The sequence below is a fragment of the Bradyrhizobium sp. PRIMUS42 genome, from assembly GCF_023006515.1.
Taxonomy (GTDB): domain Bacteria; phylum Pseudomonadota; class Alphaproteobacteria; order Rhizobiales; family Xanthobacteraceae; genus Bradyrhizobium.
Window position 1 is genome coordinate 1 of the sequence record NZ_JALBGZ010000001.1, and the last position, 57,671, is coordinate 57,671.

The window sequence follows — 57,671 nt, forward strand, 5'->3', positions numbered from 1 at the left end:
TCGAGCAGGCTTCGGCGTAACGCCAAGACCAGTGCAAAGGTGTGCTCCGGGACAGTATTGGTCGCGTAGTTCCGGATGTTCGACACCGTTATGTCTCTTGCGGCGCAGGCCGAAAGATCGACGATATCCGTGCCTGTTGCCGCAACAGCGACGAGCTTGAGATTACGGGCCCTGGCGACAACCGCCGCACTCAGCGGCACCTTGTTGGTGATGACGATATGCGCGTCGGCCACTCTATCGCAAACTTGATCTGGCTTCGTGGCACCAAACTCCCGCAATTCGTGCGGGAAAGCGAATGTCCGCAGGTTGATTTGAGACGGCATTGTATCGCGATCGAGAAACACGATCTTGGCCAATTCGTCCGGAATCATGTTTCGTCCTCTTTAGCGACCAGTACCGACCTTCCGAAAGCGACGACGTGTCGCCGCAGGGGATGCAACGATGCAGTGCGAGATCAGGCAATGTCAGCGACAATTACGCACTATGAGCTGATGCTCCAGCGAGATAAAACGAAAAAACCTCTTCGATAGATGATCTACAATCAACCGGCTGGCCTGGGCGAACCGCAATCAGCTTTTCACGAAGCGCCCGGCGGGATCCGTGAAGCCGGTGAAGTCGGCCGCGATGCGGCCCAGCAGCCGGTTCAATTCGGTCTTCCCGCTGTGTCCAGGGAGACATCGCGCCCTTCCGAGCCGATCTTCGCGTAGGTCGTCACGCGCTTATCGATCACCCATGAGGAAACTATCCTGTCGAAACTCCGGAAGTGTTCGGTCGCGAGATGCGCGTCGAAGGCCGCCTTGTGATCGTAAAGCTCGTAGAGGAAGATTTCACTACCTTCGTTCGCCTCGCAAACTTCGAAGAGCCGGCATCCCGGTTCGAACTTGAGAGAATCGGCGGCGTTCTTCGACACAGCCCTGCGGAAGTCCGTGCGGTATTCGGTCTTGATCGAGAAGCTGACGGTGACTACGAACCCTCCTGTCATGCTACCTCTTTCATGGCGCTCGAAAGTGCCGCAATCGTTTCGCGGGTAACCGTGTCGCAGCCCGCCGTACCCCCAAGTTCCATCGGCACAGCGCCCGAAGACAGCGCTATTTCGACCGCGCTCTCGATCAACCGAGCTCGTGTTTCGAGGCGAGGTTCGTTGTGCCTCTCGGCGAGCCAATCGAGCATCATGGCTGCCGATAGGAACATCGCGCAGGGATTCGCCTTTCCTTGACCGGCGATGTCAGGAGCTGTGCCATGAGCCGGCTGGAACAGAGCATGCGCATCGCCGACATCGGCGGAAGGAGCCATGCCCATGCCTCCCACCAGGCCCGCGGCGAGATCCGAAAGAATGTCGCCGAACATATTCTCTGTCACCATGACATCGAGCATCCACGGCTTCTTAACCATTGTGAGAGCCATGGCGTCGACATAGGCGTGATCCGCTTCGATACCGCCGTGCTTGGCCGCCACGTCGTCAAAGACTTTTCGAAAGAAGGCCATCGAGGTAAACACGTTTGCCTTGTCGACGCAGGTGACTCTAGCTCTCTTCCCGCGCGATCGCCGTCGATCGGCAACACGGAAGGCGAAATCGCTGACGCGCGCCGTGCCCGCCCGGCTGATGTGCATCGTGTCGTAGGCATCGCGATCGTCGATGAGTTCGCCCTTACCTCTGGCGTAGAACAGCCCTTCCGTCTGCTCCCGGATCAAGACGAAATCGATATCACGTGCCCGCGGGTCTGACAGAACGTTCGGCAGTCCCGGAAACCAGCGAATGGGTCTGACGCCGGCGTAGAGATCCAGCGCCATGCGCAGATCCAACTGCGGAATGATCTCGGTACCGTCGTCATGTCTGATATCCGGCCACCCCATTGCCCCGAACAGAACGGCATCCGCCTTTCGGCAGGCATCGAGCGTCATATTCGGCAGGGCTTCGCCGCTCGTCGCGTAATATTGGGCGCCCGCGTTCCAGATCGTGGTTTTTAGCGACGGCCCTCCGGTGGCCTTGGACTCGACGGCCGCCAGCAATTCCAGACAGGCCGCCATCACTTCACGTCCTATGCCGTCGCCGGGGAGTACGGCAATGTCCAGCTGATTCGATGAGATGGTCAAAATGCGTCTCCAGATCTGCTTTCAAGTTGGATTGATCGCGTCGGTGTGCGAGCGCTACACCGACGTTGATGGGTGATATTGTGGTCGTGGCGCCCTCGACCGCCCTCCAAGACGATCAGCGGCGAAATGGGGAGCGGGAATTCCGGTGTGCCTAGGATCATGCCGATCAGCGACGACACCAGAAAGCCCACCAAACTTCCGGTGGCGTTGATCTGCGCAAGGTGGACTCGCGCGGTTTCGTCGGCAAAGCCTGCATTTGCATTCGGTAATGCATTCATTATTGTATCTTAGCCTTACGCCATGTTTGCCGCAAGGACCGACCATTGGATTTCTGGAAGTCTGGCACGCAGAGCGCTCGAACCAGAACGGCTCCCGTCCACGCATTTTTTGAGAGAAGGTAGGACACCCGCTTCTCTTTTTTGGCGGAGCATGCCTAGTCTGGCAGGAAGCACACGGCGCTTCGGAACACGTTGGGCGCACCGGAAGAACGCGCAAAGTTAAGGACAGAGCGGGCCGCAATGACCACCAAGCCTCAAAGAAGTTCGCCCGACCGCAAGGCAATCGAACGGAAATTTTCGTCGCGGGGACGCTCGTCGGAGGGCCCCGCTCGGGGAACTCGATCTAACCAAGCCGACGTCGCCTACTCCCGACTGCGAGAGCTCATCATGAGTGGAGCAATCGCTCCGGGCAGCTTCGTTCTCGAACTCGAGGCCGCGGCTAGGCTGGGTATGAGCCGTACGCCCGTCAGAGAGGCTATGGTCAGATTGCGCGCAGAAGGTATGGTCGAGATACGCGCAAGACACGGAATGCGCGTCCTTCCGGTCTCCGCCGACGACATGCGCGAGATCTACGAAGTAATTACCAGCCTGGAGTCTACCGCCGCAGGGCTCGTTGCAAAGCGCGGGATCGATGCAGGCGCGTTGTCTTCGCTCAACAAAGCCGTAAAGGCGATGGACGCTGCGTTGGAGCGGGACGATCTGGAGCGCTGGGCGCAGGCGGACGAAGATTTCCATCGGACACTGATCAATAGTTGCGGCAATGGCCGGCTCGTCCAAACCGTCGATCAATTCTGGTCGCAGGCCCATCGCGCGCGCCTTCTGACTTTGCGACTGAGGCCCAAACCGACGCAGTCGAACCGCGAACACGCCGCCCTCGTCAAAGCCATCGCCAAAGGTGATGCGGAAGCCGCAGTCCGCATCCATCAGGAACACCGGGAGCGAGCGGGACGCCTTCTGACCGACCTCTTGGGCAAGATCGGCTAGGCCGCCGGCGCGCGAAAGTTGCTACGCGGTCCGTGAGACGAGCGCGCAGCGGCCTCAAGACACGGTTCCTAGGTTCGTCCGTGCCGTCGCCAATATCGATCGCATACGTTGCCGCAGGAAGTATACGACCGACACAGCCACGCAAACGCCCCAGATCGCGGCCACGCAATAGATACCCAGATCGAGAGTTTTGGTGGACTGGGTCAGGTAGCCGATAATGAACGGTGCGAAGAAGCCTGCCGTCAGACCGACGGAGTTGATGAAGGCTATTCCAGCGGCTGCGGAGATGCCTTTGAGGGCAGCGGTCGGCAGGCTCCAGAACACGGGTAGCGCGGCCATGACGCCACCGAGAGCCATGCTCAGTCCCACGAGGATCATAACGAGGTTGTCCTTGAACCAAATGCTGATCAGGAAGCCCAGGATGCCGAATAGGCAGCTTCCGACGAAGTGCAGGCCTCGCTCCCTCTTGCGGTCCGAGCTGCGACCAACCAGCAGCATCACCAGGACGGCGCCTGCGTACGGGACGGCGGAGTAGATCCCGAGCTGGACGGTGTCGGTCACCCCGGCGCCTTTGATGAGCGACGGCAGATAAAAGAACACGCCCGACTGCGCGAGCACAATTCCGAAGAGAATGACGGCCAGCATCAGGACGTCGATATTCATGAACACCCCGGCGATTCCCAGCGCAGGCTTCTTGGTGTTTTCCGAGTCGATGTTGGCGCGCAGGCGAACTTTTTCGTCGCACGTCAACCAGGGCGCATCCTCTATGTTGTCGCTGAGCTTGTTCCAGACGACGAACGCCAGAACGACAGCTGGGAAGCCCTCCAGGATGAACATCCATTGCCAGCCGGCGAGCGCACCGAAGCCGTGCATGTTTGCGATGATCAATCCGGAAAGCGGCGCGCCGAAGATGCCCGCGAGCGGCGCAGCCAGGTAGAAAAGCGAGGTCACGGTCGCGCGCCGCTCGGTGGGGTACCAGCGCATCATGTAGAAGATGACGCCGGGAAACAGGCCGGCCTCTCCGATACCAAGCGCGATGCGCATGATGTAAAAGGAGTATTCCGACCATACGAGGGCCATCCCCATCGAGATCAGACCCCAGGTTAGGAGAATTCGGCCCAGCCAACGCCGCGGACCGAAGTAGTTGAGCAGCAGATTGCTGGGGACTTCCGATGCCGCATAGCCGAGAAAGAAGAGGCCGGCGCCCAACCCGTATATGGCTTCGTTGAGTCCGAGGTCTCCCATCATTTGCGGCTTGGCAAATGCGACGTTGATCCGATCCAGATAGGAAACCATGTAGCACGTGATCACCAGCGGCATCAGATATCGCGTCACCTTCTTGTAGAGCGGGTCGTCCTTCGGATCTTGAGCGGGCATTTCAAAGCTCATGGCATCCTCCAAAAAACCACTTTATCGAGTTTATTAACGTATGCATTACGCAAACAATCGCAGGGAGGAGCCGCCGATGCAAGAGCTTTTCCAAATCCGCTTGATTGCGACAAGGGGACGAGGTGCGACCGGAAGATGACTTGCAGGAGTTCGCCTAACGGAACGGAAGCACGTGTTACCGTCTCGCGGGCACTGCTCGCATGGGACACTGGACCAATCCGGGCGGTGGTCGACGGCGAGCCTCGCGTGCGCGGCATAACACGTCTACGCGTCGTCGAAGCTTCGGCGATGGCGACCATGGCGTCGCTAACGTTTACGCTGCGTTGCTCGTGATCACCAAAAAGGGCTCGGGACTTGCTTCGAGGCAAAAGCGCGGCCGCTCGGATTGCGCGGCATGACGATCCTCCTTTAGGAAAAGTGGCCGCCGCCGAAGGCTGCGGCCAAGTTCCAGGGAGGAAAGCAGACGACCGGTCTGCCAGCGGAAGACAAAAGACATCGATCCCGCGACACCTTTTGCGCAGCGCCGGGAGACAAGGAGTCACTCGCACACGCGTTGCCTGACAAAAACCGTCAACGCATTACGAACGGATCTGCTACGTCGTCGGCCGTGCTGATCATGACGCTCTTTGTCTGAAGATAGTTTTGGATCGCGTCGAGACCGTTTTCCCGGCCGATCCCCGAGTGCTTGTAACCTCCGAGCGGCGACAAATAGCTGATCACCCGATAAGTGTTGACCCAAACCGTTCCCGCCTGGAGTCTTTCGGACATTCTCAGGATCCGACGAATATCGCACGTCCAGAAGCCGGCGGCCAAGCCGTAGGTCGTGTCGTTCGCGATCGCGAGCGCCTCTTCCTCGTCGTCGAACGGGATGCAAGCCAGTACGGGCCCGAAGACCTCCTCTTGCGCGATCCGCATCTCGTTGCGGACGCCAGTGAAGATGGTTGGCTCGACGAAATACCCGCCGCTTCCGACGTCCGGTCCAGTTGCGGGACCGCCGCCGAGTACGCACATCGCTCCCTCGTCTTTGGCCACGCCGATGTACTCGAGGATCTTGCGGTATTGCGGAGGCGTGGTGACGGGGCCGACCTGCGTGCTGGTCAGCAGCGGATCCCCCTTCTTGGCGCGCTTGGCGAACTCGACGATCCGCTCGACGAAACGATCGTGGATGCTTCGCTGGACCAGCAGGCGCGAACCCGCGATGCACGTCTGACCAGTCGCAGCGAAGATACCGGAGATCACACCCTTGACTGCATTGTCGATCTCCGCGTCGTCGAAGACGATGTGAGGAGATTTTCCGCCGAGCTCGAGCGTGACCTTCTTGAACGTGCGGGCCGCGACCTGACCGATATGCCGACCGGTGTTCTCGCTCCCCGTGAACGCGATCTTGGCCACGTCCGGATGGGATGTCAGAGCATCTCCGACTTCACTTCCGAAGCCGGTGATGACGTTGAAGACTCCTGCGGGAAATCCCGCCTTCTCGACCAGCTTGGCGAACTCGAGCGTCGAGGCTGATGTGAACTCGGACGGCTTCGCGACGAAGGTGTTGCCCGCCGCGAGCGCCGGTGCGAGCTTGTACGCCAAAAGGAGCAGAGGCGAATTCCACGCCGTAATGCCCACGCAGACGCCCAGAGGCTCCTGTCGCGTGAAATTGAACGTCTGCGGCTTGTCGATAGGGAGGACGGCGCCTTGGACCTTGTCGGCGAGGCCGCCGAAATAGTAGTACCACTGCGGAATGTAGCGCAGCTGGAAAGCCATCTCGTTGATGAGCTTGCCGTTGTCCGTGACCTCAACGCGCGCGAGCATGTCCGCGTTCGCAGCGATGAGGTCGCCCAGTCGGCGCAAAAGGTGACCCCGCTCGCTCGGCGTCAGTTTCGGCCACGGCCCGATCGCAAACGCGGACTTGGCTGCGGCGACGGCTTGATCGACGTCGACCTGTCTGCCCCGAGGAATCGTTGCCCAGGACTTCCCTGTGAAGGGGTTCTGACTTTCGAACCGCTCGCCACCAGCTGCATCGACCCACCGGCCGCCGATAAACATCTTGTAGGATTGCATTCTTGTCACCGTTTGGCTTTCCAATTTCCGCGGCTGTGACCGTCGCTGGATCAAGCTCCCAATTGCTGTGCGAGATCAATGATGTCCTTTGCGACGATTTCCCAGTCTTCTGCGGGAACCAAGTCCGTCTTCTGTCCGTGTCCGTATTCGGTCGGTCGCGGGATGAATGCGGTCTTCAGCCCGAGGGCACGAGCGGCTGCAAGATCGTAGTTGTGGGCGGCGCACATCATCACCTCCGCAGGCTTGAGGTACATCAGACGGCACACTCCGAGATAGGTCTCCGGATGCGGCTTGAAGTGACGAAAGAGCTCGCACGAAAATACATTGTCCCAGGGTAAGCCAGCGTGCTTCGCCATATTGACGAGCAGAGCGACGTTTCCGTTCGAGAGTGGGCCGATCACGTACTTCCGCTTGAGGCGCGTGAGGCCCTCGGCAGCATCAGGCCATCCGTCGAGCCTATGCCAGACGGAGTTGACGTGCTGCATCTGAGACTGAGTTAGAGTCTTGATCCCGACCTCCGCTGCCACCTTTTCGAGGGCGTGCGCGTGAAGCTCGTCGAGGTTAGTCCAACCGATCTCGCCGTTTCTCACTCGGTTCTTTTCTGGCTCGTATTCGTGCCGCCAACGGTCCGCCAGCGCGGTCCAGTCGGCGTGAATCCCTTCTTCGCGCCCCCAGGCGGATAGATCGCGGATGATGCTGCCACGCCAATCGACAACCGTTCCGAACGTATCGAATACGACGACTTTGACGTCTTGGATCGAGCCCTTCATCTTCTTTTTTGCCTGCCTAAGCCCGAATGCGCGAAGAACGCGACGAATGCGTTAATGCATGCATTATGAGCCTGAGCACGCAGCGCGTCAAGACCGGAAGGCTCGATCCGGCACGTGGTTCCTTTCTCAACGAATTCTAAGGCGACGCTTCACTTCGCCGACGACGTTCTCGGCCGTGATGCCAAAGTGGCGGAACAGTTCCTCTCCTGGCCCGGAAGCCCCGAAGCCGGTCATCCCGACGAAGATGCCGTTCTCTCCGAGGTAACGCTCCCAGCCTTGACGCACGGCAGCCTCGATTCCGACTTTAAGCGCGTCCTCGCCTCCAAGAGTGCTGCGACGATATCTTTCGTCCTGACGCTCGAACGCCTCCCAGCTCGGCATCGAGACCACCGCCGTCGATATCCCTTCTTTTTCCAAAAGCCTTTTTGCTTCCAGCGCGATCGAAACTTCGGAACCGGTCGCGATCAGGCTGACCTTTCTGGGACCATCGACCGCCTCAGCGAGCACGTAGGCTCCACGCGCGCAGAGATTTTCGTCGGTATGTACGTTACGGACGGGCGGGAGCGGCTGGCGGGAAAGGATCAGGGATGAGGGACCATCGCGCCTAGCCAGCGCCATCTCCCAACATTCTGCAACCTCCACTGCATCGGCCGGCCGCATGACCAGCATGTTCGGGATCGCCCTAAGCGATGCCACGATCTCGACGGGCTGATGAGTGGGCCCGTTCTGCCCTATGCCGATCGAATCGTGACTGAAGACAAACACGGTGGGTACACCCATGAGCGCCGCCATCCTGATCGCGGGACGCAAGTAATCTGAGAAGGCCAGATAGGTCGCGCCGATTGGGATGATACCGCCGTGAGCGGCCATGCCGTTCATCATCGATCCCATTGCGTGCTCGCGTATCCCGTAGTGGACGAAGCGCCCTCCCCTGTCGCTGGCTGTGAAGGCGCGCAGTTCGCGCTTGTGCCCCGTCGGTCCTTCGAGATCTGGAGCTCCGCTCATCAACTCGGGAATCGCGGCAAATACGCTCGCGACCGCCTCTCCGGAGGATTGGATAGACGGTTGGGCGGGCAGATCGATCGCCGATCGCTTGTAGCGCCCCAAGGATTCCTCCCAGCCCGTCGGCAGCTCCCGCCGGGCTAGGCGTTCCACAAGGGCTCGTTTGTCGGCCGGCAGCTCGGCGAGCCGCGCCTGCCAGGCGCGATACTCCTCGCCATTGCGCGCGTCGACCATCCCCCGCCAACCTGCCAAGACGTCATCCGGAACGACAAAAGGCGGGAAGGTCCAGCCGAGGCGTTCGCGCGCGGCCTCGGTATCCTCTTTGAAGACGCGACTACCGTGGGCGCCCCTCTGCCCTTCGAGGCGAACGAATCCCCGGCCGATGGTCGTGGCGCACGCGATCAGGCTGGGCCTGGAATCGGATTTGGCATGGGCAATCGCACCGTCGATCGCCTCCGTATCGTGTCCGTCCGCATCCAGAACCTGCCACCCCGCAGCTCTAAAGCGCGTCCGGATATCCTCGCTGATCGAAATCGAAGTGCTACCGTCGTCCGTGATCGAATTGTCATCCCATAGTACGATCAGCTTGCCCAGTTTCAGATGCCCGGCGAGCGAAAGGGCTTCCTGAGCGACCCCCTCCATCAGGCATCCATCCCCGGCGAGGACGTACGTGAAGTGGTCGACCACGCCTGGTCCGAGCACGTTGCGCAGATGCTCTTCCGCGACGGCCATTCCCACACCGTTCGCGAACCCCTGGCCGAGAGGCCCGGTGGTTACCTCGATGCCGTACTCCGTCGCATATTCCGGATGGCCGTGGCAGATCGAGCCGAGTTTTCGGAACGACTTGATCTGTTCGATCGTGACTGCTTGGTAGCCGCTGAGGTACAGCAGGGAGTACAGCAGCATCGAACCGTGGCCATTCGAGAGGACGAACCGGTCGCGATCGAACCAGTTCGGGTCGGCCGGATTGAGCTTTAGGTGGCGCGTGAATAGAACCGTGGCGATCTCCGCGCAACCGAGCGGAGCCCCTGGATGACCGTCGCCGGCGCGTTCGATCGCGTCCAGCGACAGCAACCTGATGGCGTCCGCCATCTTCTTGTTGAGGGTTGAATCGGCAAGCACCTGTGTTCGGGCGACGACGTTCATGAGTTTACTCGCTTCATCGGGTGGGGTCGCTCGTCTGCGATTGCAGGGACGCGCGGCTTAGAGGAAACCGGTGGAAAGCCAGGGAATGCAGGCCACGATCACGAGGCCGATCAGAAGTGCGGCCACGTAGCCCAAGAGGGGGCGGATGCCTTCTGCCGGATCCACGCGGCCTATCGCGCACGCGGCATAGTAGCCGACCCCGAAGGGCGGCAAGAACAGCCCGATTCCCATCGCCAGAATGACCACCATGGCGTAATGCACCTCATGGATGCCGACGCTCTTTGCGATCGGAAACATCAGAGGCGCGAACAGCACGAGCGCGGGGATTCCTTCCAGCACGCTTCCGAGGATCACGAACATGACGATGGATAACGCCATGAAGGTCGGTGCGCCCCCCGGAAGCGACGACATCATCTTGGCCAGATCGCGCGAGAAGCCGGACTGGGTGAGGCACCAGGCGACCGTCGTCGCGGCTCCTATGATGAAGAGGATCGCACCCGACAAGGCGGCCGTGTCGACGAGCATCTTGGGGAATTTCGACCAGTCGCAACGTCGGTAGATCAAAAGGCCGACGAGAATCGAGTAGGCGATACCAATGGTGGAGACCTCCGTGGCGGTGGCGACGCCCTCGACGACTGCCATCCTTATGATGAAGGGTAAGGCAAGGGCCGGCATCGCGAATAGGAAGGACTTGAGGGCCTCTTTGCGGCTCGGTCTTGTCACGTCGGAGAGGTCCGCCTTGCGGTTTCGCCACCAGACTACGACGGCAAGGCATGCCCCCACTGCGACGGCCGGGACGAGACCGCCGGTGAAGAGTGCTGCGATCGACACGGTCGTCACCGATCCGATCGTGATCAGCACGAGGCTGGGAGGGATCGTTTCGGTTTGGGCTCCCGTCGCGGCCAGCAGCGCCACGAGTTCACCGCCGCGCTGCCCGCGCTTCCTCATCTCCGGAAACAGCGAGGGCGCCACCGCCGCCATGTCGGCGGTCTTGGATCCGGAGATCCCGGACACAAGATACATCGCGCCGATCAGCACGTAGCTCAATCCGCCCCTGACGTGCCCCAGCAGCGCGGCGAGGAAGTCGACCATGGCCTTCGCCATCCCGGTCAGCTCCATCAACATTCCGAGGAACACGAACAAAGGCACGGCAAGCAGGATCAGATGCGACATGCCTTCGTCGAGCCGACCGGCGATAGTTAGCAATGGTGCATTGGTCGATAGGCCGATGTAGCCAAGAGCAGAAATCGCGAAGGCGAACGCAATCGGCACACCGAGGAAGACCGCTACGCCAACGAGTCCGACGAAAAATATGAGGAGGTTGAGATTTCCGAGTGCGTGGAAAACGCCGCGCAGATACCAGGCACCGGCCACCAATACGGCGATGAGACAGGCCGCGGTCGCGACGCGTCGAAAGCTGGCTGTCGAACTGAGCCGAGCCAGAGCGAAGATGATCATCAAGGCAAAGCCGACAGGAAGCGCGGCGGCCCTGACCGAGCCCGAAATTTCCAGCGCCGGAGTGATGACAAACGATTCTTCGTGCGCGTATTCGAACGAGGGAATGAAGACGAGCAACATCAGCGCTACGCAGACAAGCAATGCCAGAAGCTCGCAATTGGCGCGGACAATTGCCGGAAAGCGATCGACCAGCGCGGCCATGCGCATATGCTGGCCTCGGTGCAGGGCGATCGCCGTCCCCAGCATGGAGAGCCATACGAACAGGATCTGGGCCAGTTCGTCCGTCCATACGATCGGATTGTGAAAAACATACCTCGCGACCACGCCTACCGAGAGCACGCCGACTTCGACGGCCACGACGAGGCCGGCGAAAAATTCGGTGATGCTCACCAGAGGCGCGACCAGGCGCGACACTGGCGCCGATTGAACTCCAACGTCCATCACCGCATGCTCGCCGGCTGTCGACATGGTGCGCTCCTCAGCTCAGCTTGCCGCTTGTGGCCTCCAACAGAGACCAGGCCTCCTCGCCGTACTTGCTCTTCCATTCTCCATAGAATCCGGACTGTTGCAGCTTGGCCCGGAAGGCGGAGGAGTCGACCTTCACGAACTCGAGGCCTTTCGCTGTCAGTTCGCCCTGCAACGAGCTGTTCAGGGCGGCGACATCCGCTCGCTGCTTGACGGCCGCATCGTTGACCGTAGCGATGACCAGATCGCGGTCCGTCGCTGAGAGTCCCTCGAACGCTCGCCTGTTGGCCAAGAACCAGAAGCCATCCCACATGTGGTTTGTTTCGGACAGGTATTTCTGGACTTCGTACATCTTCGCGAAGTAGATGCCGGCGAGCGGGTTCTCCAACCCGTCCGCGACCTTTGTCTGCAATGCGGAATACGTTTCGCCCCAAGGGATGGAGGTGGGGGATGCGCCCAACGACTTGAACAGGGACGTCCAAAGCGGACTCGGGGGGACGCGAATCTTGAACCCTTTGAGGTCGTCCGGGGTCTTGATCACGCTTCGCGCAGAAGTCGTCTGCCTGAAGCCGTTGTCCCACATCTTGTCAAACGCGACGATGTTGGCCTTGGCGAAGCTCGCGACGATGTGTTTGCCGAGAGATCCGTCCACGGCGTTCCAGACCTGCGTGTAGTCGGAGAATGCGAAGCCTATGCCTGTTATGGCGGCTACCGGAACCAAGGTGGCGACGATGAGACCCGACGAGGCGAAGAACTCGAGGGCGCCGGACCTTAACTGGCTCAGCATGTCCGCGTCGGTGCCAAGCTGACTGTTCGGAAAGACTTGAATGTCGACCCGCCCATCGGTTCCTTTGAGTATCTTCTCACTCGCCTCTCTCATTCGGGCATTGAGCGGGTGGTCCGCCGGCATGATATTGGCGAACTTCATCTTGAACTGAGGCTCGGCCCTCAGGACGGATGGACTTGCCAGCCCCAACGCGAGGCCCGTGCCCCCCAACAGAACTCCGCGGCGCGAAAGCTTCCTCATGGTCTCCTCCTTCGGTAGCAGCCTTGTTGTTTGATTGAGCCGCGAGCTGCACCGCGGCGAAATACTCAATGCTTCTCGGAAAAGAACTTCAGCAACGCCTGCGATACGAATTCCGGCTGCTCCTCCGCAACCCAATGGCCGCAATCGGGGATGATGCCGCCTCGTACGTTCGCGGCAACGCGCTTGAGGGATTCGAGCGTCTCCAGTCCGCGCCCAAACGCCTTGTCTCCCCCGAGAGCGAGGACCGGCATTGTGAGTTTGCCGTTGCGTTCCAGTAACTCCCGATTATCGGACGCATCCTGCGCGAACGCGCGGTAGTAACCGAACATCGCCCGAAAGGCGCCCAGCTTCTTGTAGGTACGGTAGTATTCCTGCTTGTCTTCGTCCGAGATGCAGTTGGTCCTATGACCGTAGTTCTCGAAGAACCAATCCATCATCAGTTCCTCCCGGCCTGCGCAAAGCGCTTCGGGGAGATCCGGCGTGCGGTAGAGCGGATGGTGCCAGCGTCTGCCCCCCTGGGACATCTCGGCTCCGTCACCGGGTATGGTGACGTCCAGAATGGCGAGACGCGAGACAGCTTCCGGGTGATGGGCAGCGAGAGAGAACGCGACAGGCCCGCCCCAGTCGTGGCCGACGAGGTGAAATCGGCGGACGCCGAGATGGTCATGAACCAGTTGCCATACATCCTCCGCGATCGTCTTCTTGTCGTACCCGGAGACCGGACGCGTTGAGTCGCCGAGGCCCCTCAGATCCGGGGCGATGACGAGATATTTCTCGGCCAGCTTCGGCAGAATGAAGCGCCACTCGAACGATGTCTGCGGAATTCCGTGCAGAAGCACTACCGCTTCGCCCTGACCTGCCGTCAAATAATGAAGAGTGACTTCCTTCAGATCGGCAAATTGTCCCTTAGAAGCGCTCATGGTTCGCTACCTCCCGACTCGGCGGTCATGGCTCGATAGGCGCGGACGACCTGGCTGTCGTCGATCTGTCCCGAGCCTTGTCCGGACACCGCCAAGAACATTTGCTGGGCGACCGATGCCAGCGGGGTCGGCGCCCTGAGCCGGAGACCCGCATCCAGCACGATTCCGAGATCCTTCACGAAGATGTCGATCGCGCTCGTGACCTTTGGTTCGCTCGCAACCATCCGCGCTCCGCGATCCCGCAACATCCAGCTCGACGCGGAAGACTGAGACAAGATGTCTATCAGTATGCGCGGATCTATGCCGGCTTTCGCTCCGAGCGCCACCGCCTCGCCGGCAGCGGCGAGGTGCACTCCGCACAGGAGCTGGTTGATAGTCTTGACCAACGCGCCTTGTCCGGCGCGTTCGCCGACGTGATGCACCTTGTCGCCCATCGCTTCCAGCACGGACCTCGCGAGGCCGAACGTGTCCGCGTCGCATGCGGCCATGATCGTGAGTCCGGCGGATGCCGCACCCGCGACGCCGCCCGATACAGGAGCGTCGACGAAACGTCGTCCCTTCGCCGCAACCTGGGTCGCAATCCGTTCGACCTCCGCGGCCGGACACGTGGCCATCAAGACGACGGTCGCGGTTGCCGGCAATGCGTCGAGGGCTCCGGACTGGAAGAGAATCTGTTCGGCCTGCACAACGTTCACCACCATCAGCAGCAGAAAGTCGCAATCCGATGCCACGTCCCGCACGGACCCGGCCCAGGTCCCTCCGTTTTCCTCGAGCACGGCGCGTGCGTCGGCGCGGACGTCGAAGCCCTTCACTCGAAAGCCGCGAGCACACAGATTACGCGCCATCTGTGAGCCCATCGATCCGAGCCCGATGAAGCCGATCCGCTTCGTCGCGGAAGTGGGTGAGCTCTGCTGTTGCATTTCGTCCTCAATCAAAGCCATGACTTGATGCTATTCGTGATCGCGCTGGCGGAAATACCGTAGCGATCGTGAAGCGTCGGAAGTGCGCCGGCGGCTAGAAACTCGTCCGGAAGTCCGATGTGGTGGAAAGCTGGATATATGCGCTCGCGCATCAGAACCGCCGCGACGGCTTCGCCCAGCCCGCCGATGACCGAATGGTTCTCCGCGACAACCACGGCGCGCCCCGACTTTCTGCAGGCTGCCATAATGGTTTCCACGTCGAGCGGCTTGATGGTCGGAACATGCAGTACCGCCGCTTTGATGCGATCGGCCGCAAGCAGCTTCACTGCCTCAAGAGCACGCATCGTCAGCAGGCCGGACGATATGATGAGGACGTCTTCACCGTCGCGCAATTGCTTCGCCTTGCCGAGTTCAAACTGGTACCCGTACTCGTCGAGCACGAGCGGCACTTGTCCGCGCAGGAGGCGCATGTAGACCGGGCCCTTGTGCTCGGCGATCGCCGGCACGACCTGCTCGATCTCCAAGGCGTCGCAGGGATCGATGACCATCATATTGGGCATCGCCCGCAGCAGTGCGAGATCTTCGGTCGCCTGGTGGCTCGGCCCGTAGCCCGACGTCAGGCCGGGCAACGCGCAGGCGATCTTGACGTTGCGGTTCTCCTCCGCGATCGTCTGATGGATGAAGTCGTAGGCACGACGCGACGCGAAGACTGCGTACGTCGTGACGAACGGAATGAAACCCTCTGACGCGAGACCCGATGCGCTGCCGAAAAGAAGCTGTTCGGCCATGCCCATCTGGTAGTAGCGATCGGGAAACTCCTTGGCGAAGACGTGAAGATCGGTATATTTGCCGAGATCTGCCGTCATTCCGATGATCTCCGGACGTCGGCGGGCGACCTCGATGAGCGCGTGGCCGAAAGGAGCGGGCTTCGTCGCCTGACCCTCGGCCGCGATCGACGCGATCATCGCCGAGGTGGTGAGGCGCGGCTTAGTCGGTGCCGCCACGCCGCTGGTCTTTTCCAGCTTCATGCCGACCTCCCTTCGCCGAGCGCCTCTAGGGCCAATTTCCATTCGTTCGCATCGACGCGCATGAAATGGTTTCGTTCGCGGGCCTCGAGAAACGGGACTCCTTTGCCCATCAGAGTGTCAGCGATGATCATTCGAGGCCGGGGTCCTTCGTGCGTCTTCGCTGCATCGAAAGCCGCGACGACTGCGTCGAGATCGTTACCGTCGACGCGTTGCACGAACCAACCGAATGCCCGCACCTTGTCAGCGAGCGGCTCGAAGCCCATCATCTGCTTGGACGGTCCATCGGCCTGCTGATTGTTGACGTCCACGATGGCGATAAGATTGTCGAGCTTGTAGTGGGCGGCCGACATCATCGCTTCCCACTTCGAGCCCTCGTCGAGCTCACCGTCGGAGAAGAGCGTGTAAACGCGGCTGTCGGATCCTCGCCTCTTGAGACCCAGGCACTTGCCGACCGCGATGGTCAGACCGAGCCCTAGCGAACCCCCGGACATCTCCATTCCCGGCGTGTAGCTCGCCATTCCGGACATGGGCAGCCGGCTATCGTCGAACCCATACGTCTCGAGTTCGCTCTCCGGGACGATCCCGGCCTCGATCAGGGCCGCATACAGCGCGATGGCATAGTGGCCGTTCGAGAGCAGGAAGCGATCGCGGCCGTCCCATTCCGGATCTTCAGGTTTGTAGCGCATAGCGTGGAAGTAGGCCGTCGCCAGGACATCGGCGATGTCGAGCGCTTGCGCAATGTAACCCTGTCCTTGTACTTCGCCCATGCGCAGCGCGTTGCACCTGATGCGACGGGCTCGTTCGCTCAATGAAATGTTGTGACCCTGGTCTGCCATGTCGCTGCGCCCGTGTTGCGTTGTGAAACAGCGAAGGCCTAAAGGTCCTTTCGCATCGCGAACCCGTTACGCATGATCGGATATCCGCTCGGCTGCGAGCAGGTTGGGCGTTTCTCCGATTTCTGCGGGTTATCCGTCCGCTATTTCGTTCGAGACCGTAGCCCCCTTGCCCAATCGCAACAAAAGAATTAAACAATGGGTTAGATGAATAGGACTCATTTGACTTGTCCGAGCTTCCGCAACTTCGCGCCATCCAAATTTTCGAGGCCGCGGCACGTCTCGGATCCTTTCTTCGTGCTGCGGACGAGTTGAGCCTGACACCCTCGGCGGTGAGCCATCAGATAAGATCATTGGAAGACGCGCTCGGCGTGCAGCTATTCCACCGCATCAATCGGGCCGTCATGCTAACGGACATCGGCAGCAAATATGCCGATGAGATCTCCGAGGCGCTCGGACGAATAGAGGCGGCAACCCATACGATCACGCGACGGGGTAAAAGTGATATCCTCACGATACACTCCGTTCCGAGCTTTGCGAGCCAATGGCTCATGCCACGATTGTCCAGGTTCGGCGCTCTCAATCCCGCAATCGATCTTAGGCTCAACGCGTCAGGCGATGCAGCCGATCTTGGAGGCGATGCGGTCGACATCGACATTCGCTATGGGACGTTCGTCCCTGCCGCGTATCTCGGGGTCGATCCCTTCCCACTCGAAACGATCGTCGTCTTATGCTCGCCCAAATTGATGAAGGGTGCCTCGCGTATTCGAACACCTGCTGACCTAAAGAAGCACGTCCTCATCCACTCGGAGGTCAATCTCTATAGGTGGCGACACTGGGCCGAAGACAAAGACGTAGAATTAGATCTCGAACGAGGCCCCCGCTTCGACCGCTCGTTCATGGCGATCAGCACCGCAGTGGATGGCCTCGGTGTCTGTTTGGAAAGCCGTCTTCTGGTGCAGCGCGAGCTGGAGGACGGCCGCCTTGTCATGCCGTTCGGCCCAGCCGGCAGGCGGATAAAGTGTCATAGTCTCGTCTACCGGCGATCCCGCGCGAACGTTCCGAAGATCGCGACATTCAGGTCGTGGCTGGTACGTGCTCTCAAGGAAACTGACACCTGATCCGCTTGGAAGCTTCGCGTAACTCCTGCAGATACGCATGTTTCGACCCTCGTCCCAGCCGCTGTCTATTCGGGAAGACCTCGTTCATTTAGATTCTCGCCAGCTATGGGACGGGGCATACCCAAGCATCCGACGCGCCTTATCGATCGAGAGGAGCGTTTCGTTTCCGCTGACTGCTCTCTTGAACGGCACTCCGGCAAAATACTTCGCAGCGAGTTCGGCGCTCGGCGTCGGAAAGACTGTATCCTGATTCGCTATCACGAAGACCTGCGCTCCCTTCAAGTCGGACTCGAGCGACAACCGAACGGCCTGCGCCCCATCGCGCGCGTCGATGTAGCCAAATAGATTGAATTTCCGGACTTCCGGATCGAACGAGGCGAAGTCGGCGTATTCCGATGGATCCATTACGTTCGAGAACCTGAGGCATATGATCTTCGTTTCGCAGTCCCACCTGCAGAATTGGCGCGCCAATTCCTCGCCGACCGCCTTGGACAGCGAATACGCGGTTTCCGGTCGCGCAGGATAGTCCTCGTCTACCGGAAGGTAAGGAGGCGGATTCTCATAAGGGAGACCGAGCAGGGTCTCGCTTGAGGCCCAGACGACGTTCCGGATCTGAAGACGCCGCGCGGCTTCAAAAACGTTGTACGTGGTCAATGTATTTATTCTGAAAACCTCGCCGCTGGGCTTCACGCCCGGCATCGGAATAGCCGCGAGATGTACAATCGCGTCGACGCGACGATTGTGATTCCAATCCATGCCCGAGAGCAGTTCGACCGTGCGGTCCAGGCTCGTGAGGTCGACCTCGACGAAGGGGCAGATGCGCTGCTCAGGAGGCGAGACGTCGGCGTTGACCACGCTATAACCGCGATCCAGTAGATCACGGACGCAGGCCCTGCCCAATTTTCCGCTGCCGCCGGTCACGATCACTAAGGTCATCTGCACTTCCCTTCTCGATTAGTAAGCTCTCGCCCGATCAAGAGCGCTGGTTGCGACCCAGCGCCACGGCCAAGACGATCAGCACGCCCCTCGCCATAAGTTGCTGGCTGAAATCGAGTCCCAACAGAATCAGGCCATTGTTGATCACGCCAATCAGCAGGGCCCCGACGATCGATCCCACGACGGTGCCGGCTCCGCCGAACAGGCTTGTACCGCCCAGAACGACAGCGGCAATGACGGAAAGCTCGTCTCCCTCCCCGAGTTGAAAACGCCCCGATTGGAGTCGCCCCGCATAGAGCATTCCGGCGATCGATGCCGCGGTTGCGGTAATCAGAAGCGCCTGGAATTTCACCGTACGCGTCTTGACGCCGCTGTAGCGGGCCGCGGTTTCGCCGCCGCCAGTAGCCAGGACTTTTCTACCGAAAGGAGTCTTGCGCAACGTGATGTGAGCGATCGTCCCAAGTATAGCTACCCAAAACACCAATACGGGCACGGGACCGATGTTGCCCGAACCGAAGATAACGATGAACGTATCGTCTATGACCGGCACCGGCGAGGTTCCGCTCGTCCACATACCCAGCCCACGCGCGAATCCCATCATTCCGAGGGTTACGAGGAAGGAAGGAATACCGATCCAAGCGGTGAGTCCGCCGTTTACCGCGCCCACGACCAAGCCTGTGGCGAGCCCAGCCAGGACGCCCGGGATCAACCCGTAGCGACTGAGTGCCATACTGGAGATGACGGATGCCAAGCCGGCGATTGCGCCCACCGACAGATCGATCTCGCCGGCGCACAACACGAACGTCATCGCCATCGCCATGATGGAGATGATTGCCGTCTGTCGCGTGATGTTCAGCAGATTGTTCGCTGACAGAAATCCGCGATCGCTCAAGACGACTGCAAACACTGCAAAAATTAGAGCGAAGCCGATGTAGACGACATACTGCCTCCAGTTCGCAAGGAACGAAAAACTCCACCTTTTCCGAGCGGGATCCCTGGACGCTGTCGTCATCACCGGCGTACCGTTCTCTTCAGCGCGCTGCAGCATTGAGCCGAACCTCTTGAATCAGGACTTGCAAGCCGTGCTCCGCCTTCGCGATGCGCGTTCCGCCGTCCGAGTCGGAGTGATCTTCGCCATCCGTCCAGCTCGATATCTCGTCCCTCGTTACTTCTCTGACGAGACGGCCGTCACTCATGATCAGGACCCGGTCGCTTACGGCGAGTAGCTCGGCAATCTCCGAGGAAATCATGACGATGGCGCGCCCTTCGTCGGCCAGCCCGCGAATGAGTTCAACGATCTCCGATTTACTGCCCACGTCTATGCCCGCAGTAGGCTCATCCAGGATTAAAATATCGGGATTGGTTGCCATCCACTTGCCGAGCACGACCTTCTGCTGGTTTCCACCGGAGAGAGTCCGCACTGGGACGGCGCCCGTTTCTGTCTTGATTCTCAATTTCTGAATAATATTCTTCGTCGACGCCGTTTCCTCGGCATTGTCGAGCAAAGGCCCCCGAACGAGATCGTCGATCCTCGGAAGAGCGAGGTTGGCTTGCACGCTATGGGCAACGATCAATCCCTCGCGCGATCGGCTCTCCGGTATCAGCGCGATGCCCGCGTCCATTGCCGCGCGCGGCCGATCGATGTCGATCGGTCTATCCTTCACCCTGATCTCGCCGGACACTTTCCGGTCGATGCCGAACATGACCCGCGCAAGTTCGCTTCGTCCGGATCCGAGTAGGCCCGCGATACCCAGCACCTCGCCTGCGTGCAGCTTGAACGAGACGTCTATTGGTTTTTCTGCCCCGAAAACATTGCGCAGTTCAAGGACCGGAGGCCGAGAACGATCGACGGTCCGCGGACGCCAGTCGAACGTCCCGACGCGCTTGCCGATCATGTGCTCGACAAGATCCTGAATCTGCATCTGCTTCAGAGAGGCGGTCGCGACGTTGCGGCCATCGCGAAGGATCGTTACGTGTTCGGCGACCCGGTAGATTTCGTCCATGCGGTGCGAGACGTAGATGATGGCGACGCCGTCTGCCGTGAGGCGTTTCAGCAGGCTGAACAGATGCTCCACCTCAAACGCACTGAGCGCCGAGGTGGGCTCGTCCATGATGAGTACCCTCGCATTTTGCGAAATCGCTTTCGCGATTTCGACCATTTGCATTTGGCCGGTACTCAACTTCTCGACCGGGCTATTCGGCTCAAGATCGAGTCCCAATTCCGCCATCAAAGCTCGGGCCCGTGTCGCGGCGGCACGGTCGTCCACGAAGATGCCGAATCGTCGCGGTTCTCGCGTGAGAAAGATGTTCTGCGCTATCGTGAGCGAAGGAATGAGGCTCAGCTCTTGAAAGATCATTCCGATCCCGAGAGATCGAGACATCTCGGGGCTATGGGTGCTCATCGGCCGACCGAAGACGGAGATGGAGCCCTCGGTCGGCGTAAGTACTCCCTGAAGGATTTTGAGCAGCGTGGACTTGCCAGCGCCGTTCTCTCCCATCAGGGCATGAACCGTGCCGCGATCGACGGAGAAATCTACACCGCGGAGGACATTGAGTCCGCCGAATGACTTCTTGATTCCGGTCATCTCGACTGCGGCAGCACCTTTGGTCATCACGCTGGTCCTCACATCGCGAGGTGGGTTCTTCTTGCCCTGCTACTTCATCGCGTCCGTGACCACCTTGGGAGGCTCGGTACCATTGGACTTGGGCCAGGCTGCGATGAGACTCTCCTTCGATACCGCGAGCGCGGGAAGAACCACGTAGGCCGGCGCCTCCTTGCCAAGCAACGCATACCCAGCGAGTATACCTTCGGCGTAGCCGGCTCCGTAGGGTCGCTGCGATCCGGTTCCGCGAACGAAGCCGTTCTTTGCCATGTCGATCGCGATATTGACCCCGAGGTCGCAGGTCGTGATTGCCAGATCCTTGGGAGCGCGTCCGCTCGCACGCGCCGCGGCCAGCACTCCCTCGGTCGGCACATCCCAAACTGCCCAGATTCCGTTCAACTCGGGATGAGCGGTAAGCATTCCCGATGCGATCCGCTCGGACTCGCCAGCGAAGTCGGGCCCACCGACTCCCTGTTCCACCACCACCTTGATGTCCGGATACGCCTTGATCGCCTCCTTGAACCCGACCACGCGCTCTTTCGTCGCGAACAGGTCGGATGCGTGCGGGATCAATCCGATATTCCCCTTGCCGTTGAGCGCTTGCGCCATGAGCAGCGCCGCGGCCTTCCCCATGCCGCGATTGTCCGAGGAGACGAGACTTACGTATTCCTTTCCGGGCACCATGCCGGCACCGGTTTGATCGAGAAAGACGATCTTGATTCCTGCGGCAGCAGCTCGTTTGTAGGCGGCTGACGTAGCGCTCTGCTCGGCTGGAACCGAGATCATCACATTCGGCTTGCGCGCCATCACCGTCTCGATATCGGAGACCTGTTGCTCGGCCTTGTAGCCGGCGTCGGTAATTGCGATGATCTTGATGCCAAGTTCGTCGAGAGCCGCCTTTTGGCCGGCCATCTGAGCCTTGGCCCAATCGGACGCCGTATAGTGCATCACGATAGCCGCAGTCGCGTTCATCGACTTTACCTTAGCGATCTCCTCGGGAGTCAGCTTGACGTCGCTCGCTAGGACCGGCTTCTCGCCGTTCGGGCCGGGCGCCGGGTGATCTTCGATGTCCTTGAGCGCTGCGGCGATGTCGGCTGAATAAGCTGGCGGGACAACGGCCGTGGCAAGTGCGACTGCAACAGCAGCAACGACTGACTTCTTAAACAGATTAACCATCCAGATCCTCCCGTCACGCAGTTATCGATGTAGTTATTAATGTATACGTTAATGGACACGCACGTCCATTGTCAATCCCGAGCGGTCGTGAAGAGCTTCCGATCCGATGCGAACTAACGCAGAAAAGCGCTCTTAGCGAGCGGAAGGGGCTCGCGTAGCCGGCGCCACGTACGCGAAGACGCTGCACGGTCCGCGATGAAGGAGGCATGCCAAACCAGGGCGTGCACTCAAATCGGAACGCTGCGGATCTGAGTGCGTTTGCCATCTGCTTTTGCACTAACGCCGGCGCGAAAGCGGGCATCGACTGAGGTCTGGCCCGAAAGGCGACCTTGCTTTGACAAGTCAGAGGTATGAGCTCAACGATCAAGAGCGTCATCCGCTAGGGACCTATTCATGGACGTCCGAAGTCGAACCACAATATCGCCCGCTCGCTTACCGTCGTTAGCGATAGCATTGAGCGCCCGCCGGACTTGCTCCAGATCTGGCGGTTGAGCGCTCAGCCAGTTTAACCCGGCCTGTGCATTGATTATCGTCGCTGTAAGCGCGTCGATGGCGGCACTATAGGTGCGCACAAATTCCGCTGGGATCTGCAAAGGCGCTTCGTCTTTCGCATCGCCCAGATTTCCTTCCGGTTCGCTGATGCAGGTACGATTGACCCTACGCTGCCTTAGACACTGAACGGCCTTTGCAGCTTTGCCGATCACATCGAGTACGGGGACACGCTGGCACCGCTTAGCGGATCGGCTGTTGTCGGCCTCAAAGACAGGAGCGCCTATGCGTTTGGCGGCACAAAACTCCGGTTGGACCGTGCGTCCTTGTTGGACACGATGTACCAACTCGACTTCCAGGACATAGCGCGCTCCTTCACTGAGTTGTGAGAACGACTCGGCGCTGTCGACCCGAGGAACCGCTCCAACGCCGGTGCAACGAGCCAGCTCCTCCCCTAGTTCTTTGTCAGTTCATGAGTACACGCCCTAGTGAGAATGATCCGGAAATGAAAGCTTGAACGCCTTCGCCAGATCCTGTTCTTGCTCCGGAGATAGGTAGCGGGGATTGAGTCCGCGCAACAGCAGGTAGAGCCTCGCGGTTTCTTCCAATTCTTCGGTCGCGAAGACCGCAGCCTCTAACGTGTCGCCCGCGACCACCGGACCGTGGTTGGCGAGCAAGACGGAGGAATATTTCCCCGCGAGCCCTTTGATCGCATTCGCAACGGTGGGATCGCCTGGCCGATAGTACGGCACCAGAGCGGTTCGACCACATCTCATGAGGTAATAGGGGGTCATGGGGGGCAGGACAGCCCGCGGATCGACCTCGGGCAACATCGATACCGCGACCGAATGAGTCGAATGAAGATGCACCACGGAGCGAGCCGCACTTCGGGTCTGGTACAGCGCGGCGTGCAACGGGACTTCCTTCGTCGGCGCATCCCCCGATAGAACGCTTCCCTGCGCGTCGAGCCGCGTGATCCTATCGGGATCGAGGAATCCGAGCGATGCGTTGGTGGGCGTCACGAGCCAACCGCCGCCATCAAGCCTGACGCTGATATTGCCGGACGATCCCGGCGTGAGTCCGCGCTCGAACAGGGAGCGGCCGAAGCGGCAGATTTCATCTCGCAACTTGCTATCGATCACTGTCGGTCCGCCATTCATCGACATCCGGTGGCTGCCTCGCAACATTCGAATGAATCTGATCCAGCCGGTCGAGGCCCCGCGTTCAAAGACGGGGCCACTTCAAAGATTCAAGGTACCGCGATGACGCGGATATTGTTCGTGGTTCCAGCCTGCGCGAACGGGATTCCCGCAACGATCACTACGTTGTCCAGGCTCTGCGCGAAACGCGCCCCGACCGCAGTAGAGACAGCGCGGGACACCATTTCCTCGTAGTTGCTTACGTCGGAGGAGAACACACTGTGCGTTCCCCAAAGGAGAGACAGACGACGAGCAGTGTCCGAGCTGGGGGTAACGGCAAGCACAGGCACATCTGGACGGCGGCGGGCGATGCGCGCCGCGGTCGTGCCTCCGGACGTGTACACGACGATGGCCGCCGCATGGATCGCTGAGGCCAAGGCCGCCGCAGCGGCGGCCACTGCGTGGGGTGGCGTTTGCTCCTCCTCGGGACGCAAGGCATCGACAATGGAACGATACATCTTATGACGCTCGGTGCTGCGGATGATGCGATCCATCATCTCCACCGCCTCGCGTGGATAGTGGCCGACGGCGGACTCCGCTGACAACATCACGGCGTCGGCTCCATCGTAGATGGCAGTCGCAACATCGGACGCTTCTGCGCGAGTCGGCGTCGGCGAAGACACCATGGAGTCCAACATCTGGGTGGCCACGATCACGGGCTTGACCGCCAATCGACAGGCTCGCACCAGCTCCTTCTGCCGACCAGGGACGTCTTCGTGGGGAATCTCGACGCCAAGATCGCCCCGCGCCACCATGACCGCGTCTGACAAGCCTATGATGTCGTCGATCCGATCGAGAGCAGCCGGCTTCTCAATCTTTGCAATGAGCCCTGCGCGGTCTCCGATCAGCCCCCTCGCCTCGAGAAGATCTCCTGGTCGCTGCACAAACGACAGCGCGACCCATTCGACGCCGAGACGAAGGCCGAAGTCGAGGTCCGCTCGGTCTTTTGGGGTAAGCGGGGACACATCCAGGATTGTCCCCGGAAGGTTAACGCCCTTGTGGTTGGAGAGCTTCCCGCCAACTATTACCTCGGCTTCGAGACTGTCACTGAAGAGCGCCTTAACGCGAACGCGCAGGCGGCCATCGTCGATCAGCAGATCGTGACCAGGTGCCGCAGCCGCAAACACCTCTGGATGCAGCAACGGGATAGCAGTCCGATCGCCAACGGAGCCTCCCTGGACGAACTTAATGGTCTCACCTGCCGCTACCGTGAGGCTTCCATCACGCAATGCCCCGATCCGAATCTTCGGACCCTGAAGGTCAAGCAAGATGCCGATTGGCCGGCCCGTTTCAACTTCGAGCGCACGTATCGCCGCGTGCACCTTGGCGTGGTCCTCCCTCACCCCGTGACTGAAGTTGAGGCGAAAGGTGTCGACACCAGCCTCGAACAACGTTCGAAGCATCTCTGGCTCGCAGCACGCTGGCCCAACGGTGGCTACGATTTTGGCTCGGCGATTTCGACGCACTTGAACAGCCTCTCTATCGACAACGCGGGTTAGCTCCGAACGAAACGACCCCAGGAGCAAACTACCGAGGAGGTGTCTTGTCAGGCCCGAACATCAGGCCGGCCTCACGGAAGCCGCCGTCGACGTTCAACGTGTGGCCGTGGACATACCTGCTCTCGTCCGATGACAGGAAGACTGCTGCGTCAGCGATCTCTTCCGGAGTTCCATAGCGGCTCATTGGAATCAGATATTCATACGCTCGACGCGTTGCCGGATCGTGCGCAGTCTTCGCCATTTCGGTCTCGATTGCTCCCGGAGCAATGTTGTTGACGTTGATGCGGTACTGGGCAAGTTCGACCGCCATGACCTTTGTCAGCAACTCCAACCCGGCTTTTGCCGCGCCATATGCGCCGCGTCCGTTCCCGCCGCGCTGACCGGAGAGCGACGCGATGTTTATGATCTTGCCGCCGCGCCCTTGCTTAACCATCTGGCGCGACACGGATTGCGCCACAATGAACGCCCCGGTCAGGTTGATCGAGATCATTCGTTGCCAATCCTCGAGCTTTATGTCGAGAAACGGGGTGTTGCCGCCGATTCCGGCGTTGTTGATCAGAATGTCCATTCCGCCGCAGCGGCTGGTCAATTCGTCCATCAATTCGCCCACCGACCCCTGATCGGCCACGTCGACTCTCAGCCCCAAATGGTCGCGATCGGCATTTTCAAGTGTCGCCGCCGCCGCTTTGGCGCCGTCCGGGTTGATATCCGCAATCGCAATGCGAGCTCCCTCGCGCGCCAACGCCTTCGAGATCGCAAAGCCGATACCGCGCGCCCCGCCGGTGACGAGCGCCACCTTGTTGTTCAATCTCATATCAGTCTAACTCCCGCTTCTTCGTATTCAGGTTAGTTTCCCCGTCGTGCGCTCGAGGGTCGTCCACAACTCCTCACCATATTTGGCCCGCCATTCCTTGTAGAAGCCTGCCGTGCGAAGCGCGTCTCGGAACGCGCCGACGTCGGGCTCGTTGAATATTAGGCCCTTCTTTGTTAGATCACCGCGCAGCGACGTTGCCAGCGATGCCATGTCCCTCCTTTCGGCCATCGCAGCGTCATTAATTGCCGCGGCTATGACGTCACGGAGATTTTGAGGGATGGCTTCCCAATTTCGCTTGTTGGCCACGCAGAAGAAGGCATCCCACATGTGGCCCGTCAGAGCACAGTATTTCTGAACTTCGAACAGGTTTGCGGTGGAAATGTTCGCCAGCGAATTTTCCTGGCCATCAACGATCTTTGTCTGAAGAGCGGAGTACAATTCGCTGTAGTTGATCGCAGTCGGTGCCGCGCCGAAGGCCTGGAACATGGAAGTCCAAAGCGCGCCGACGGGTACCCGGATTTTGACACCCTTCAGGTCCGCCGGCGTATTGATCTGCTTCGAGCTTGTCGTAATGTTGCGGAAACCGTTGTCCCACATCTTGGCCATTGGCACGAGGTTGGCCTTCCCGATGGCGACTCGCAACGCATCGCCGAGTTCTCCGTCCATGGCCTTCCAGACGGCATCATAGTCCGGAAAGATGAATCCCAATCCGTAGATCGACGCTGATGGAACGATCGTCGAGAGAACGTTGATTCCGGAGTTGAGGAATAGATCGAGGCCGCCAGCGCGCAACTGCGACAGCATGTCCGTGTCGCCGCCGAGTTGGTTGTTGGGAAACACATTGATTTCCACCTGGCCCTTTGTTTCAGACATCACGCGCTCCGCAGCTTCCCGGGCACGTGCCGTGATCGGATGCGACTCGGCCAGGTTGAACCCCCATCGGAGCTTAAATTCTGCGGCCCGGGCAGGCCGGACTGTCAATCCGGTGCCGGCGGCCAAAGCTACAGACGCTGCTCCCTGCAAGAGCATCCTGCGATTTACACTCTTCATTGTTTCCTCCATTCTTTAAGTTGCTTAGCCTGACATCACTTGTTGGGAAGCTTTGCGCTCACAGGAACCCCGTTGATATCCACGGGACCAACGCCACGATCACAAGTCCAATCAACAGGGCCAACATGTAACCAAGGATGGGTCTCATTCCGGCGTCCGGGTTCACCCGGCTGATTGCGCACGCGGCGTAGTAGCCGACGCCGAAAGGCGGCGCGAAGAGACCCACACCCATCGCAAGAATGACAACCATCGAATAGTGAACGAGATTGATCCCGAGGGCTTGAGCTATCGGGAAAAGCAGTGGACCAAAGAGCACAATGGCCGGAATACCTTCGAGAACGCTGCCAAGCACCACGAAGGCCACAATGGACACTGCCATGAAACTCGTCGACCCACCGGGCAACTGCTTCATCGCCACCGCGAGAGAACGAGAGAAACCAGATTGCGTCAGACTCCAGGCCATCGACGTCGCGGTGCCGATGATGAAGAGGATGGCGCCAGAAAGGCTCGCAGTCTCGACGAGCATTGGCTTGATCCGCCGCCAATCGAATTGCCTGTAGAATAGAGCGCCAACAACAATCGAATAGAATATCCCAATAGTGGAGACTTCGGTCGCCGTCGCGACGCCTTCGATGACCGCAGATCGAATGACGAAAGGCAGGGCGATTGCCGGTACCGCGATCAGGAACGTCATGCCGATTTCCTTGGCCGAGGCGCGACGGACAAGGCTGCGGTCCTCGTTGCGGTATCTCCAAGCGATTACGCAGCAAAGGGTGATCGCCAGGATGACGCCAGGAAGAAGCCCCCCCGTGAACAGAGCCGCAATGGAGACACCAGTAACCGAGCCGATCGTTATGAGAACTATGCTCGGCGGAATCGTTTCGGTTTGGGCACCAGTCGCCGCCAGCAGCGCGACGAGATCTCCTTCGTTCGCGCCTCGACGCTTCATTTCCGGGAACAGGACCGGCGCCACCGCGGCCATGTCCGCGGCTTTCGATCCGGAGATGCCCGAAACGAGGTACATCGCTCCGACGAGGACGTACAATAAGCCCCCGCGCACATGACCCAACAGGCTGGCAAGGAAGGCAACCATGGCCCGTGCCATGCCCGTCATTTCAATGAGTTGACCGAGAAACACGAACAGTGGGACTGAAAGCAGGATCAGATGGCTGACGCCTTCGTCGATACGGCCCACGATGATCAGCGGCGGGGTCCTGGTCGTAAGCATGAGATAGCCGAATGTTGCCAAACCGAAGGAAAAGGCAATCGGAACGCCCGTGAAGACGGCGCAGGCCACCACAACCACGAAGAAGATTATGAGGTTTGCGTTGCCGAGCGGCGCAAAGAGGGGCTTAAGAAGCCAAAATATGCCGACAAGCAGCGCGACTATGGCGAGTGCTGTTAGGACCTGTCTTGCATCACCCATTCGCACGAGGCGGAGGAGTGCGAATACGCCCATCAAACCAAAACCGACGGGAGCGGCGGACGCTCGCCACGCGTTCGAGAGGTCCATCGCCGGGGTTCTAACGATGGCTTCCTCGATTGCGTACTCGAGCGTGGCCGGAAACAGCAGGATGACCAGCCCCAATGATGCGGCCAGCGCGATTGCGTCGAGATGAGCCCGCGTCCGAGGAGACACAAATGCGAATAGTGCTGTCATTCTCATGTGCTCGCCGCGTCGCAACGCTATCGCGGTGCCCAGCATCACCAGCCAGAGAAACAGCATGGAAGCCAGCTCATCCGACCAAATGATAGGTTTGAGGAACACGTAACGTGCCAGGACTCCCGCAAACAACAGCAGAATCTCGGCCGAGAGCAGTATGCTGACGCAGACCTCAAGAATGCGGCCGAGCAGTTTGTCGGTGCCGTCCGCGATCGTATGCAAGACGTTCTGGCGTGAACTCTCCATGACCTCTCCCAAGGGCGTATGCGAGGTCACGCCGACGGCGCCATCGTGCACGGCGACGCCGCCTGAAGACATCGTTGGGCCACGCATCGGCATCCTCCCTGTTTCGTTGTTATTGAACCCTGCCCAGCCACCCGCGTTTGAAGAACTCTTCGTCGCCCAGTTGACCGCCTTTGAATGCTATCTGAAGTCCGTCGAGACGTCCGCGGATCGACTTGGCTCGGCAAAGTGGGACGCCAGGACTTACGCGGGCTTCAATTTCAAGCGCATCGATGTCCAGGAGCTGTGCGACCTGGCTCGACGTGTCGCCACCGGACAACAACAACCTCTTCAAGGGCACCTCCTCGAGGATGTCACTAACGAGCTGACCAATCTTCCGACCGAGGTTTCGCCCACCTTCATGCTTGGCGAGCTCGCGTGACATGCCGCCGCTGACGAGCATGCCGATCATCTTTCCGATCCGGGGATCATTGGGACCACGGGCTGTGTGCAATATGACGCTGCGCCCTTCTTTGAGAAGTGAGACGGCACGTCCGACGACTTGCCTCGCGACTGCAATAGTTTGGCTATCATCGAGCAGAGCAGCAGCGTCGAGAGGCACCTCCGCAAATCCAGCCCGCACGGCGGCATCGATCTGCAACGCCGTCACAGGTGAGGCGCTGCCCGACACGGCCAGTACTTGATCGATCGCAGCTGGGTCGCCATAGGCGCCGGAAGGTGGGGGAATTACACCAGCCTCCCGCCACCATTGCGTCAGGGCATACTCCACACCTGACGGCCCAACCACGAATGCACTTCCGCTCACCCCAGCCCAATCAGCTATGAGCCGCCCGACCTGAGTAAGCTGCGACGCATTCACGGAGTCCAGCAGGATCGCGTCCGCCCCGCCCTCCGCCAGATCATTGAATCGCCGAGCGGCCGCTTCAAAGCCCTGGTCGAGGACCGGAGATGTTAGTTTCTCGATCCTGAGCGCCGCCTGCTGTGCAATGTGAACCGCCAGATCGCTTTCGTTCATGGGCGTCACTGGGTGAACGCTCATGACCGGATGCCGATCGATGCGATAGACATTCCCATCGGTTCCAGACCGAGCAAACAGGTTTCCAAAAATGCAGTATCTTTGAAGCGAAGGTGTGCCGCCAACGATCGGAACTGTATCGCCGAAGATAGACTTTGCGATTTCGATCACTCGACCGATGCTGCCAATCCCCGGCGAGCTGTCAAAGGTCGAGCACACCTTGTAGTGAACGATCGGCGCGCGAAGCGATGCAAGGTACCGTAGATCCTTCTCCAGATGTTCGGTCATCTCCGCTGGAGACATGCTACGGCTCACCCCGGCAAGTCCGACAACGTCGATGTCCCCAAAATGCTTCAAAACATCAGGGCTCGGAGGACGGAGAAAGAGAGCAGCACGGAGCCCAGCAAATGCGACAACCTCAAGCGCATCCGTCGATCCCGTGAAATCATCACCGTAGAATGCCAACCGATAGCGAGCTTGCGTCACGTCGCGCCCCCGAACTTGGAAAGCGCGAGCTGAAGCGACGGATGGGTCTTTGCGTATTCGGCTACCGGTACACCCTGGACCGCCGCTTCCCAAGCCTCTCGCAAGCTCATGACGCCCTCGGCGATGCCGCCAGGATGCCCCATGATGCCGCCGCCGGCGAGGTGCATGAGGTCTACGCTTCCGAGGCGCTCGAATGTGTCTCCGGCTTGCCCCGCCCATTGCCCTGAAGAGAAGACCGGCATCATCGGTTTGACACCTGAAAAGGTGGCGAGACATGAGCTTGCAGACAGGACGACAGAATCATCCGGCTCCCAGAATTTGCTCCTTAGACCATTGACGTGCAGATGATCGACGCCCGTCAGTCGCCACAGCTTTTGAAATGCCAAGAAATCAAAGCCGAGCCAGGGATGGCGGGTAAATAAGCCCCATCCGTTGCGATGACCATGAATCGGAAGTTCCGTGTAGGTTCGCAGATGTTCAATCGCAGAGAAGCCGCACCAATTGACGCTCACCATCACGCACGATCCGCCGGCCTCTAGCACCAGGTCATGGCGACGTCGCATGTCGTCGACCGAACCGCTGATATTGATCGCGTACATTGGCTTACGGCCTAACCGGTCGGCATGCCTCTCGATGACGGGAAAGACCGCCTTCAGGCGCTCTTCAAAAGGCGCGTGAGGCGGATCTGCGATTAACTCATCGTCCTTGAGAAAGTCGATCCCGGCTTCGCAGATATTGTCGACCAGCGAGGCTGTCTCAGATGGAGACATACCGATACTTGGCTTCAAGATCGTCCCGATCAGCGGTCGATCAAAAACACCGGCCAAGCGTCGGGTCCCATCGACACCGAACTTCGGACCAGGAAAGCTGGCGGCGTAGTCGACTGGAAGGCCGATGTCGAGGAGCCGAAGCCCCGTGATCTCACCGAGTTCGAATAGATTGCCAGCAACCGTCGCCATGAGCGTCGGGATATTGCGGCCCACGTTATCGATTGGGAATGCGATTTCGATCTCGCCGCGCCGAAACGCATTTGGCCATGACCGCCGCTCGGCGAAGGAACTGCGCAAGGTCGGAGTGTCGACGGATGGCAGCTCTGTTACGCGAAGCACTCGTGCGCGCGATCGCTTTTTCAGCTCGTCCGTTTCGCCGGGCAACGAAAGAAACGTCCCGCTTGACTGCTCTCCTGCGATGACTTCCGCCGCCCTCTCGAGACTATCGCCAGTCTCGATCAGATATCGGGCCGTGAATTCGGATCGAGGACTATCGCTGCGCATTGTGACGCCCTGTCGAGATTTGCTGCGCTTCTTCGGAGTTTTCGTCTCGTTCATCCGTCCGGCGAAGGAGCCGATGGTGTGACGAACGCTGATATCTTGCCCCCGGGTAAGCCGTAGCGGCAAACGATATTAGTGAAGCGAGCTGTGAGGAAAAGTTACACCGCCAAAGCCCAAGCCACTTGGGCGCCCCCACGACCGAAGCCTTCGCAGTGCAAAAAAAACGCTAGGCGGTGACACCGGCCAATGTTGCGCAAATCTCGGCCGTCGCGGACATTTCCCGTGTGAGCCAATGGGAAACGGCCCTACTATCTGGGCGAGATACGACGTGAGGGGCCGTCCAGAGTATCAACTTACGCTTGCCGGGGATGCTTCCGAACGGCGCAACCAGTCTTCCACTGTTGAGCTCCTCAAGCACGAACATCGTCGGAACCAACGCTAAGCCGAGCCCACACAGCGCGGCCTGGATGAGAAGATAGAAATGGTCGTAAGAGTCCTGAACACGGATGTCCTGCTGCAACCGCATCTCGTCGAGCCAGTCTGACCATGCCTCTGGCCGCGTCCGCGTTCCCAACAGCCGGCAACGCGCAATATCGCCAGGGTCCTGGAGTCTGTTGGTTTTCGCGTACGACGCGGCGCAAACTGGCGAAATCCACTCCCGCGCAAGCTCCTTGATGATCACGTCTCGAGGCGGCGTGATGACGCTGGAACGGATGGCGATGCTTACTTTATCCCGGATGAAATCCACTTGATCGTAGTTGAGGTTGAATTGGAGATCGATGCCCCTTTGAGCTTCGTGAAATGCCGCGAGGCGTGGGATCAGCCAATACATCATAATGGTCGCCGAACATGAAACCGTCAGCGACCCAGGCAAGATCTGCTCAACACTCGCATCTATCAGATTGAACGCGGCGGTCAGACCTTCCGCCAGCCGAATCCCTTCAGGCGTCGGGTCTGTTGAGGACGATGATCGCACGAACAGGGGGACGCTCAGCAATTCCTCTAGCGACCGGATATGCCGGCTGACCGCCCCGTGAGTCACGGACAGTTCAAGCGAGGCCGCAGTCATGCTTCGCAATCTCGCGGTCGCTTCGAAAGCCCTCAACGCGTTGAGAGACGGCCTAGGACGCACTGTCGGACCCCTCCTACAGACCGCACCCTAACGGCTGTGAGCTTTCCTCACAAGTGGGGCTTTAAAACTCATTTGGGTATTTGACGATGGCGCCCTACTCTCACGGAAAGTCAGTCAAGACCAGAGTACGCGTGGTCGTTCGCAATAGGCACCGAAAATGCTGAAGAAGATGATCATTGAGGCCCGCGTGAATGAATATGCGATGCGCGATGGGAATCCCCACGTACCGTGGACCGCAGATGAAATAGCCGAGACTGCCGCCCGCTGTCGCGAGGCAGGAGCGTCAATTCTGCATTTTCACGCTCGCGCGGACGATGGGTCCCCCCTCCACACCGCCGAGAAGAACGCTGAGATCATTCGCAAGGTCCGGCAAAAATGCGATCTACTGATACTACCAACACTCGGCTTTTTCGCCAACGACACCGACCCGAACGCGCGCATAAACTGCATTCTCGAGCTTGCCAAGGACCCCGCGACCAAGCCGGATATTGTCCCAATCGACACGGGAAGCACCAATCTAGATCTATTCGATCGCGACAAACTTGCCTTCACACATTCTGATCGTGTCTACGAAAACCGCACTGCCGCGGTGGAACACTACTTTCGTTCCCTCAAGGCTGCCGGGATCAAGCCAAAGATGACTTGCTGGTCGATTGGCTTTGTTCGACGCGCGATAGCATTCATGGAAATGGGACTTGTGGCCGAGCCCGGTTACTTTCTGCTCAACATGACCGACGGTCCGTATCTCACGAGCCATCCTGGAACGATCGAAGGATTGGACGCGTTCTTGCTCTTCCTGCCGAAGGGCTTCCGTCATAGCTGGATCGCCAACATCGTTGGCGGAAATCTGCTGAACCTGTGCGACGGCGTAGCAAGGCGCGGTGGCAACATCGCTCCCGGAATCGGCGATTATTCTTACAGAGAATACGGCTGCCCGACCAACGAGGAGCTCGTTCGCCGAACATGCTTGATCGCGAGGGGCTGCGGACGAGAGATCGCTTCTCCAGATGATGTTCGGGAAATCCTTGAAATCTGATGGTTCGAGTGTCGCGAGCAAGGGCGCCAGGCGGTCAGTTGGCCAGACGACTCGACGAGGGTTGCGCGATGAAGTTCTCCCAGACTGTGCCGGGATCTCGCTGACCCCGACACTTTTTTTGACACTGGCTTGCTTCCACTCTGCAAAGCCGCGACTCGCGGCAGAGCGTTCCGCTCAGCCCTGGAGAACTTGTGAGAAACAAGAATCACGACAGAGAAATCGACGAATCGATTCGTTTTTGTTGCGGCCTTCATGAAGATTAAAAATGAGAAGGCACGTTCAGAAATAGTCAAGCTGGCTGAGACACATGCGCGATTTGAGCGAAGCGCCTCACTGTTCCAGTCCAATAGCGAGCCGACGTTCGGCTAACATCTTTGAACAGCCGCCGGGACACCGCCTCTGTCGGTCGATGGCACACATCTTCGCTGATACAGAGCCTATTGACCTGCTCGCCCACTTATAACCTGTAGGATGCTGAATTTAGGTCTCTTCACTTCAAGCCGACCACTCTGTGAGGCACATAACGCTCTTCCAGCCTCGCCACTTCTTCGGACGTCAGCTTCAGACCCAGGACGGTAGAGCCCAGAAACTGCACGTTGGTCAACCTGACGATTAGTTGTGGTTGGCACCGGCGGCGAGCTATCAGAGTTGCCCTCGCGTCGCCGGATCTTTCACGGCCAAGACGCGCGTCTTGTCCCCAGTTCGCCCCAAATGCCGGAGGGCTCTCTTCGCGAAGAGCCGCTTGGTCCGCTCAGCCCAATCTTGTCCGCTCGTTGCAAGGATGGCCATGTCGCGCTTGAGGTCCGCCATGACGGCGAAACCGTCCGGATAGCTCACCAGAATCTTGAGAACCGTGACCTGGAAGTTCACGGCCCCGTGCCCCTCCCAACTACCGCCACATGGTCGGCGCCTTGTGGAGAGCCTCACGACCGATCACCTTGAGCCTGTCCGGCGAAGTGTCACCGTTCATGGCGGCTCCCAAGATCCTGGACGCCACGTGGGCGCGTGTGCCGGATTCGAACCGCGAAACCTCTTCGCAGACTTCATCGAGGACGGCACGCAGGAGCGCGATCGTTGCTGGATCGAACATGGGATCCCCCAAGAGAAAAAGCAGTCGTATCGCAATCATAGGGCGCCGCATTCAACAGTGTTAAAGCGGCGTAAAATCCGACCTAGTTCCTCTGCACAGAGATTTTGACTCTTTGCGTCGGTCAAAACCCTTGAAAGAGCGCCCTCGGGCGCTCTTTCAACCCGTCAAAATAATTGTGAACTAGTTTACATTGGATCTGGCTCTCCGCAAGCTCTGGCATTTGCCGCGGCGCAGCGCTCAGGCGCCGATCAGACAGCAATTGGTTAGCGGCCATTTCCAAACAAGGAAGCGATTCTCCGAGCGAGGATAGTACCCGACTGCACGGGCAACTCGTATGACAGTGCGTCACCGTTAGCCGAGTGGGTCGTAGCGCGCGGTGCGACCATTCTCGTCGGGCGGGTTAAACAGATAGATCTCCTGTCCGTGGGCCGCGCGGAATCCGGCCGAGCGCTCCCAGTTCTCCTTCTTCACATCCAGCACGACGACTGAATCCAGCCGATTGAGCAGGTTCGGAATGACGTAGCCGACCCCCTTGCCGGCGCGGGTTGGAGCGTAGACCAGGACGTGTTCCGATCCGCCGAAGCAGAGCAGCGCGCCGTCCTTACGGCCGAGCAGCACGCCATCCTTGGATCGCAGGCCAGCGGCCTTGATTTCGCGTTCGGACGCGAAGCGCGCGCTGCCATGAAGCGGGAGAGGACGGTGCCGGAAGATCGCACCGAGCAGGCCAAAGACGACGACCGCGCCCGCGAGGGTCGACAGGGTCAGCCAGCGGTCGAAACGGGGGTCGGCACCGTAGCGGGCAGCCGGTGGCGATCTCCGACCAGTGCAGGCCACCATCGTGAAGCCTGAGCCCAAGAGGCAAAACGTTGGAGGCGGAGAGGATCCGGAGCCCGAGGCCGCAGCGCGCCCGCCCGGTTTCTCCTGATTCCGGGATGGTCGTCGCAATCCGCCCCCTGCGCGGCGCTGTGGCGTTCGTCCGGATGCGATCTGGCCGTGGTCCCCCGCCTCGGCGAATCCGGGGACTCTAAATCCCGCCGAGGCAGAGATACTTGATCTCAAGATAGTCCTCGATGCCATATTTGGAGCCTTCCCGCCCGTTGCCACTTTCCTTCATGCCGCCGAAGGGCGCGACCTCGCTCGAAATCATGCCTTCGTTGATGCCGACGATGCCGTATTCGAGCGCCTCGGCGACCCGGAATATCCGACCGACGTCGCGCCCGTAGAAGTAGGCGGCCAGACCGAACTCGGTGTCGTTGGCCAGTTTGATCACCTCTTCTTCGGACGAGAAGCGAAAAACCGGCGCCACTGGACCGAAGGTTTCTTCCCTGAAGATCAGCATGTCGGGTCTGGCGTCGGCCAGCACGGTCGGCTGATAGAAGGAGTGGCCCAAAGCATGGCGTTTTCCGCCGGTCACGACGCGAGCTCCCTTCTTCGTCGCATCCAGGATGTGCTCTTCGACCTTTGCGACCGCCGTGCCGTTGATCAAGGGCCCCATCATGACGTCGGCCTCGAAGCCGTCCCCGACCTTCATCGCATTTACGGCTTCCGTCAGGCGGGCGACGAAGGCGTCATAGACCTTGTCCTGAGCGAATAAGCGGTTGGCGCATACGCAGGTTTGACCGGCGTTGCGATATTTGGAAGCGATGGCGCCCTTTACGGCCGCCTCGATATCGGCGTCTTCGAACACGATAAAGGGAGCATTGCCGCCGAGCTCCATGGAGGTGCGCTTCACGGTGGTGGCGGCCTGCGCCATCAATTTCTTCCCGATCTCGGTCGAGCCGGTGAAAGTCACTTTGCGCACGGTCGGATTGGAGGTCATTTCGCCTCCGATGGCGCTGGCCGATCCCGTCACAACCGAGAACACACCCTTTGGGATGCCCGCCCTCTCGGCGAGCGCTGCGAGCGCCAGCGCGGAGAGCGGCGTCTGGCTGGCAGGCTTGACTACCATCGTGCAGCCGGCGGCCAGCGCGGCGCCGGCCTTGCGGGTGATCATGGCTGCCGGAAAATTCCATGGCGTGATGGCCGCACAGACCCCGATCGGCTGCTTCAGCACGATGATGCGACGGTCAGACGAGAATCCGGGGATGGTGTCTCCGTAGACGCGCTTGCCTTCCTCGGCGAACCACTCGATGAAGGATGCGGCATAAGCGATCTCACCGCGGCTTTCCGCCAGCGGCTTGCCTTGCTCGGCCGTCATGATGGTCGCGAGATCTTCCTGATTGGCCATCATCAGCTCGAACCACTTCCGCAGGATCGCAGCGCGCTCCTTGGCTGTTCGTGCGCGCCAACCGGCCCACGCCGCGTCGGCCGCCTCGATGGCGCGCCGCGTTTCGGTCGCTCCCATATTGGGCACGGTAGTCAATACGGCGCCGGTCGCCGGATTGGTGACGTCGAGCGTCTCGCGGCTGTCGGCGGCTGTCCAGGCGCCATCGACGAAGCCGCCGTTGCGGAGCAACGTAGGGTCCTTCAGCTTGGGCATTGCGCTAGGCGGCTGTACGTGGGTCGTCATCGGGTTATTTGCCTCTTGCGGGAGAGTCGAAGTACGTTCGAAGCTTGAAACGCATGATCTTGCCGGACCCCGTGCGAGGGATTTCGCTCACGAAGGATACGGTTTCGGGGACCTTGTAGGAGGACAAGTGCTTTCGGCAATGCGTGAGGATTGCTTCGCCGTCGCAGGAGCCGGCTCGGCTCACCACGAAGAGAGCGGGCACTTCGCCTAGGTGCTGATGTGGGACACCAACGACCGCGCAGTCGACGACAAGCGCATGGCCGCTCACGACCTCTTCGATCTCGGCCGGCGCGATGTTCTGCCCACCTCTGATGATGAGCTCCTTGAGCCGGCCGGTGATCGTCAGGAAGCCGTTCTCGTCGCATTTGGCGAGATCGCCGGTATGATACCAGCCGTCCCGCAGCGCCGTCGCGGTTTCGTCCGGCTTGTTGTGATAGCCGATCATCACGTTCGGTCCGCGGACGATCAGCTCACCCTCTCCGCCCGCCTCCACGTCCCGCCCCTCGCCGTCCACGATGCGAACGCAGAGGCCAGGGATAGGCAAACCACAGGAACCGAGCACGCGACCTCCGCTGGGCCAGTTCATGGTCACCATGGTGGATGTTTCAGTGATTCCATATCCATCGAGCAGCTTGATGCCGAAGCGGGCCTCGAACTCGCGGTTGAGGGAGGCCGGCATAATCGCGCCCGCCGAAATGGCGAGACGAACGCCCGTCAGCTCCACGGCAGCTTTGTCCCGCGCGGCCTCCAGCAGGTAATGGAACATCGTCGGCACGCCCGGAAAGAGCGTGAACCGACCGGTCCCCAGGAGCCGGAGAGCCTCGCTTGTCGAGAACTTCTCCATGATGAACTCGCTCGCGCCGACGGCCAGAACGCTGAGGACTGAAAAGTTCAAGGCGTAGGAGTGGAATAGCGGGAGTGGCGAGAGAACCGTATCGCTGTCCGAAAGCGTCGCGATAGGACCCCAGCAGGCGCCGGTTATCCAGAGCATGCTATGGGTCGAGAGAAGAACACCTTTAGCTCGGCCCGTCGTGCCCGACGTGTAGATGATGAACGCTGGCTCGTGCACAGGCATAGAATCGCGCGGTGGCGAAGCGGCCGTCGTGGTGGCCAACTTCTCGTATCCCAGACCGTTCGTGCTCGCGCCGTTCTCCTGGACCAGCACGACGTTCAGCAGGTCGGGACACTGTCGCCGGAGGGACTGGACGAACTCGGCTCGTTCGCCGGTCGTGATGACCATTCTGCAAGCGGCGTCCTGAAGCCGATAGACGACCTCGCTTTCCGTGGCGTCATAGCTGATCGGAACGCTGACCGCGCCAGCCCTCGCGATGGAGCAGCAGGTCTCGACCCAGGTCACGCAATTGGGCAGGAAGATCGCCACCGTCTCGCCGGACCGCAAGCCGAGGTCTGCGAAGTGACCGGCGAGGTTGGCCGTGCGGACGGCCAATTCCCCATACGTGATGCTTCCTCGGACATCCTCGAACGCGACTTTGCTCCCCCGTTCGCCCGCATGCCTCGCTATAAGCTCGGGAATGGGCGCTATCAGATCGGTCTGCAGCATGTTCCCTCCGTCTCCGCTGTCGTCCTTAAACCATGCTGAATCCGCCGCTGATGCTGATCACCTGTCCGGTGATCCAGCTTCCGTGCGGCGAGGCGAGCAAGGTGACCATCGGCGCAATATCTTGCGGCTGGCCAAGGCGACGGAGCGGGTAAAACTTGGTCAGTTTGTCGCGGTTTGCGTCCACCCAGGCTCGGTCGTGCGCAGTCTCGATCAATCCCAGTGAAATTGTATTGGCGGTGGTCCCGAAGCGGCCGAACTCGCGAGCGAGCGACTTCATCAGACCGATGACGCCCGCTCGTGCCGCCGCGACAATGGCGAGACCGGATTCACCAACGCGCGACGAGTCGCCGACCATCGCGATGATCCGGCCATCACCGGCCTTCTCGAGATAGGGGGCTGCGGCTTTCGATACGTGGATAGCGCCGTAAAGACAGATATTGATCTGTTTTTCCCACTCTTCACGCTTGGTATCGGTGAACCGGTTCCGGAGCGCGACTCCCGCGTTGTTCACGACGATATTGAGGCCGCCGAAGTCAGCAGCGATCTTTTCGATCATCTCCGTGACTGCTTCGAAATCGGAAACGTCCGCCTGGTAGGCTGCAGCCCGGCCTCCCATCTTTTGGATGTCCGCGACAACGGCGGCGGCCTCATCGCTTGATCCCCGGTAGTTCACGGCGACCGCGGCTCCCTCCGCCGCGAGGCTCAAGGCGATCTCTTTCCCTACGTCTCTGGCTGCGCCCGTGACCAGCGCGACTTTGCCCTTAAGTTTCATATCCATAGACTTCCTCACGATAGGTTGGGTTTTCGGACGGACTGCGCCCTTACGACCAAGTGAATTTGGGTTTACGTTTTTCGGCGAAGGCCCGGCGTGCTTCTCTGTAATCTTCGCTGGCGGAGGCATGATCGATGAGACGATCCGCCTCGGCATCCGGCTCCATCATCGCCGCCGCATTCAAGATGTGTTTCGCACCGGCGATCGACAGGGGCGTCTTCTCCGATATCTGGGCCGCAAGACTTTGGGCATCGCCAGCTGGATCGTCCGACACGCGGTCGACCAAACCGACATGCAACGCCGACCGGGCGTCCATTCGCTCCGCCGTGTAGAGGATACGCTTCGCGTTCGTGATCCCGACGAGCGCCAAAAGCCGCTTCGTGCTCCGCACGCCGTACACGATAGAGAAATTGGCCGCAGGAATGCCGATTTCGGCCGACGGCCCGGCGAACCGGAAATCGCAAGCCATGGACAAATGACATCCTCCGCCGAGACAGTAGCCGGAGAGCACGGCGATGACGGGCTGCGGAGCGGCGGCGATCGCGTCGGAGCAGGCGTCGACCGCGACCTCATAGGCTTTGCTTGACGCAGTATCGGATCGCACTGCCTCGAACTCGGAGACGTCCGCGCCGACACTGAAGTTGCCGCCCGAGCCCGTGAGGATGATCGCCCGAACGCTCTTATCCACCGAGAGTTGCTTGAACGTGGCTGCCATGTTCTTCCACATGGCAAGCTTCATGGCGTTTCTGACGTCCGGACGATTGATCGTCACGGTCGCGACGGTCCCGTTGCGAGTACATTCGATATCTGTCATGCCGACCTCACACCGGTTCTCGCGTCGAACCATCCGCCGGCGCTCCGTCCTCGACGCACTTCCGTAGTTTTCCGAGAAATTGCAAGCTTAGCGCCTTAAACACATCAATCATCCGGCGCTCTCCCAGTCGCGCGAGCGTTCCGCCGATCCTGGCGATCGCGAAATACGAAAACGCGGCGCCCTCGAGGGTTTGTTCCAGCTTGAATTTCGCTGTGCCCGTAGCGAACCCCACCCTGCTCGCGTCGCCCTCACCTGATATCGTGCAGGTCGCCGGCGCCTCCAAATCGAAAAACCGCAACCTGCATTTGACCTTGGCATCGACCGGGCCGGTCGCGATGGCCACATCGCGGTCATTGTGCCGCCTTGCCCACGCTGGACGTCTTCGCAGCCTGGAATGCACTGCTTCAAAATGGTCGGATCTACGAGCGCGCTCCAGACGCGTTCTCTTGGCGCCCGGAACGCGAACGATCCGAACAGATCGATACCCCTCAGCTCGGCGTCATACCGCAATGGTGTGGCCTTCAATGTGAAGAGGGGCCACGACCGACTTCAGCCGGGCGGGCAGTGGAACGGGTCTGTTGGACTCGCGGTCGACATACACGTGGACGAAATGACCTTGAGCGCAGGCCTCGTCTTCGTCGTCGCGAAAGAGTCCGATCTCGTAGGTGATGCTCGTCCTGCCCTGCCGACCGATGCGCAGCCCCGCATGCACGGTCGATGGGAACGCGATCTCCCTGAAATACTGGCACTTCGTTTCGGCCACGAGCCCGATGACTGGGCTTCTGCGAACGTCCAAAAATCCGCATTCGATGAGCAATTGGCCGACGGCCGTATCGAAGAACGCGTAGTAGGCGGCGTTATTGACGTGCTGGTATGCGTCATTGTCCATCCACCGTGTCGTCATCGCGCGGAAATGCGCATAATCGGCGCGGCTATGGGGCTTGCTACGGCCGCTCATAGCGCCTCACTGTAGATGGCAATCACATCCTGGAGACGAACATCGCGAGGATTGTTGATCAGCAATCGCTGCTGCTTCATGGCGTCCTCCGCCAGTTGCGGCAGTTGGTTATGCGAAATGCCGACGTCTCTCAGGCGGGTGGGCAATCCAAGATCGCCGGGCAATGCCGCCAGATACTCGATAAGAAACGCCGTTCGCGTACGGACGCCGCCCGTCCCGCCGGGCAGCAGTACATCGGCCACCTCCGCGTAAAGCTCTTCCGCGACTAATGCGTTGAACTTGAGCACGCCCGGAAGGACAAGCGAGTTTGATAGCCCATGCGGGACGTGAAAGCGGGCACCGACCGGATACGCCAGAGCGTGAACCGCGGCGACTGGAGCGTTCGCGAATGCCATGCCGGCCAGCATCGAACCGAGAAGCATCGCCTGGCGAGCCTGGCGGTCTTTGCCGTCGGCGCAGACCCGCCTGATGTTTCCGCCCAGCAACCGCAACGCTTCGCGCGCGAGACAGTCCGAAACAGGGTTCTTCAGCCGTTTCGACGTGTATGCCTCGATCGCATGCACCATCGCGTCGATGCCGGTCGCAGCGGTGACCGGCGCTGGCAGGCCAAGGGTAAGATCTGCGTCGAGGACCGCCCAATCCGGTAGCAAAATCGGTGAAACGACGCCCTTCTTCTCGTTTTCGCCGGTCGTGACGATCGATATCGGCGTCACTTCCGATCCTGTGCCTGCCGTGGTCGGCGCAAGGATCAGCGGCAGCCGGGGTCCCTTCGCCAGACCGACCCCATAGACGTCGGCCAGACGCTCGCGGCCGATGGCAAGCAGAGCGATCAGCTTGGCCGTATCCATGGAGCTTCCGCCGCCGATGGAGACGACGCCGTCCACCTTGGCGCCGAGTGCCCGCTCCACGCCAGCCAGAACGACATGCTCGGGAGGGTCCGCCTCGACGTCGGTAAACATCGTGACGGCAATACCGGCCTGCTTCAAGCCGTCCAGGCCGGGCTTGAGCAGCCCGGCTGCTGCCACGCCGGGATCGGACACCAAAAGGACCGACTTGCAGCCAAGGCCGCTCGCAAGTTCGCCGATGCGCGCGGAACTGCCCGGCTCGATCAGGGAGGATTTGGTGGATTGAAACACGAACCCCTGCACGTCGACCTTCTCCGCTCGAATGACTTTCATAACTAGACTAGTTTTGCAGATGCGTGTCAACGGCCTCGGTCGTCGAATGAGCTTGCTTCCTGCCGAAGCGCGTAAACCGTTCGGCAAACTCGCCCACCACTCCCTTGCGGAACGTCAGCACGCACAACATGAAGATCGCGCCGATCACGATGGGGATCTTTGTCGAAAGATCGAAACTCAGTCCAGCGACCCGGATCGTGCCGATGTCGGCGAGATATCCTTCCAGGGTGACGATGAAGATCGCACCGACGATGGGTCCACCGGAGGTGCCGAGCCCGCCGAGCAGGCACATCAGGATCGCGTTACCCGATTGCGTCCAATGCACGTCCGGCAGGGATGCAAGACCAAGCGTCTGCGCCTTGAGACCTCCCGCGAGAGCAGCAACCGAAGCCGAGATCACGAAGGCCACGAGCTTGTAGCCTCGCGAATTGTAGCCAAGCGAGACGGCGCGCGGCTCGTTATCGCGGATGGCGAGCAGCACTTGACCGAACGGAGCTTCCATCAATCGCTGCAGTCCCCAAATCGCGCCCGCTACCGTCACGAGCACGAACGCGTACATCGTGAGGTCGTCCCCGAGAGGGAGAACGCCGAATAGCGCGCCGCGCGGGATACGTTGCAGGCCGTCTTCGGCACCCGTGAAAGGCGCTTGCAGACAGAAGAAGTAGACCATCTGCGCCAAAGCGAGCGTCACCATGGCGAAATAGATGCCTTGGCGTCGGATCGCCATCCCGCCGATTGCGACTCCAAGAAGCGCGCCCGTCAGTATGGAAAGACCCAGCGCCGCCTCCGGCGTCAGTCCCCACACCTTCAACCCATGACCGGCGACGTAGGCGCCTATCCCGAAGAAGGCGGCGTGACCGATCGAGAGAAGTCCGAGATTTCCCGTAAAGAAATTGAACGAGCACGCGAAAAGCGCGAAGGCCAGACACTTCATCAGGAAGAGGGGGTAGAGGCCCGCGAGCGGCGCAGCGATCCCGATCGCAGTCACCGCCAAGAATAGAACGGTCGAAGTTCGCATCTCAGGCCTCCCGCCCCATGAGGCCGGCCGGTCGAACAAGCAGGATGGCGGCCATGACGATGAATACGACAGTCGAGGAGACTTCCGGGTAGATCACTTTGGATAGTCCTTCCAAGACCCCGAGGGCCAAACCCGAAAGAATGGCGCCTGACAAAGATCCCAATCCGCCGATCACGACGACGGCGAATGTAACGATGAGAAGGTTGGAGCCCATCGCGGGCTGAACCTGATAGAGGGGTGCAGCCAGTACGCCTGCAAAACCGGCGAGCCCCACTCCGAGAGCGTAGGTCGCGGTGATCATTACGGGAACGTTGACCCCGAGAGCCTGTACTAGGCGCGGATTCTCGGTCCCGGCCCGCAAATACGACCCCAGCTTTGTCTTCTCGATCAGAAGCCAAATTCCTCCGCAAACTCCAAGCGACGCCACGACGATCCAAACGCGATAGATCGGCAGTCGCATGAAGCCCATATCCCAGAGGCCACGCAGGGCAGCCGGGACGGGATAAGGTCGGCCGGCCGCTCCATAGATGTCCCGAAATATACCTTCCAGAAAAATCGCGAGCCCGAACGTGAACAGCAGGCTGTAGAGGTGATCGCTGCCGGCCAGCCGACGCAGAAACAGTCGTTCGATCGTGGCGCCGATCAAAGCGACCCCGAGCGGCACCAGCAGAAGGGACCACCAGTAATTGATCCCGAATGCCTGCAACAAGAGATATCCGCCGAACGCTCCGACCATGTACAGAGCGCCATGAGCGAAATTGATGACGTTGAGCAGGCCAAAGATGATGGCCAAGCCGAGGCTCAGCATCGCATAGAAGCAGCCGTTGACCAGACCGATGGTGATCTGGCCGAGGAGGACTTGAATGGGTATGTCGAACATGGCGTCTGCCCTCAAATGCCCAGGATCCGGTCAACGGCATCCGCTTTGCCCGAGAGTTCGTCCCGCGTCAGCTGCATGACGACCTGGCCGCGTTCGACCACGAGAAAGCGGTCCGCGAGCGGCTCCGCGAAATACTTGTTCTGCTCAACGAGAAGCGTCGTGTAGCCACGTTCCTTGAGCCGGGTGACGAGGTCGAACAGGCGATCGACGATAACCGGCGCCAGTCCCTCCGAAATCTCGTCCAACAATAGGATTCGAGCTCCGCTCCTCAAAATCCGGGCGATGGCGAGCATCTGCTGTTCGCCGCCGGACAGCCTCGTACCTTGGGCCCGGCGGCGCTCGGCGAGATTTGGGAGGATTTCGTAGATTTCCTCGACAGACATGCCTTCCTCGCTCTGCTTCGGAGGCAGCATCAGATTTTCCTCGCAGGACAGGCTCGAGAATATCCCGCGCTCCTCAGGGCAGTACCCGATGCCCAAGCGAGCCACGAGATGCGGCTTCAGTGCGATGGCCTCCCGCCGATGGACCAGGATGGATCCGCTACGGCGGTCCACCATGCCAACGATGGATCGCAACGTCGTCGTCCGCCCGCTGCCGTTCCGGCCGAGCAGCGCCACGATTTCGCCGGTCGCGACCGAAATTTGCATGCCGTGCAGAATGTGCGACTCGCCGTACCAGGCGTGAAGGTTTCGAATCTCCAGCGCGGCTGCTTGGGTCGGGTGGGATTCGACACTCACGGCGTACCTCTTTCACGTCCGTTGGCTTTACGGTGCTTGGAGCCCAAATAGGCCTCGACCACCTCCGCGTTTTCAGCGATCTGCTGATAGGAGCCTTCGGCGATGACCTCGCCACGTCGCAACACCGTGATCGTGTCTGCGATCTGGGACACCATCTTCATATTGTGCTCAACCATCACGACCGTGCGGCCTTGGGCCGCTTGCCGGATCAGCCCGGTCACCCGATCGACGTCCTCATGCCCGAGCCCCTGCGTCGGCTCGTCCAGAAGCATGACCTTCGGATCGGCCGCGAGCGTGGTCGCGATCTCAAGGGCGCGCTTGCGCCCGTAGGAAAGATCGCCCGCCTTCTTGTCCACGAACGCTTCGAGCCCGAACTGCCCGAGGAGATCCAGGACTCGCGGATCGGCCTCTGGTACCGCGCGCGAGGACCAGAAACTCAGCGGCGACAGGCTCGATCTCTGCAGAGCGAGCTTGATATTGTCCGCAACGGACAGATGCGGAAAGACCGCCGATATTTGGAAGGACCGAACGACGCCAAGTGACGCGAGTTGATCGGGACGGATGCCGGTTACGTCCTCGGATTCGAACCGAATGGTGCCCGAGGACAAGGGCAAAAAGCGCGTCAAGAGATTGAATACCGTCGTCTTGCCGGCGCCATTCGGCCCGATCAGCGCATGAATGCTTCCGCGCCTGATCTTCAGGTTGACATCAGCGACAGCGACGAAACCACGAAACTCCTTCCGTAGGCTTCTCGCCTCGAGGACGACCTCTGGCGACGCGATCTTATCGCCCGCAATCGAACTCATGGCGTCTCCTCGCTCGGGCTGGATGGGCCGACTTGCCTGATCGCAACGTTTTCGACGTCGCTTGACAAAGGCATATCAAATTAGTCTAGTTATGCAAGCCTTAATTGAAGCCCATGGGGGCTCGCTGAGGTAACAGGAGGGAAAGAGATGAGAGGCATCCATCGGATCGGCATGGCCGCGGTGGCGGCGGTGGCACTGGCGAATCCATTGGCCGCGCAGACGGCCGGGCTTTCGGACGGCATAGTCAAGATCGGCGTTCTTACCGACATGTCGGGCCAGTTCTCGCACGAATCCGGCGAAGGCTCCGTCACTGCGGTGAAGATGGCCGTCGAGGATTTCGGTGGCAGTGTGCTCGGCAAACCGATCGAAGTAGTCGTGGCTGATCATCAGAACCGAAACGAGGTCGCGATCGCGAAGGCCCGCGAATGGTACGATGTCGACAAGGTCGACATGATCGCGAACCTGATCAACTCGTCGATCGCTCTCGCCGTCACGAATGTGGCAAAGGAAAAGAACAGGATCGCCATCGTCAACGGATCCGGTACGTCGCGGTTGACCGGAGATTCCTGTACGCCGAACAGCATCCACTACGCGTATGACACTTACGCGCTCGCGCAGGGCACCGGAAAGGCGCTCATCAAGGAAGGCCTGAAATCGTGGTACTTCCTGACCGCGGACTACGCGTTCGGGCACGCCCTGGAGGCCGACACGATCTCGGTGTTGAAAGCCAACGGCGGGACCGTCGCCGGATCGGTCCGCTATCCGATCGACACCAACGATCATGCGGCGTTCCTCCTGCAGGCCCAAGCATCGAACGCAAAAGTTGTGGCTATCGCCGGCTCGGGTACGGTCTTTATCAACGCCTTGAAGTCGGCAAAGGAATTTGGTGTGACGCAGACGCTCGCGGGTCTCTTGGTCTGGATCACTGACATCCAATCGATGGGCCTGAGCGCGTCGCAGGGGTTGGTGCTGACGGATGCCTTCTATTGGGACCGCGATGAGGCAACCCGGGCCTTCGCCAAGCGATTCTTCGCGAAGATGAAGCGCATGCCCCACATGGGAGATGCAGGAGATTATTCGTCCACCATGCACTATCTCAATGCCATCAAGGCGGCTGGCACGGACGATGCCCAGACGGTGATGGCGAAGATGCGGGAGCTGCCGGTCAACGACTTTTTCGCGAAGAACGGTCGTGTCCGGGAGGACGGACGCTTCGTACACGACATGTACGTCTACGAGGTCAAGAAGCCCGAGGAATCCAAGTACGATTGGGATTACTACAAGCTGCGGGCTGTCATTCCCGGCGACGAGGCGTTCCGCCCCCTGTCCGAGAGCAAGTGCCCTCTCGTGAAGAAGTAGCTTCTGGCTCCAAACTCAGCCGGGCAAGGCCCGGCTGCTTTTTTTCCCGCCGTATCGATCCGGATTGTATTTCATGCGGTATTGCATCGAATGGGCGCCGATTGGCCTGTGACACTCGCTGCAGATCACGGTCGGAACGAAATCGTTGCCGCAATCGACGTGCTGCAGGATCAGCGGGACTTTTCCGTTCGCTCTCCACTTGTCACCCCACGCCATCATGGTGATCAGCGGACCGTAGAGATCGAATCCCATCGGCGTCAGCAGATACTCGAAGCGGTCCGGACCGCTCTGATACATGCGCCTCATGAAGATGTTTCGATCGACGAGACGGGATAGACGATCGGAAAGGATGTTGGGCGCAATTCCGAGCTCCGCCTGGAACTCGTCGAAGCGGCGCTTGCCCCGGAACGCTTCGCGAATGATCAGCACGCTCCAGCGGTCGCCGATGACCTGGAGAGCACGGGACACCGAGCTGGGCCTGCCTCGATTGAACTGATTGTCGTCGGACGACCTTCGGGAGCGTTTCACTGCTTCGGCCTTGAAGGTCCCCGCTCCGGGGCCGTCTCGGAACACGACGCGGCGCGCCGTCACTCTTTGAAGGCAATGGGAGCACGCTACGAACGGCTTGCTCACCTTGCCGCAGTCCGCATGAACGAGTTGGAGAGGTACCCCTTCTTTTTCAGAGAGCCATTTATCGCCGAATTGCATCAGAGCCATGAAGGTCGGGTAGAGGTCGATCCCCGCGCGCGTGAGGCGATATTCGACCCAGCTCGAGGTCTCCGAGTACTCGATCCGCCTGAAGATGCCTTCCGCCGCCAATCTCTGCAGGCGGTCCGTCAAGGTGGCGCGTGGAATTTCAAGGGTGGAGCGGAACTCTTCGAACCGCCGCGCGCCGAAGAAGGCCTCTCGTATCACCAGGAATGTCCAGGCATCGGACAGGATGACGACCGCGCGGGCAACTGAGCTTTTGCGCTCACGGACCTCGGCGACGTCCTTGCCTCGGGGGGACGGCTTTTTCGGAGGCTCTCGGCGTTTGGTGGAGGTCGCTCGGATCAACTCTGCATCTCCGATCGGAGTCCCTCTTCCTATGGCATGAAGTGCCCCCTAAACCAACATGGAGTTTCGAGAACGGTTAGGGTGTTAACGGAAGTTGAGGCACCTTGGTGGCCCGACGAGGATCACCGGCCGCGAAAGGCAAGGCTTCGGCCCGGAAGCCCTGTCGGGTCTACTTGCTGAGCGCGTAATTTGCCGCGTAGGTCGTCGTGTTCGCATCGATTGGCTGTGTGCAATGGCTACAAACGACCAAGGCTTCGAAATCGGAATTGCACGGCCTATGACGAAGCCTGAGCGGCGCGCCTTCCTGGGACAACCAGCGATCGCCCCACCGCATCATGACGACCATCGGGCGGTAGAGGTCATGGCCCATCTCGGTGAAGCGGTAGGAAAAGCGGTCCCCGCCGCTTCGATATGGCTCTTTTCGGAATATACCGTTCCCTACCAGGCGTGTCAGCCGATCGGAAAGGATGTTGCTCGCGATACCAAGGTTCGCCGCCATCTCGTCGAATCGACGCACGCCGAACCACGCCTCTCGCATGATCAGAAAGCTCCAGCGATCTCCGATGATCTGGAGGGTCCGGGCGACCGAGCAAGGCCGCGCGCGCTCCAGAAGGGCCGGGTCGGAACTGCGCCGGCTTCTTGGCCTGACCTCGTAGGATGAACGGCCGGCTCCCGGGCCGTCGCGGAACGAGACGTCACGTGCATTCACCGGCTCGCGGCATGCAGAACACACCGTCACTGGATTGCAAGGGCTGCGACAGCAGGTATGCGTCAACTTCAGCGGGGCCGCACGGCCACCGGTCAGCCACTTGTCGCCGAACTCCATGAGCGACAGCATCGAAGCAAAAAGATCTTTGCCTCGCTCGGTGAAGAAGTAACCATTCCTGCCCTCGCCGGTGGCCTCGTCCTTCACCAAGATTTCGTTGGCGACGAGAGCCGCGAGCCTCGTCGTCAGGGTCTGACGCGGGATACCCAGTCTGCGTTGCAGTTCGCCGAAGCCGCGAACACCGAAGAATGCTTCGCGCAGAACGAGGAAGGTCCAGCTGTCCAGGACGATCTCGACAGTTCTCCTGACCGAACAGTGCCTTTCCATCATGCAGGAGCGCTGGGACCTGCCGGCGGAGGGTTTTGAAGCATCTGGAAGATGCGCTCAGGCGTGACGGGGAGGGTCTGGACCGATATTCCGAGGTGGGCGAGCGCATCGTCGACCGCGTTCGCGACCGCCGCCGGAGCCCCGATCGTGCCACCCTCGCCCATTCCTCGGAATCCGCCGATATTGTTGGGCAGGTCTGCTTCCACGTGAACGATCCCGATATCGGGGACATTGGTCGCGACCGGCACCAGGTAGTCCGCGAGGCTCGCCGTCAAGACCTGTCCTTGATCGTCGTGCACGATCTCCTCGAGAAGTGCTGCACCGATACCCTGTGCGACCGCTCCGTGAACCTGTCCGTCCACGATCAGCGGATTGATGATCCTTCCGCAGTCCTCGGCAACGACGTATCGCAAGATCCGAACGCCATATGTTTCAGGATCGACCTCGACCATCGTCAGATGCGTCGATGAACAGGCCGTGCCGAGATAGGGGTCGTAGGTCTCCGACGCGACCAGATCCTCGCGCTTATCCAACGGTATCCTGCCCATCTGCTTGTAGACGGCCGAGGCGACATCCTTCAGCGACATCGTGCGATTGGAGGCACGGCTGGTGACGATCCCGTCGTGCATGTCGAGATCGTCTTCGCTCTGCTCCATCAGGAAGGCGGCGGCTCGCAAGACCTTTGCCTTGACGACGCGTGAGGAGAGTGTGGCTGCACCTCCGCCCAAAACTGCCGACCTGCTCGCATACGTTCCGGTCGACATCGGAACCAGCGAACTGTCGCCATGCTGTACCTGGACGTCCTCCAGTCTGCAGCCGAGTTCGTCGGCGATCACCTGAGCGAGGGTCGTTTCGAGGCCTTGGCCGTGCGAGGAAATGCCAAACGAGGCCGTGACGGATCCGGTCGAATCTATCTCGATCTTCGAGGTTTCCGTACCCGTGTTAATAGGCATGCCCGGTGCCACGGAGATGCGCGACCCGATGCCGGTGAGTTCGGCGTAGCTGGCGAGCCCGATACCGACCCACCTCCCCTCGGAGCGTGCCGCGTCACGTTCGCGGACGAGGGCCGGATAATCCACGTGGTCGCAAGCCGCCTTGAGGCACTCCTGAAACGCGGACTTGTCCCAGATGATTCCGGATGCGGTACGATACGGAAACTCTTCGTCGCGGACGAGGTTCTTTTGCCGAAATTCGACGGGATCCATTCCGAGCTTGCGGGCCGCCATTTCCACCAGTCGTTCCATAGCGAAGGTGGAGGATGGCCGACCGACGCCGCGATAGGGCCCCGTTGGCGGCTTGGGAGTCAGCACACCCTGGATCCTGCCCCGATAGTGCTCCATCCTGTAGGGCCCCGGCAGGAAACTGACCACCTGCACGGGCTCGAGCGCCGCGGTCCAGGGATAGATCGAGTAGGCGCCCACGTCTCCGATGACGTCGGCGCGGAGGCCGAGCATCGTCCCGTCCCTATCGACCGCGAGTTCGGCTTCGATCAGTTCGTCGAACGCTTGGCTGGTGGCCGACAGATCCTCGAGGCGGTCGCTGACGTATTTCACCGGCCGTGCGAGCTTGCGCGCCAGCGCGCAGACGAGAATTTCCTCGCCGTATAGTGACCCCTTTCCGCCGAAGCTGCCCCCGACGTCCGGGGCAATGACCCGCAGCCTAGTTCCGGGAAGATCGAGACATTCGGACAGCACGTCGCGGATGACGCCCGGAATGTTCGACGAGGTGTGAAGCGTCAGCGATTGCCTTCTCGCATCCCACTCGGCCAGATAGGACCGGTTTTCCATCGACACGGCCGTTTTCCGTGTCATACGGAAACGCCCTTTGACCGTTACCGGCGCCGAAGCGATGACGCTGTCGATGTCTCCTCGCTTGAATTCCCTCCGGATAATCGTGTTCGTGCCTGCCTCGTCGTGGAGGAGAGGCGCGTCGTCCTTGACGGCATCTGTTTGCCTGATCGCGAAGGGGAGCGCCTCGTAGGCGATCGAGATGTGTTCGAGCGCATCCTCGGCCGCATACCGGCTTTCGGCCAATACGGCGACGACCGGTTCTCCCACGTATCTTACCTTTTCGGAGGCCAGAGGCCGGATCGGCGTCGCGTAGTATCCCGGCATTCGCGACGAGGGAATTGCTGGTTTGATCTCGCCCTCGAGATCGGCTGCATCGTAGATGGCGACCACGCCGGGGACCGACAGCGCGCCTCCGACGTCGATTCCTGTGATCCGTGCATGCGGCTGGTCCGAACGCCGCAACGCGACATGGAGCGTTCCGAGGGGGCTCATATCGTCGACGTACCGGCCGGTGCCCGTGAGAAGGCGCGGATCCTCGGTCCGCTTGATGCGTTTGCCGACGAGCTTGGGCCTGAGTTCCACGGACGGCGCGGGGCGGGTCATTCGTAGTACTCCACGGTCTTGCGCAACTTCTTCCATTGCGCGTCGTCGTGAGCTGAAATGACAATCTCTCCCCTGTCGCGCATTCGCTTGAGCTCCACCAGAGAGGACGTCGCCAGGTCCATATTCCACGTGTTCTTCGGCGGCACGCCGGTTTCGATCCCAGCTTGGAGGGGGGCGGCATCCGAAGCCAGGACGAATGTTCCGTCCCGATCGAGTCCGACACGGGCTACGGTCGAACCCGGAGTATGGCCGGGCAACGGAACGAGCACGACTCGACCATCGCCGAAGACGTCCCGCTGGCCGTCGAACGTCGTGAAGCCTTGCGGCTGATTCCACTCCCGTGGAAGATAGCCCCGCTGCTCCGCTCCGTCGGCACGGGCTGCCTCGAGCTCGGCAGAATGACACATTAAGGTTGCTCGCCGAAAATGCTCGTTGCACCCGCAATGGTCAGGGTGAAGATGCGAACATATGACCATATCGATGTCGTCCGCCTTCAGGCCGACTGTTCCGAGCTGCCGGACGACGGTCTGCTCCTCGGTGAAGATCGGTGTCATCACGCGCGCCAGGCCCCCCCAGCGGCCTTCAGGATCCGTCGCCGCCTGCGGACTGCAGCCCGTATCGAACAGAATATTACCTTCCGGATGTCGGATCAGGGCGGAGTGAACCGGCAGTTCTATGGTCTCCTCTTTTCCGGCGCCCGGCACATAGATGGATCGACGCATGCGCAGACGGCCGCCGGCAAGGAAGTGCAGCTTCATTTCAAAGGTCCCCTCTCCTTCGCCAGTTCGCGGACGGCATTGACGATATGCTGATAGCCGGTGCAACGGCAGACGTTGCCGGACAACGCCTCGCGGATCTGTTCGTCGGTTTCAAGCGGGTGATGCCGAAGCATGTCCGAAATTGTCATGATCATACCTGGCGTGCAAAAGCCGCATTGAAGACCATGATGGCTTCTGAAGGCTTCTTGGATGCGGCCGAGCGAATCGATGGTGCCCTGTCCTTCGATGGTCTCGACCTGCATGCCTTGAGCCTGGATCGCCAAGGTCAGGCAGGATCGCGCGCTGCGTCCGTCGAGCAGAACGGTGCAGGCGCCGCAGACGCCATGCTCGCATCCCACATGCGTACCTGTCAGAGCCAGCTCGTGCCGCAGAAAGTCGCTCAAGAGCAGGCGGGGCTCGATCTTGCGCGTGGAGGACACGCCGTTGACGACGAGCGTCACCTCGGTGACGGGCATCAAGCCTCTCCTGTTCCGCGTTCGGCCCTGCGCCACGCATCGGCGAGAGCGCGTTTGGCCAGACCTCCGGCCAGGTGCCGTCTGTAGTCGGCCGACGCATGCAGATCGGTATTCGGCGTCAGCGTGTCACCGAGGAGTTCGGCGACTTCGTCCATCAGCCGAGGCGTGACTTCTTGCCCCTCGACGAGGGCTTCAACAGCGGGGAGTCGAAGGGGGATCTCTCCTACGCCCATCATTCCGAAACGCACATCAGTCGCCCGCCCGTCTCGCTCGCGCAGAGTAGTTCCGACGCTGGCGAGCGCGAAGTCTCCGTGTCGTCTTGCGAATTCCTCGAAAGCCCAGCCAGCGTCCGCGGGCAAGGTGTCAATTTCGATCATCGTGACGCATTCGTCGGGTTCGAGAGAATTCACAAGCGAACCAAGGAAAAAATCAGGCGCGGCTATTCGCCTTTCGCCGCGGCTCGATTTGGCGACGATCTCGGCGTCTAGCAGCAAGGTCATCAAAGGCATTTCAGCGGCCGGGTCTGCGTGACAGACGCTTCCGCAGAACGTACCCCTATTCCGCACCGTGAGATGCGCGACATGACGCATCGCCTCGTGGAGAATAGGAATTCGTTCCATGATGACCGGATCGGTCGCGGTCATGTAGTGACGCACCGTCGCACCTATGCGGAGCCTGTTTCCGTTCAACTCGATACGCGACAGATCCGGGAGGCCGTTGATGTCCACCAGTACGGACGGTTTGACCAAGCGAAAGTTGATCATAGGCATCAAGCTTTGGCCGCCGGCGATGATCTTCCCGTCGCCGCCGCACGAGGCCAGCGTCTCGGCCGCTTCGGCGATCGAGTTCGGGCGTACATAGTCGAACGGTGCGGGTTTCATGCCGATCGTCCTCGTCGCGCCGGCAGCACGCCGGTCAGAAGCGAATGCTCACGGGTCATGGCGCGTTCGCAACGTCTAGCATCAGGCAGCCATCCCATCGAGCAACTCGGCCCCGCCGTCTTGACATATTCGTCGCCCCGTATTGACTTGCATTATTAGACTACTTCAGGGAATGTCAAGCAACGGTGGCGTTCTGCCGATCGAGAGTCGTCGGCGGCGGGCACCCAGTATCCGGCCTTAAAGGAGAGATCGCCATGGACATGCGTGGCCAGCAACACGTCGCCGCGAGTCGGGAAACCGTATGGAAGGCGCTCAACGATCCATCTGTCCTGCGCGCATGCATTCCCGGGTGTCAGGAACTCGCGAAGACATCCGATACGGAAATGACGGCGGTCGTCGTGATCAAGGTTGGCCCGGTGACGGCTCGCTTCCAAGGTGGGGTCATCCTGTCCGACTTGGATCCACCGAACGGCTACAAGATCTCCGGTGAAGGCCAAGGCGGCGTCGCCGGATTTGCGAAAGGCACCGCGATCGTGCGTCTTGAAGAGGTGGATGGCGGCACCTTGCTCCACTACGAGGTTGATGCCCAGATCGGCGGCAAGCTCTCCCAGCTTGGGGGGCGCCTGATCGACGCCACCGCCAGGAAGTTGTCGGCATTGTTTTTCGAGAAGTTCGCCCAGGAGTTCCGCCACGCACAGTCTCCGATCGCAACCGCCGCACCGGACCGGGAAGGCAAGGCGCCTTCCGGCCCGGGAGCGCTCACCGGCGAGGGCCACGGAGAGGCCCGCTTCGGATCTGCAAGGGCGGTCTCTCACCAAGCCGATAGACGGCACTTTCCGTGGCGCGCCTTTGCGGCGGCTGTGTTGATTATCGGCGCGGCGATCATCTGGTTTCACTACCGGGACATCCTGCCGATCCTCGTTCCTGCGCGCGATCCGGCAGATGGGCGCACTCAGATTTCCTCGGATGTCGCCAGCCTGGTTCAGCTGATCATGGCGGCAGCGATCGGTTATCTGTTTGGGGCGCGCAGCAGCAGGAATAGCGTCTAGCGGCCGCTTTCGGCCGCTGGTCTGACGGGCTGCCAGCCAGCCTTGTTCTGGGCAGGCGCTCCGTCCTTGCTTCCAATAGCTGCGCAATACTCGGGATGTCCGGAAGCTGATGCAAGCGGCTGTCGAGATAGTCTGCGGTCAACCGTTCCCGCGCACCATTTTGTTAGTGGGCTTACTGTTCCTCCTTGGCTATGGAGGCAGCGGCGGTCGCGTCTTTGAGATAGCCCGCTCTCGTTGGTGGATCTTTGCAGCGGTCCTGCGGTGCTACGGGATGAACCAATGAGGGGTCGTCGCCGGATGGATACTACTAGCAGACTCTTTTCGACTGATAAGCTTTTACATCTTTTCTTATCAGTCGGCCAACTGGCTCCGTTTCGCATGAAACATTTATCAGTCATGACTCCATTTTGGCAGTTTTCCCAACGGCCGCCGTCTGGGTCGGTTGGCCATTCGGAAACAGGCCTTGAGCGGACACGCTCCCCTCTCGAGTTATGCTCGATCGCAGTGCAACTCGACCAGCGAACTGCCGACCCCCGGGCTTGCCCCTTATAATGGGGCGATCGGCGGGACCGGTTTCATTCTTCGAAGCTCCTGCACTATCGCTGGATAGCTCCGGTGCTTCGCCTGGAGCCTCAGTTTGGCCGGTCAGAGCTTCTACCTTGACCGTGGACGCTCGCCGGCTGGGTTGTAGCCTGAGCCAGGAACTCGAGGCATAGGCCCCGTCTGGACAATCCTAGCCCGGGCAATCGCTGCCATTCCCTACGACACACCTTCTGTTCGAGCCGCTGTCGCCAATGAGCTACGAAGTTCGTTCTTCAAGATCTTGCCCATGGTGTTCCGGGGAAGATCGTCAACGACAAAGACCTGCTTCGGCACCTTGTAGTTTGCGAGACAGCTTTTGGCCTGCTGGATGATGTCCGTCGGCATAGGCGGTCGGCTGTTGTCCGACGGAATGACAAACGCAACCACGCTCTCCCCAAAATCAGGGTGCGGAGTTCCAACGACCGCAGATTCTCGCACCGATGGAAGTTCGTTTATGATCGACTCAACTTCGGCCGGATAGACATTGTAACCGCCGCTGATGATGAGGTCCTTCGCGCGTCCCGTGATCCACACGTAGCCGTCGCAGTCAATCTTTCCGAGATCGCCAGTGCGAAAGAAGCCGTCACTGGTGAACTCCTGCCGCGTCTGTTCGGGCTTGTTCCAATAGCCGGAGAACAGTCCGGCCCCACGAACCTGGATCATTCCAACGCTGCCCGTAGGCAGTGCTGCGTCTGCCTCATCACTCACGCGCAATTCGACGCCGGGGATGGGCAACCCCACGGATCCAGGGCGACGCTCGCCGTCGGCCGGATTGGCGCAGAGTATCATCGCTTCCGTCGCGCCATACCGCTCGAGGATACGGTGCCCGGTCCTCGCCTCAAAGTTCCTGTGCACATCAACCGACAAGGGAGCAGATCCGGAAATAAACAGGCGCACGTTGCCGCAGAGATCGCCGGTCAAAGACGGGTTTGCCAGAAGGCGGTGATAGTATGTCGGCACTCCCATGAACACGCTCGCGCGGGGCAACGCACGCAGCACGTCAGACACCTCAAATTTGGGGTGGAGAAGCAGCCGTGCTCCGTTTGCTAACGCGACATTTGTCGAGATAAACAATCCATGTCCGTGGAAGATCGGTAGCGTATGGAGAAGGGTATCCGACGGCGTAAACCTCCACAGCTCGCCTAGCGTCCGCGCGCAATAGGACATCGCCCGATGACTGATGATCGCTCCCTTTGGGCGGCCCGTGGTCCCCGACGTATAGAGCAGCGCGGCCGTCGCCTCTTCGGATAGCCTCTGGGTCGGAAACGCGGCGGCTGCCAACTCGGCCAATGGTGCGAACGAACCTTCTCCCTTTAGATCGAAACTGAACGCCCGCGTTGCCGGAGGGACGATATCGCCATTGAGTGTCCCGTTCGTCGCTCCTCCCTGAAAGAATAAGGCCGGTTGGGCGTCTTCGAGCAGATACGCCAGTTCACTCGACCGATAGGCCGTATTCAAGGGCAGGTACCAAAGTCCCGCTCTGACGCACGCAAGATACAAGGCAAGAGCGTAAGGTGACTTCTCCACCTGAACTGCGATTCGGTCGCCTGGCCCGCACCCAAGCGCCACGAGTGCGCTCGCATATCGTCCGGACAGGTCATG

At 60.2% G+C, this 57,671-nt stretch carries 51 protein-coding genes and 4 pseudogenes (1 of these 55 running past the window's edge); 6 read left to right on the plus strand and 49 right to left on the minus strand.

Going from position 1 to position 57,671, the window contains the following annotated elements:
- The 4 genes and pseudogenes from MOV75_RS00005 to MOV75_RS00020 all read right to left on the minus strand — a co-directional run.
- Nucleotides 1-371 (minus strand): annotated as a pseudogene (locus tag MOV75_RS00005) (glycerate dehydrogenase); the annotation flags it as partial.
- Between the two features lie 272 nt (nucleotides 372-643).
- Complete coding sequence (locus MOV75_RS00010; protein WP_247004281.1) at nucleotides 644-982, minus strand: putative quinol monooxygenase; 339 nt, start codon at nucleotides 980-982, stop codon at nucleotides 644-646.
- The gene (locus tag MOV75_RS00015; protein ID WP_247004283.1) at nucleotides 979-2,094 is read right to left on the minus strand and encodes an isocitrate/isopropylmalate dehydrogenase family protein; all 1,116 of its coding nucleotides are present in this window, start codon (nucleotides 2,092-2,094) and stop codon (nucleotides 979-981) included. Before MOV75_RS00015 ends, MOV75_RS00010 begins: the two co-directional genes overlap by 4 nt.
- Nucleotides 2,091-2,372 carry a hypothetical protein gene (locus tag MOV75_RS00020; RefSeq protein WP_247004285.1) on the minus strand — a complete coding sequence of 94 codons (282 nt, stop codon included), beginning with the start codon at nucleotides 2,370-2,372 and terminating at the stop codon, nucleotides 2,091-2,093. Before MOV75_RS00020 ends, MOV75_RS00015 begins: the two co-directional genes overlap by 4 nt.
- A gap of 240 nt (nucleotides 2,373-2,612) precedes the next feature.
- On the opposite strand from MOV75_RS00020, the pseudogene MOV75_RS42900 reads away from it, so the two are divergent.
- Together MOV75_RS42900 and MOV75_RS00025 are read left to right on the plus strand one after the other, a co-directional pair.
- Nucleotides 2,613-2,897 (plus strand): annotated as a pseudogene (locus tag MOV75_RS42900) (GntR family transcriptional regulator); the annotation flags it as partial.
- A gap of 3 nt (nucleotides 2,898-2,900) precedes the next feature.
- Nucleotides 2,901-3,356 carry a GntR family transcriptional regulator gene (locus MOV75_RS00025; RefSeq protein ID WP_247004287.1) on the plus strand — a complete coding sequence of 152 codons (456 nt, stop codon included), beginning with the start codon at nucleotides 2,901-2,903 and terminating at the stop codon, nucleotides 3,354-3,356.
- 54 nt (nucleotides 3,357-3,410) lie between these two features.
- On the opposite strand, the gene MOV75_RS00030 is transcribed toward MOV75_RS00025, so the two are convergent.
- The 10 genes from MOV75_RS00030 to MOV75_RS00075 form a co-directional block, all read right to left on the minus strand.
- Entirely contained in the window at nucleotides 3,411-4,745 is a 1,335-nt protein-coding gene (locus tag MOV75_RS00030) for an MFS transporter (protein WP_247004290.1), read from the minus strand.
- A gap of 570 nt (nucleotides 4,746-5,315) precedes the next feature.
- A complete protein-coding gene (locus MOV75_RS00035; RefSeq protein ID WP_247004292.1) occupies nucleotides 5,316-6,797 on the minus strand; it encodes an aldehyde dehydrogenase in 1,482 nt (493 codons plus the stop codon).
- 50 nt (nucleotides 6,798-6,847) lie between these two features.
- Complete coding sequence (locus MOV75_RS00040; RefSeq protein WP_247004294.1) at nucleotides 6,848-7,567, minus strand: haloacid dehalogenase type II; 720 nt, start codon at nucleotides 7,565-7,567, stop codon at nucleotides 6,848-6,850.
- Between the two features lie 126 nt (nucleotides 7,568-7,693).
- Complete coding sequence (gene tkt, locus MOV75_RS00045) at nucleotides 7,694-9,715, minus strand: transketolase (RefSeq protein WP_247004295.1); 2,022 nt, start codon at nucleotides 9,713-9,715, stop codon at nucleotides 7,694-7,696.
- A gap of 57 nt (nucleotides 9,716-9,772) precedes the next feature.
- The gene (locus tag MOV75_RS00050) at nucleotides 9,773-11,641 is read right to left on the minus strand and encodes a TRAP transporter large permease subunit (RefSeq protein ID WP_247004297.1); all 1,869 of its coding nucleotides are present in this window, start codon (nucleotides 11,639-11,641) and stop codon (nucleotides 9,773-9,775) included.
- 10 nt (nucleotides 11,642-11,651) lie between these two features.
- A complete protein-coding gene (locus MOV75_RS00055; protein ID WP_247004299.1) occupies nucleotides 11,652-12,665 on the minus strand; it encodes a TRAP transporter substrate-binding protein in 1,014 nt (337 codons plus the stop codon).
- Nucleotides 12,666-12,730: 65 nt separating this feature from the next.
- Nucleotides 12,731-13,585: an alpha/beta fold hydrolase gene (locus MOV75_RS00060; RefSeq protein ID WP_247004301.1), complete on the minus strand. Its 855-nt coding sequence runs from the start codon at nucleotides 13,583-13,585 to the stop codon at nucleotides 12,731-12,733.
- Nucleotides 13,582-14,505 (minus strand): NAD(P)-dependent oxidoreductase, encoded by a 924-nt coding sequence (locus MOV75_RS00065; RefSeq protein ID WP_247004303.1) that lies wholly within the window; start codon nucleotides 14,503-14,505, stop codon nucleotides 13,582-13,584. The genes MOV75_RS00060 and MOV75_RS00065 overlap by 4 nt, the downstream gene beginning before the upstream one ends.
- Nucleotides 14,506-14,516: 11 nt before the next feature.
- Nucleotides 14,517-15,533 (minus strand): transketolase family protein, encoded by a 1,017-nt coding sequence (locus tag MOV75_RS00070; RefSeq protein WP_247004305.1) that lies wholly within the window; start codon nucleotides 15,531-15,533, stop codon nucleotides 14,517-14,519.
- Nucleotides 15,530-16,369: a transketolase gene (locus tag MOV75_RS00075; protein WP_247004307.1), complete on the minus strand. Its 840-nt coding sequence runs from the start codon at nucleotides 16,367-16,369 to the stop codon at nucleotides 15,530-15,532. Before MOV75_RS00075 ends, MOV75_RS00070 begins: the two co-directional genes overlap by 4 nt.
- 224 nt (nucleotides 16,370-16,593) lie before the next feature.
- Between MOV75_RS00075 and gcvA the strand changes: the two genes are divergently transcribed.
- Nucleotides 16,594-17,487 (plus strand): transcriptional regulator GcvA, encoded by an 894-nt coding sequence (gene gcvA / locus MOV75_RS00080; protein ID WP_247004309.1) that lies wholly within the window; start codon nucleotides 16,594-16,596, stop codon nucleotides 17,485-17,487.
- Nucleotides 17,488-17,571: 84 nt separating this feature from the next.
- Here gcvA and MOV75_RS00085 read toward each other — a convergent pair whose 3' ends face one another.
- From MOV75_RS00085 to MOV75_RS00140, 12 genes are all read right to left on the minus strand, one after another.
- The gene (locus MOV75_RS00085; RefSeq protein WP_247004311.1) at nucleotides 17,572-18,423 is read right to left on the minus strand and encodes an NAD(P)-dependent oxidoreductase; all 852 of its coding nucleotides are present in this window, start codon (nucleotides 18,421-18,423) and stop codon (nucleotides 17,572-17,574) included.
- 37 nt (nucleotides 18,424-18,460) lie between these two features.
- The gene (locus tag MOV75_RS00090) at nucleotides 18,461-19,435 is read right to left on the minus strand and encodes an ABC transporter permease (protein WP_247004483.1); all 975 of its coding nucleotides are present in this window, start codon (nucleotides 19,433-19,435) and stop codon (nucleotides 18,461-18,463) included.
- Nucleotides 19,436-19,454: 19 nt separating this feature from the next.
- A complete protein-coding gene (locus MOV75_RS00095; protein ID WP_247004313.1) occupies nucleotides 19,455-21,035 on the minus strand; it encodes a sugar ABC transporter ATP-binding protein in 1,581 nt (526 codons plus the stop codon).
- A 42-nt stretch (nucleotides 21,036-21,077) separates the two neighbouring features.
- Nucleotides 21,078-22,202: a substrate-binding domain-containing protein gene (locus MOV75_RS00100; protein ID WP_309486913.1), complete on the minus strand. Its 1,125-nt coding sequence runs from the start codon at nucleotides 22,200-22,202 to the stop codon at nucleotides 21,078-21,080.
- Between the two features lie 974 nt (nucleotides 22,203-23,176).
- Nucleotides 23,177-23,857 (minus strand): aldolase, encoded by a 681-nt coding sequence (locus MOV75_RS00105; protein WP_247004323.1) that lies wholly within the window; start codon nucleotides 23,855-23,857, stop codon nucleotides 23,177-23,179.
- A gap of 83 nt (nucleotides 23,858-23,940) precedes the next feature.
- A complete protein-coding gene (gene pyk, locus MOV75_RS00110; RefSeq protein ID WP_247004325.1) occupies nucleotides 23,941-25,356 on the minus strand; it encodes a pyruvate kinase in 1,416 nt (471 codons plus the stop codon).
- Nucleotides 25,357-25,417: 61 nt separating this feature from the next.
- Nucleotides 25,418-26,203: an SDR family NAD(P)-dependent oxidoreductase gene (locus MOV75_RS00115; RefSeq protein WP_247004327.1), complete on the minus strand. Its 786-nt coding sequence runs from the start codon at nucleotides 26,201-26,203 to the stop codon at nucleotides 25,418-25,420.
- 27 nt (nucleotides 26,204-26,230) lie between these two features.
- The gene (locus MOV75_RS00120) at nucleotides 26,231-27,253 is read right to left on the minus strand and encodes a TRAP transporter substrate-binding protein (RefSeq protein ID WP_247004329.1); all 1,023 of its coding nucleotides are present in this window, start codon (nucleotides 27,251-27,253) and stop codon (nucleotides 26,231-26,233) included.
- Between the two features lie 58 nt (nucleotides 27,254-27,311).
- The gene (locus tag MOV75_RS00125) at nucleotides 27,312-29,162 is read right to left on the minus strand and encodes a TRAP transporter large permease subunit (protein WP_247004485.1); all 1,851 of its coding nucleotides are present in this window, start codon (nucleotides 29,160-29,162) and stop codon (nucleotides 27,312-27,314) included.
- 109 nt (nucleotides 29,163-29,271) lie between these two features.
- Nucleotides 29,272-30,660 (minus strand): four-carbon acid sugar kinase family protein, encoded by a 1,389-nt coding sequence (locus tag MOV75_RS00130; RefSeq protein WP_247004331.1) that lies wholly within the window; start codon nucleotides 30,658-30,660, stop codon nucleotides 29,272-29,274.
- On the minus strand, nucleotides 30,657-31,988 hold the full coding sequence (locus tag MOV75_RS00135) for a ribulose-bisphosphate carboxylase large subunit family protein (protein ID WP_247004333.1): 1,332 nt from the start codon (nucleotides 31,986-31,988) through the stop codon (nucleotides 30,657-30,659). Before MOV75_RS00135 ends, MOV75_RS00130 begins: the two co-directional genes overlap by 4 nt.
- Before the next feature lie 169 nt (nucleotides 31,989-32,157).
- On the minus strand, nucleotides 32,158-33,063 hold the full coding sequence (locus tag MOV75_RS00140; RefSeq protein ID WP_309486914.1) for a LysR substrate-binding domain-containing protein: 906 nt from the start codon (nucleotides 33,061-33,063) through the stop codon (nucleotides 32,158-32,160).
- Between the two features lie 157 nt (nucleotides 33,064-33,220).
- On the opposite strand from MOV75_RS00140, the gene MOV75_RS00145 reads away from it, so the two are divergent.
- Entirely contained in the window at nucleotides 33,221-34,099 is an 879-nt protein-coding gene (locus tag MOV75_RS00145) for a 3-keto-5-aminohexanoate cleavage protein (protein WP_247004337.1), read from the plus strand.
- Between the two features lie 642 nt (nucleotides 34,100-34,741).
- Here the strand turns inward: MOV75_RS00145 and MOV75_RS00150 are convergent.
- The 15 genes and pseudogenes from MOV75_RS00150 to MOV75_RS00215 all read right to left on the minus strand — a co-directional run bounded on the left by MOV75_RS00150 (nucleotide 34,742) and on the right by MOV75_RS00215 (nucleotide 46,398).
- A complete protein-coding gene (locus MOV75_RS00150; RefSeq protein ID WP_247004497.1) occupies nucleotides 34,742-34,969 on the minus strand; it encodes a hypothetical protein in 228 nt (75 codons plus the stop codon).
- A gap of 19 nt (nucleotides 34,970-34,988) precedes the next feature.
- Entirely contained in the window at nucleotides 34,989-35,189 is a 201-nt protein-coding gene (locus MOV75_RS00155) for a hypothetical protein (RefSeq protein ID WP_247004338.1), read from the minus strand.
- 351 nt (nucleotides 35,190-35,540) lie between these two features.
- Nucleotides 35,541-36,026 carry a type IV secretory system conjugative DNA transfer family protein gene (locus MOV75_RS00160; protein ID WP_247004340.1) on the minus strand — a complete coding sequence of 162 codons (486 nt, stop codon included), beginning with the start codon at nucleotides 36,024-36,026 and terminating at the stop codon, nucleotides 35,541-35,543.
- 187 nt (nucleotides 36,027-36,213) lie between these two features.
- Entirely contained in the window at nucleotides 36,214-37,698 is a 1,485-nt protein-coding gene (gabD, locus tag MOV75_RS00165; RefSeq protein ID WP_247004343.1) for an NADP-dependent succinate-semialdehyde dehydrogenase, read from the minus strand.
- Nucleotides 37,699-37,702: 4 nt separating this feature from the next.
- On the minus strand, nucleotides 37,703-39,259 hold the full coding sequence (locus MOV75_RS00170; protein WP_247004345.1) for a class I adenylate-forming enzyme family protein: 1,557 nt from the start codon (nucleotides 39,257-39,259) through the stop codon (nucleotides 37,703-37,705).
- Between the two features lie 25 nt (nucleotides 39,260-39,284).
- Nucleotides 39,285-40,037, minus strand: a complete 753-nt coding sequence (locus MOV75_RS00175) for an SDR family NAD(P)-dependent oxidoreductase (protein ID WP_247004347.1) — start codon at nucleotides 40,035-40,037, stop codon at nucleotides 39,285-39,287.
- Between the two features lie 43 nt (nucleotides 40,038-40,080).
- Entirely contained in the window at nucleotides 40,081-40,845 is a 765-nt protein-coding gene (locus MOV75_RS00180) for an enoyl-CoA hydratase/isomerase family protein (protein WP_247004349.1), read from the minus strand.
- A gap of 7 nt (nucleotides 40,846-40,852) precedes the next feature.
- On the minus strand, nucleotides 40,853-41,188 hold the full coding sequence (locus MOV75_RS00185) for an SRPBCC domain-containing protein (RefSeq protein WP_309486915.1): 336 nt from the start codon (nucleotides 41,186-41,188) through the stop codon (nucleotides 40,853-40,855).
- A 32-nt stretch (nucleotides 41,189-41,220) separates the two neighbouring features.
- Nucleotides 41,221-41,370 (minus strand): annotated as a pseudogene (locus tag MOV75_RS42905) (SRPBCC domain-containing protein); the annotation flags it as partial.
- Nucleotides 41,345-41,803, minus strand: a complete 459-nt coding sequence (locus MOV75_RS00190; protein ID WP_247004351.1) for a thioesterase family protein — start codon at nucleotides 41,801-41,803, stop codon at nucleotides 41,345-41,347. The pseudogene MOV75_RS42905 and the gene MOV75_RS00190, both read right to left, overlap by 26 nt.
- Nucleotides 41,800-42,951, minus strand: coding sequence for an iron-containing alcohol dehydrogenase (locus MOV75_RS00195; protein WP_247004487.1), 1,152 nt, complete (start codon nucleotides 42,949-42,951; stop codon nucleotides 41,800-41,802). The genes MOV75_RS00190 and MOV75_RS00195 overlap by 4 nt, the downstream gene beginning before the upstream one ends.
- Nucleotides 42,952-42,988: 37 nt before the next feature.
- Nucleotides 42,989-43,999, minus strand: coding sequence for a branched-chain amino acid ABC transporter permease (locus tag MOV75_RS00200; RefSeq protein ID WP_247004353.1), 1,011 nt, complete (start codon nucleotides 43,997-43,999; stop codon nucleotides 42,989-42,991).
- Nucleotide 44,000: 1 nt separating this feature from the next.
- Nucleotides 44,001-44,879: a branched-chain amino acid ABC transporter permease gene (locus MOV75_RS00205; protein ID WP_247004356.1), complete on the minus strand. Its 879-nt coding sequence runs from the start codon at nucleotides 44,877-44,879 to the stop codon at nucleotides 44,001-44,003.
- A gap of 11 nt (nucleotides 44,880-44,890) precedes the next feature.
- Complete coding sequence (locus tag MOV75_RS00210; RefSeq protein WP_309486916.1) at nucleotides 44,891-45,616, minus strand: ABC transporter ATP-binding protein; 726 nt, start codon at nucleotides 45,614-45,616, stop codon at nucleotides 44,891-44,893.
- A complete protein-coding gene (locus tag MOV75_RS00215; protein ID WP_369010434.1) occupies nucleotides 45,613-46,398 on the minus strand; it encodes an ABC transporter ATP-binding protein in 786 nt (261 codons plus the stop codon). The genes MOV75_RS00210 and MOV75_RS00215 overlap by 4 nt, the downstream gene beginning before the upstream one ends.
- Nucleotides 46,399-46,593: 195 nt before the next feature.
- Between MOV75_RS00215 and MOV75_RS00220 the strand changes: the two genes are divergently transcribed.
- On the plus strand, nucleotides 46,594-47,781 hold the full coding sequence (locus MOV75_RS00220) for an ABC transporter substrate-binding protein (RefSeq protein ID WP_247004364.1): 1,188 nt from the start codon (nucleotides 46,594-46,596) through the stop codon (nucleotides 47,779-47,781).
- A 15-nt stretch (nucleotides 47,782-47,796) separates the two neighbouring features.
- Here the strand turns inward: MOV75_RS00220 and MOV75_RS42580 are convergent, their stop codons facing one another.
- From MOV75_RS42580 to MOV75_RS00255, 7 genes and pseudogenes are all read right to left on the minus strand, one after another.
- Nucleotides 47,797-48,249 (minus strand): helix-turn-helix domain-containing protein, encoded by a 453-nt coding sequence (locus MOV75_RS42580; protein WP_247004489.1) that lies wholly within the window; start codon nucleotides 48,247-48,249, stop codon nucleotides 47,797-47,799.
- Between the two features lie 267 nt (nucleotides 48,250-48,516).
- A pseudogene (locus MOV75_RS42585) lies at nucleotides 48,517-48,696 on the minus strand (winged helix-turn-helix transcriptional regulator); the annotation flags it as partial.
- A 310-nt stretch (nucleotides 48,697-49,006) separates the two neighbouring features.
- Nucleotides 49,007-49,933 (minus strand): helix-turn-helix domain-containing protein, encoded by a 927-nt coding sequence (locus MOV75_RS00235; protein ID WP_247004366.1) that lies wholly within the window; start codon nucleotides 49,931-49,933, stop codon nucleotides 49,007-49,009.
- The gene (locus tag MOV75_RS00240; RefSeq protein ID WP_247004368.1) at nucleotides 49,930-52,323 is read right to left on the minus strand and encodes a xanthine dehydrogenase family protein molybdopterin-binding subunit; all 2,394 of its coding nucleotides are present in this window, start codon (nucleotides 52,321-52,323) and stop codon (nucleotides 49,930-49,932) included. Before MOV75_RS00240 ends, MOV75_RS00235 begins: the two co-directional genes overlap by 4 nt.
- Complete coding sequence (locus MOV75_RS00245) at nucleotides 52,320-53,081, minus strand: N-acyl homoserine lactonase family protein (RefSeq protein ID WP_247004370.1); 762 nt, start codon at nucleotides 53,079-53,081, stop codon at nucleotides 52,320-52,322. Before MOV75_RS00245 ends, MOV75_RS00240 begins: the two co-directional genes overlap by 4 nt.
- The gene (locus MOV75_RS00250; protein ID WP_247004371.1) at nucleotides 53,078-53,557 is read right to left on the minus strand and encodes a (2Fe-2S)-binding protein; all 480 of its coding nucleotides are present in this window, start codon (nucleotides 53,555-53,557) and stop codon (nucleotides 53,078-53,080) included. Before MOV75_RS00250 ends, MOV75_RS00245 begins: the two co-directional genes overlap by 4 nt.
- Entirely contained in the window at nucleotides 53,557-54,438 is an 882-nt protein-coding gene (locus MOV75_RS00255) for a xanthine dehydrogenase family protein subunit M (protein WP_247004373.1), read from the minus strand. The genes MOV75_RS00250 and MOV75_RS00255 overlap by 1 nt, the downstream gene beginning before the upstream one ends.
- Before the next feature lie 254 nt (nucleotides 54,439-54,692).
- On the opposite strand from MOV75_RS00255, the gene MOV75_RS00260 reads away from it, so the two are divergent.
- Nucleotides 54,693-55,487: a carbon monoxide dehydrogenase subunit G gene (locus MOV75_RS00260; protein ID WP_247004375.1), complete on the plus strand. Its 795-nt coding sequence runs from the start codon at nucleotides 54,693-54,695 to the stop codon at nucleotides 55,485-55,487.
- A 759-nt stretch (nucleotides 55,488-56,246) separates the two neighbouring features.
- Here the strand turns inward: MOV75_RS00260 and MOV75_RS00265 are convergent.
- On the minus strand, nucleotides 56,247-57,671 hold the 3' portion of the coding sequence (locus MOV75_RS00265) for an AMP-binding protein (RefSeq protein ID WP_247004377.1). It continues 108 nt past the right edge of the window; 1,425 of the gene's 1,533 nt are visible here — the last part of the coding sequence; the start codon falls outside the window, past its right edge; it ends in the stop codon at nucleotides 56,247-56,249.

Coding starts and splice junctions, on each gene's coding strand:
- MOV75_RS00125 (WP_247004485.1), bottom strand. CDS start 29,162: ATGGAGAGTTCACGCCAGAACGTCTTGCATACGATCGCGGACGGCACC.
- MOV75_RS00160 (WP_247004340.1), bottom strand. CDS start 36,026: ATGGTGGCCTGCACTGGTCGGAGATCGCCACCGGCTGCCCGCTACGGT.
- MOV75_RS00260 (WP_247004375.1), top strand. CDS start 54,693: ATGGACATGCGTGGCCAGCAACACGTCGCCGCGAGTCGGGAAACCGTA.
- MOV75_RS00040 (WP_247004294.1), bottom strand. CDS start 7,567: ATGAAGGGCTCGATCCAAGACGTCAAAGTCGTCGTATTCGATACGTTC.
- gabD (WP_247004343.1), bottom strand. CDS start 37,698: ATGACGACCCACGTACAGCCGCCTAGCGCAATGCCCAAGCTGAAGGAC.
- MOV75_RS00075 (WP_247004307.1), bottom strand. CDS start 16,369: ATGGCAGACCAGGGTCACAACATTTCATTGAGCGAACGAGCCCGTCGC.
- MOV75_RS00180 (WP_247004349.1), bottom strand. CDS start 40,845: ATGACAGATATCGAATGTACTCGCAACGGGACCGTCGCGACCGTGACG.
- MOV75_RS00055 (WP_247004299.1), bottom strand. CDS start 12,665: ATGAGGAAGCTTTCGCGCCGCGGAGTTCTGTTGGGGGGCACGGGCCTC.
- MOV75_RS00115 (WP_247004327.1), bottom strand. CDS start 26,203: ATGAGATTGAACAACAAGGTGGCGCTCGTCACCGGCGGGGCGCGCGGT.
- MOV75_RS00085 (WP_247004311.1), bottom strand. CDS start 18,423: ATGACCTTAGTGATCGTGACCGGCGGCAGCGGAAAATTGGGCAGGGCC.
- MOV75_RS00205 (WP_247004356.1), bottom strand. CDS start 44,879: ATGTTCGACATACCCATTCAAGTCCTCCTCGGCCAGATCACCATCGGT.
- MOV75_RS00030 (WP_247004290.1), bottom strand. CDS start 4,745: ATGAGCTTTGAAATGCCCGCTCAAGATCCGAAGGACGACCCGCTCTAC.
- MOV75_RS00010 (WP_247004281.1), bottom strand. CDS start 982: ATGACAGGAGGGTTCGTAGTCACCGTCAGCTTCTCGATCAAGACCGAA.
- MOV75_RS00090 (WP_247004483.1), bottom strand. CDS start 19,435: ATGACGACAGCGTCCAGGGATCCCGCTCGGAAAAGGTGGAGTTTTTCG.
- MOV75_RS00035 (WP_247004292.1), bottom strand. CDS start 6,797: ATGCAATCCTACAAGATGTTTATCGGCGGCCGGTGGGTCGATGCAGCT.
- MOV75_RS00145 (WP_247004337.1), top strand. CDS start 33,221: ATGCTGAAGAAGATGATCATTGAGGCCCGCGTGAATGAATATGCGATG.
- tkt (WP_247004295.1), bottom strand. CDS start 9,715: ATGAACGTCGTCGCCCGAACACAGGTGCTTGCCGATTCAACCCTCAAC.
- MOV75_RS00065 (WP_247004303.1), bottom strand. CDS start 14,505: ATGCAACAGCAGAGCTCACCCACTTCCGCGACGAAGCGGATCGGCTTC.
- MOV75_RS00170 (WP_247004345.1), bottom strand. CDS start 39,259: ATGCTGCAGACCGATCTGATAGCGCCCATTCCCGAGCTTATAGCGAGG.
- MOV75_RS00220 (WP_247004364.1), top strand. CDS start 46,594: ATGGCCGCGGTGGCGGCGGTGGCACTGGCGAATCCATTGGCCGCGCAG.
- MOV75_RS00240 (WP_247004368.1), bottom strand. CDS start 52,323: ATGACCCGCCCCGCGCCGTCCGTGGAACTCAGGCCCAAGCTCGTCGGC.
- MOV75_RS00095 (WP_247004313.1), bottom strand. CDS start 21,035: ATGACCAAAGGTGCTGCCGCAGTCGAGATGACCGGAATCAAGAAGTCA.
- MOV75_RS00200 (WP_247004353.1), bottom strand. CDS start 43,999: ATGCGAACTTCGACCGTTCTATTCTTGGCGGTGACTGCGATCGGGATC.
- MOV75_RS00255 (WP_247004373.1), bottom strand. CDS start 54,438: ATGAAACCCGCACCGTTCGACTATGTACGCCCGAACTCGATCGCCGAA.
- MOV75_RS00025 (WP_247004287.1), top strand. CDS start 2,901: ATGCGCGTCCTTCCGGTCTCCGCCGACGACATGCGCGAGATCTACGAA.
- MOV75_RS00100 (WP_309486913.1), bottom strand. CDS start 22,202: ATGGTTAATCTGTTTAAGAAGTCAGTCGTTGCTGCTGTTGCAGTCGCA.
- MOV75_RS00135 (WP_247004333.1), bottom strand. CDS start 31,988: ATGAACGAGACGAAAACTCCGAAGAAGCGCAGCAAATCTCGACAGGGC.
- MOV75_RS00235 (WP_247004366.1), bottom strand. CDS start 49,933: ATGATGGAAAGGCACTGTTCGGTCAGGAGAACTGTCGAGATCGTCCTG.
- MOV75_RS00175 (WP_247004347.1), bottom strand. CDS start 40,037: ATGGATATGAAACTTAAGGGCAAAGTCGCGCTGGTCACGGGCGCAGCC.
- MOV75_RS00050 (WP_247004297.1), bottom strand. CDS start 11,641: ATGTCGACAGCCGGCGAGCATGCGGTGATGGACGTTGGAGTTCAATCG.
- MOV75_RS00190 (WP_247004351.1), bottom strand. CDS start 41,803: ATGAGCGGCCGTAGCAAGCCCCATAGCCGCGCCGATTATGCGCATTTC.
- MOV75_RS00250 (WP_247004371.1), bottom strand. CDS start 53,557: ATGCCCGTCACCGAGGTGACGCTCGTCGTCAACGGCGTGTCCTCCACG.
- MOV75_RS00060 (WP_247004301.1), bottom strand. CDS start 13,585: ATGAGCGCTTCTAAGGGACAATTTGCCGATCTGAAGGAAGTCACTCTT.
- MOV75_RS00020 (WP_247004285.1), bottom strand. CDS start 2,372: ATGAATGCATTACCGAATGCAAATGCAGGCTTTGCCGACGAAACCGCG.
- MOV75_RS00245 (WP_247004370.1), bottom strand. CDS start 53,081: ATGAAGCTGCACTTCCTTGCCGGCGGCCGTCTGCGCATGCGTCGATCC.
- MOV75_RS00070 (WP_247004305.1), bottom strand. CDS start 15,533: ATGAAGCTGGAAAAGACCAGCGGCGTGGCGGCACCGACTAAGCCGCGC.
- MOV75_RS00105 (WP_247004323.1), bottom strand. CDS start 23,857: ATGTCGATGAATGGCGGACCGACAGTGATCGATAGCAAGTTGCGAGAT.
- MOV75_RS00155 (WP_247004338.1), bottom strand. CDS start 35,189: ATGTTCGATCCAGCAACGATCGCGCTCCTGCGTGCCGTCCTCGATGAA.
- MOV75_RS00120 (WP_247004329.1), bottom strand. CDS start 27,253: ATGAAGAGTGTAAATCGCAGGATGCTCTTGCAGGGAGCAGCGTCTGTA.